This window comes from Pseudoalteromonas sp. APC 3893 (assembly GCF_030408095.1).
In the GTDB taxonomy this organism is placed as follows: Bacteria; Pseudomonadota; Gammaproteobacteria; order Enterobacterales; family Alteromonadaceae; genus Pseudoalteromonas.
Window position 1 is genome coordinate 1 of the sequence record NZ_JASDCD010000017.1, and the last position, 57,671, is coordinate 57,671.

Annotated in this window: 49 protein-coding genes, 15 tRNA genes and 1 pseudogene (1 of these 65 running past the window's edge); 31 read left to right on the forward strand and 34 right to left on the reverse strand. The window is 40.8% G+C overall.

Annotation, left to right across the window (positions count from 1 at the left end):
• The first annotated feature begins 642 nt into the window (after window positions 1–642).
• The gene (locus tag QMA12_RS16415) at window positions 643–1,374 is read left to right on the forward strand and encodes a MauE/DoxX family redox-associated membrane protein (protein ID WP_290210694.1); all 732 of its coding nucleotides are present in this window, start codon (window positions 643–645) and stop codon (window positions 1,372–1,374) included.
• Between the two features lie 104 nt (window positions 1,375–1,478).
• Here QMA12_RS16415 and QMA12_RS16420 read toward each other — a convergent pair whose 3' ends face one another.
• Window positions 1,479–2,657, reverse strand: coding sequence for an alginate export family protein (locus QMA12_RS16420; RefSeq protein ID WP_290210695.1), 1,179 nt, complete (start codon window positions 2,655–2,657; stop codon window positions 1,479–1,481).
• An 837-nt stretch (window positions 2,658–3,494) separates the two neighbouring features.
• On the opposite strand from QMA12_RS16420, the pseudogene QMA12_RS16425 reads away from it, so the two are divergent.
• From QMA12_RS16425 to QMA12_RS16435, 3 genes and pseudogenes are all read left to right on the forward strand, one after another.
• A pseudogene (locus QMA12_RS16425) lies at window positions 3,495–3,680 on the forward strand (alpha-amylase family glycosyl hydrolase); the annotation flags it as partial.
• Between the two features lie 285 nt (window positions 3,681–3,965).
• Window positions 3,966–4,355, forward strand: a complete 390-nt coding sequence (locus tag QMA12_RS16430) for a hypothetical protein (RefSeq protein ID WP_140394351.1) — start codon at window positions 3,966–3,968, stop codon at window positions 4,353–4,355.
• A 322-nt stretch (window positions 4,356–4,677) separates the two neighbouring features.
• On the forward strand, window positions 4,678–6,207 hold the full coding sequence (locus tag QMA12_RS16435; protein ID WP_290210696.1) for an acetyl-CoA hydrolase/transferase family protein: 1,530 nt from the start codon (window positions 4,678–4,680) through the stop codon (window positions 6,205–6,207).
• Between the two features lie 209 nt (window positions 6,208–6,416).
• On the opposite strand, the gene QMA12_RS16440 is transcribed toward QMA12_RS16435, so the two are convergent.
• From QMA12_RS16440 to QMA12_RS16455, 4 genes are all read right to left on the reverse strand, one after another.
• Window positions 6,417–6,812: a YkgJ family cysteine cluster protein gene (locus QMA12_RS16440; protein ID WP_290210697.1), complete on the reverse strand. Its 396-nt coding sequence runs from the start codon at window positions 6,810–6,812 to the stop codon at window positions 6,417–6,419.
• A 439-nt stretch (window positions 6,813–7,251) separates the two neighbouring features.
• Window positions 7,252–7,734, reverse strand: coding sequence for a YchJ family metal-binding protein (locus QMA12_RS16445; protein ID WP_290210698.1), 483 nt, complete (start codon window positions 7,732–7,734; stop codon window positions 7,252–7,254).
• A gap of 38 nt (window positions 7,735–7,772) precedes the next feature.
• A complete protein-coding gene (locus tag QMA12_RS16450; RefSeq protein WP_087534226.1) occupies window positions 7,773–8,207 on the reverse strand; it encodes a SulA-like leucine-rich domain-containing protein in 435 nt (144 codons plus the stop codon).
• A gap of 168 nt (window positions 8,208–8,375) precedes the next feature.
• Entirely contained in the window at window positions 8,376–8,831 is a 456-nt protein-coding gene (locus tag QMA12_RS16455; protein ID WP_290210699.1) for a sel1 repeat family protein, read from the reverse strand.
• Between the two features lie 127 nt (window positions 8,832–8,958).
• Here QMA12_RS16455 and QMA12_RS16460 point away from each other — a divergent pair, with 127 nt between their 5' ends.
• On the forward strand, window positions 8,959–10,251 hold the full coding sequence (locus QMA12_RS16460) for an NCS2 family permease (RefSeq protein ID WP_290210700.1): 1,293 nt from the start codon (window positions 8,959–8,961) through the stop codon (window positions 10,249–10,251).
• A gap of 27 nt (window positions 10,252–10,278) precedes the next feature.
• Here QMA12_RS16460 and QMA12_RS16465 read toward each other — a convergent pair whose 3' ends face one another.
• Window positions 10,279–11,037, reverse strand: a complete 759-nt coding sequence (locus QMA12_RS16465) for a hypothetical protein (protein ID WP_087534197.1) — start codon at window positions 11,035–11,037, stop codon at window positions 10,279–10,281.
• 322 nt (window positions 11,038–11,359) lie between these two features.
• Between QMA12_RS16465 and cysB the strand changes: the two genes are divergently transcribed.
• The gene (cysB, locus tag QMA12_RS16470; protein ID WP_087534228.1) at window positions 11,360–12,337 is read left to right on the forward strand and encodes an HTH-type transcriptional regulator CysB; all 978 of its coding nucleotides are present in this window, start codon (window positions 11,360–11,362) and stop codon (window positions 12,335–12,337) included.
• Between the two features lie 54 nt (window positions 12,338–12,391).
• Here the strand turns inward: cysB and QMA12_RS16475 are convergent, their stop codons facing one another.
• From QMA12_RS16475 to pabB, 3 genes are all read right to left on the reverse strand, one after another.
• Window positions 12,392–13,768, reverse strand: coding sequence for an L-serine ammonia-lyase (locus QMA12_RS16475; RefSeq protein WP_087534198.1), 1,377 nt, complete (start codon window positions 13,766–13,768; stop codon window positions 12,392–12,394).
• 98 nt (window positions 13,769–13,866) lie between these two features.
• Window positions 13,867–14,448: a CoA pyrophosphatase gene (locus QMA12_RS16480; RefSeq protein ID WP_087534199.1), complete on the reverse strand. Its 582-nt coding sequence runs from the start codon at window positions 14,446–14,448 to the stop codon at window positions 13,867–13,869.
• Between the two features lie 6 nt (window positions 14,449–14,454).
• Complete coding sequence (gene pabB, locus QMA12_RS16485; protein WP_290210701.1) at window positions 14,455–15,801, reverse strand: aminodeoxychorismate synthase component I; 1,347 nt, start codon at window positions 15,799–15,801, stop codon at window positions 14,455–14,457.
• Window positions 15,802–15,960: 159 nt separating this feature from the next.
• On the opposite strand from pabB, the gene QMA12_RS16490 reads away from it, so the two are divergent.
• The 6 genes from QMA12_RS16490 to QMA12_RS16515 all read left to right on the forward strand — a co-directional run bounded on the left by QMA12_RS16490 (window position 15,961) and on the right by QMA12_RS16515 (window position 26,933).
• Entirely contained in the window at window positions 15,961–17,487 is a 1,527-nt protein-coding gene (locus QMA12_RS16490) for a fumarate hydratase (RefSeq protein WP_290210702.1), read from the forward strand.
• Between the two features lie 399 nt (window positions 17,488–17,886).
• Entirely contained in the window at window positions 17,887–18,927 is a 1,041-nt protein-coding gene (locus QMA12_RS16495; RefSeq protein ID WP_290210703.1) for a Glu/Leu/Phe/Val dehydrogenase, read from the forward strand.
• Between the two features lie 118 nt (window positions 18,928–19,045).
• Window positions 19,046–19,684 (forward strand): CatA-like O-acetyltransferase, encoded by a 639-nt coding sequence (locus QMA12_RS16500; RefSeq protein ID WP_290210704.1) that lies wholly within the window; start codon window positions 19,046–19,048, stop codon window positions 19,682–19,684.
• Window positions 19,685–19,845: 161 nt separating this feature from the next.
• Window positions 19,846–22,752 carry a ligand-binding sensor domain-containing diguanylate cyclase gene (locus QMA12_RS16505; RefSeq protein WP_290210705.1) on the forward strand — a complete coding sequence of 969 codons (2,907 nt, stop codon included), beginning with the start codon at window positions 19,846–19,848 and terminating at the stop codon, window positions 22,750–22,752.
• 74 nt (window positions 22,753–22,826) lie between these two features.
• The gene (locus QMA12_RS16510; protein WP_290210706.1) at window positions 22,827–23,651 is read left to right on the forward strand and encodes a M90 family metallopeptidase; all 825 of its coding nucleotides are present in this window, start codon (window positions 22,827–22,829) and stop codon (window positions 23,649–23,651) included.
• 96 nt (window positions 23,652–23,747) lie between these two features.
• Window positions 23,748–26,933, forward strand: coding sequence for an amidohydrolase family protein (locus tag QMA12_RS16515; RefSeq protein ID WP_290210707.1), 3,186 nt, complete (start codon window positions 23,748–23,750; stop codon window positions 26,931–26,933).
• A gap of 73 nt (window positions 26,934–27,006) precedes the next feature.
• Here QMA12_RS16515 and QMA12_RS16520 read toward each other — a convergent pair whose 3' ends face one another.
• Window positions 27,007–27,579 (reverse strand): TetR/AcrR family transcriptional regulator, encoded by a 573-nt coding sequence (locus QMA12_RS16520; protein ID WP_290210708.1) that lies wholly within the window; start codon window positions 27,577–27,579, stop codon window positions 27,007–27,009.
• 93 nt (window positions 27,580–27,672) lie between these two features.
• Between QMA12_RS16520 and QMA12_RS16525 the strand changes: the two genes are divergently transcribed.
• Window positions 27,673–28,143: an HPP family protein gene (locus tag QMA12_RS16525; protein WP_290210709.1), complete on the forward strand. Its 471-nt coding sequence runs from the start codon at window positions 27,673–27,675 to the stop codon at window positions 28,141–28,143.
• Window positions 28,144–28,179: 36 nt separating this feature from the next.
• On the opposite strand, the gene QMA12_RS16530 is transcribed toward QMA12_RS16525, so the two are convergent.
• A complete protein-coding gene (locus tag QMA12_RS16530; RefSeq protein ID WP_087534209.1) occupies window positions 28,180–28,551 on the reverse strand; it encodes a hypothetical protein in 372 nt (123 codons plus the stop codon).
• A gap of 150 nt (window positions 28,552–28,701) precedes the next feature.
• Here QMA12_RS16530 and QMA12_RS16535 point away from each other — a divergent pair, with 150 nt between their 5' ends.
• From QMA12_RS16535 to QMA12_RS16550, 4 genes are read left to right on the forward strand one after another with little or no spacing between them, the layout of a single operon-like run.
• Complete coding sequence (locus tag QMA12_RS16535; RefSeq protein WP_290210710.1) at window positions 28,702–29,454, forward strand: Nif3-like dinuclear metal center hexameric protein; 753 nt, start codon at window positions 28,702–28,704, stop codon at window positions 29,452–29,454.
• A gap of 7 nt (window positions 29,455–29,461) precedes the next feature.
• On the forward strand, window positions 29,462–29,782 hold the full coding sequence (locus QMA12_RS16540) for a YqcC family protein (protein WP_290210711.1): 321 nt from the start codon (window positions 29,462–29,464) through the stop codon (window positions 29,780–29,782).
• Window positions 29,775–30,539, forward strand: a complete 765-nt coding sequence (truC, locus tag QMA12_RS16545; protein WP_290210712.1) for a tRNA pseudouridine(65) synthase TruC — start codon at window positions 29,775–29,777, stop codon at window positions 30,537–30,539. The genes QMA12_RS16540 and truC overlap by 8 nt, the downstream gene beginning before the upstream one ends.
• Window positions 30,539–30,988, forward strand: coding sequence for a flavodoxin (locus QMA12_RS16550; protein ID WP_290210713.1), 450 nt, complete (start codon window positions 30,539–30,541; stop codon window positions 30,986–30,988). Before truC ends, QMA12_RS16550 begins: the two co-directional genes overlap by 1 nt.
• 54 nt (window positions 30,989–31,042) lie before the next feature.
• On the opposite strand, the gene QMA12_RS16555 is transcribed toward QMA12_RS16550, so the two are convergent.
• Entirely contained in the window at window positions 31,043–32,638 is a 1,596-nt protein-coding gene (locus QMA12_RS16555) for a LysM peptidoglycan-binding domain-containing protein (protein WP_290210714.1), read from the reverse strand.
• A 138-nt stretch (window positions 32,639–32,776) separates the two neighbouring features.
• Complete coding sequence (gloB, locus tag QMA12_RS16560) at window positions 32,777–33,562, reverse strand: hydroxyacylglutathione hydrolase (RefSeq protein WP_290210715.1); 786 nt, start codon at window positions 33,560–33,562, stop codon at window positions 32,777–32,779.
• Between the two features lie 51 nt (window positions 33,563–33,613).
• Here gloB and QMA12_RS16565 point away from each other — a divergent pair, with 51 nt between their 5' ends.
• A complete protein-coding gene (locus QMA12_RS16565; RefSeq protein WP_290210716.1) occupies window positions 33,614–34,372 on the forward strand; it encodes a class I SAM-dependent methyltransferase in 759 nt (252 codons plus the stop codon).
• Here the strand turns inward: QMA12_RS16565 and QMA12_RS16570 are convergent.
• Together QMA12_RS16570 and rnhA are read right to left on the reverse strand one after the other, a co-directional pair.
• Entirely contained in the window at window positions 34,343–35,197 is an 855-nt protein-coding gene (locus QMA12_RS16570; RefSeq protein WP_290210717.1) for an MBL fold metallo-hydrolase, read from the reverse strand. The two genes, QMA12_RS16565 and QMA12_RS16570, sit on opposite strands and share 30 nt — an antisense overlap.
• Window positions 35,198–35,295: 98 nt before the next feature.
• Window positions 35,296–35,763: a ribonuclease HI gene (rnhA, locus tag QMA12_RS16575; RefSeq protein WP_290210718.1), complete on the reverse strand. Its 468-nt coding sequence runs from the start codon at window positions 35,761–35,763 to the stop codon at window positions 35,296–35,298.
• Window positions 35,764–35,831: 68 nt separating this feature from the next.
• Here rnhA and dnaQ point away from each other — a divergent pair, with 68 nt between their 5' ends.
• From dnaQ to QMA12_RS16620, 9 genes are all read left to right on the forward strand, one after another.
• Window positions 35,832–36,545 carry a DNA polymerase III subunit epsilon gene (gene dnaQ, locus QMA12_RS16580; protein ID WP_290210719.1) on the forward strand — a complete coding sequence of 238 codons (714 nt, stop codon included), beginning with the start codon at window positions 35,832–35,834 and terminating at the stop codon, window positions 36,543–36,545.
• A 35-nt stretch (window positions 36,546–36,580) separates the two neighbouring features.
• Window positions 36,581–37,930, forward strand: a complete 1,350-nt coding sequence (locus QMA12_RS16585) for a TIGR03503 family protein (RefSeq protein ID WP_290210759.1) — start codon at window positions 36,581–36,583, stop codon at window positions 37,928–37,930.
• A gap of 98 nt (window positions 37,931–38,028) precedes the next feature.
• Window positions 38,029–38,105 (forward strand) — tRNA-Asp (locus QMA12_RS16590).
• A 27-nt stretch (window positions 38,106–38,132) separates the two neighbouring features.
• Window positions 38,133–38,209, forward strand: a tRNA-Asp gene (locus QMA12_RS16595).
• Window positions 38,210–38,250: 41 nt separating this feature from the next.
• Window positions 38,251–38,327: transfer RNA gene (locus tag QMA12_RS16600), tRNA-Asp, on the forward strand.
• Window positions 38,328–38,357: 30 nt separating this feature from the next.
• A tRNA-Asp gene (locus QMA12_RS16605) sits at window positions 38,358–38,434 on the forward strand.
• 38 nt (window positions 38,435–38,472) lie between these two features.
• Window positions 38,473–38,549: transfer RNA gene (locus QMA12_RS16610), tRNA-Asp, on the forward strand.
• A 37-nt stretch (window positions 38,550–38,586) separates the two neighbouring features.
• Window positions 38,587–38,663 (forward strand) — tRNA-Asp (locus QMA12_RS16615).
• A 54-nt stretch (window positions 38,664–38,717) separates the two neighbouring features.
• Window positions 38,718–38,794, forward strand: a tRNA-Asp gene (locus tag QMA12_RS16620).
• Window positions 38,795–38,961: 167 nt separating this feature from the next.
• Here the strand turns inward: QMA12_RS16620 and QMA12_RS16625 are convergent.
• On the reverse strand, window positions 38,962–40,905 hold the full coding sequence (locus tag QMA12_RS16625; RefSeq protein ID WP_290210720.1) for a S9 family peptidase: 1,944 nt from the start codon (window positions 40,903–40,905) through the stop codon (window positions 38,962–38,964).
• Between the two features lie 163 nt (window positions 40,906–41,068).
• Here QMA12_RS16625 and QMA12_RS16630 point away from each other — a divergent pair, with 163 nt between their 5' ends.
• Both QMA12_RS16630 and QMA12_RS16635 read left to right on the forward strand, forming a co-directional pair.
• Window positions 41,069–41,659 (forward strand): ATP-binding cassette domain-containing protein, encoded by a 591-nt coding sequence (locus tag QMA12_RS16630; protein WP_290210721.1) that lies wholly within the window; start codon window positions 41,069–41,071, stop codon window positions 41,657–41,659.
• A complete protein-coding gene (locus tag QMA12_RS16635) occupies window positions 41,656–42,765 on the forward strand; it encodes a DUF6136 family protein (protein ID WP_290210722.1) in 1,110 nt (369 codons plus the stop codon). The genes QMA12_RS16630 and QMA12_RS16635 overlap by 4 nt, the downstream gene beginning before the upstream one ends.
• A 15-nt stretch (window positions 42,766–42,780) precedes the next feature.
• Here the strand turns inward: QMA12_RS16635 and fadE are convergent, their stop codons facing one another.
• On the reverse strand, window positions 42,781–45,237 hold the full coding sequence (gene fadE, locus QMA12_RS16640) for an acyl-CoA dehydrogenase FadE (protein WP_290210723.1): 2,457 nt from the start codon (window positions 45,235–45,237) through the stop codon (window positions 42,781–42,783).
• A gap of 229 nt (window positions 45,238–45,466) precedes the next feature.
• On the opposite strand from fadE, the gene QMA12_RS16645 reads away from it, so the two are divergent.
• Window positions 45,467–46,231, forward strand: a complete 765-nt coding sequence (locus QMA12_RS16645; protein ID WP_099297021.1) for a class II glutamine amidotransferase — start codon at window positions 45,467–45,469, stop codon at window positions 46,229–46,231.
• Window positions 46,232–46,449: 218 nt separating this feature from the next.
• Here the strand turns inward: QMA12_RS16645 and lnt are convergent, their stop codons facing one another.
• The 5 genes from lnt to miaB are packed head-to-tail and all read right to left on the reverse strand — an operon-like array spanning window position 46,450 to window position 51,912.
• Window positions 46,450–48,003: an apolipoprotein N-acyltransferase gene (gene lnt / locus QMA12_RS16650; protein ID WP_290210724.1), complete on the reverse strand. Its 1,554-nt coding sequence runs from the start codon at window positions 48,001–48,003 to the stop codon at window positions 46,450–46,452.
• Entirely contained in the window at window positions 47,984–48,868 is an 885-nt protein-coding gene (corC, locus tag QMA12_RS16655; RefSeq protein WP_290210725.1) for a CNNM family magnesium/cobalt transport protein CorC, read from the reverse strand. The genes lnt and corC overlap by 20 nt, the downstream gene beginning before the upstream one ends.
• Window positions 48,869–48,890: 22 nt before the next feature.
• Window positions 48,891–49,349, reverse strand: a complete 459-nt coding sequence (ybeY, locus tag QMA12_RS16660; RefSeq protein ID WP_256826926.1) for an rRNA maturation RNase YbeY — start codon at window positions 49,347–49,349, stop codon at window positions 48,891–48,893.
• A 4-nt stretch (window positions 49,350–49,353) separates the two neighbouring features.
• Window positions 49,354–50,415 (reverse strand): PhoH family protein, encoded by a 1,062-nt coding sequence (locus tag QMA12_RS16665; protein ID WP_290210760.1) that lies wholly within the window; start codon window positions 50,413–50,415, stop codon window positions 49,354–49,356.
• Between the two features lie 51 nt (window positions 50,416–50,466).
• On the reverse strand, window positions 50,467–51,912 hold the full coding sequence (gene miaB / locus QMA12_RS16670) for a tRNA (N6-isopentenyl adenosine(37)-C2)-methylthiotransferase MiaB (protein WP_290210726.1): 1,446 nt from the start codon (window positions 51,910–51,912) through the stop codon (window positions 50,467–50,469).
• Window positions 51,913–52,182: 270 nt separating this feature from the next.
• Between miaB and QMA12_RS16675 the strand changes: the two genes are divergently transcribed.
• A complete protein-coding gene (locus QMA12_RS16675) occupies window positions 52,183–53,352 on the forward strand; it encodes an FAD-dependent oxidoreductase (RefSeq protein ID WP_290210727.1) in 1,170 nt (389 codons plus the stop codon).
• Window positions 53,353–53,485: 133 nt separating this feature from the next.
• On the opposite strand, the gene QMA12_RS16680 is transcribed toward QMA12_RS16675, so the two are convergent.
• The 12 genes from QMA12_RS16680 to QMA12_RS16735 form a co-directional block, all read right to left on the reverse strand.
• Window positions 53,486–53,560: transfer RNA gene (locus tag QMA12_RS16680), tRNA-Gln, on the reverse strand.
• Window positions 53,561–53,599: 39 nt separating this feature from the next.
• Window positions 53,600–53,684 (reverse strand) — tRNA-Leu (locus QMA12_RS16685).
• Window positions 53,685–53,837: 153 nt separating this feature from the next.
• Window positions 53,838–53,912, reverse strand: a tRNA-Gln gene (locus QMA12_RS16690).
• Window positions 53,913–53,952: 40 nt separating this feature from the next.
• Window positions 53,953–54,037, reverse strand: a tRNA-Leu gene (locus QMA12_RS16695).
• A gap of 169 nt (window positions 54,038–54,206) precedes the next feature.
• Window positions 54,207–54,283, reverse strand: a tRNA-Met gene (locus QMA12_RS16700).
• 5 nt (window positions 54,284–54,288) lie between these two features.
• Window positions 54,289–54,363, reverse strand: a tRNA-Gln gene (locus tag QMA12_RS16705).
• Between the two features lie 39 nt (window positions 54,364–54,402).
• Window positions 54,403–54,487 (reverse strand) — tRNA-Leu (locus QMA12_RS16710).
• A 67-nt stretch (window positions 54,488–54,554) separates the two neighbouring features.
• A tRNA-Met gene (locus QMA12_RS16715) sits at window positions 54,555–54,631 on the reverse strand.
• Between the two features lie 278 nt (window positions 54,632–54,909).
• Window positions 54,910–56,001 carry a redox-regulated ATPase YchF gene (gene ychF / locus QMA12_RS16720; RefSeq protein WP_290210728.1) on the reverse strand — a complete coding sequence of 364 codons (1,092 nt, stop codon included), beginning with the start codon at window positions 55,999–56,001 and terminating at the stop codon, window positions 54,910–54,912.
• 49 nt (window positions 56,002–56,050) lie between these two features.
• Window positions 56,051–56,635 carry an aminoacyl-tRNA hydrolase gene (gene pth, locus QMA12_RS16725; RefSeq protein ID WP_356948027.1) on the reverse strand — a complete coding sequence of 195 codons (585 nt, stop codon included), beginning with the start codon at window positions 56,633–56,635 and terminating at the stop codon, window positions 56,051–56,053.
• A gap of 18 nt (window positions 56,636–56,653) precedes the next feature.
• Window positions 56,654–57,271: a 50S ribosomal protein L25/general stress protein Ctc gene (locus QMA12_RS16730; protein ID WP_290210729.1), complete on the reverse strand. Its 618-nt coding sequence runs from the start codon at window positions 57,269–57,271 to the stop codon at window positions 56,654–56,656.
• A 150-nt stretch (window positions 57,272–57,421) separates the two neighbouring features.
• Window positions 57,422–57,671, reverse strand: partial view of a ribose-phosphate pyrophosphokinase gene (locus QMA12_RS16735; protein ID WP_290210730.1) — the final stretch only. Its footprint extends 698 nt past the window's final position; the window shows 250 of its 948 coding nt (coding positions 699–948); its start codon lies beyond the right edge, outside the window — the gene reads right to left on this strand; the stop codon is at window positions 57,422–57,424.

Here is a 57,671-nt window from a genome sequence, read left to right on the forward strand (position 1 = left end):
GTAATCGCGCGTGTAAATCGATTCCACAATAATATGGATGCATGTTATTGTAAAAGTTCATTGAGCTTTCTCCTGTAAGGTTGGTTGCCTTTTCAGCGTAGCGAATAATCGCGATGCTGGGGAGGGGGCTCAATGAGTATCAATCAAGACTCTGGCGACAGGTAAGCCTAGTCCGGTAACCAGAGGTCTCTAACCTCCAGGCCCACACAACCCATCACCCATCATGCACTTTTTATTTACAGTAAGTGCAATGGGCGGCCCATCTCCCGTAATGAATATTGATCCAAATATCCCTTAATGCCGCTAAACTTTGTGAAGCTAAATAGTCATGCCTAGCACAACGTTAATTCCTTTGGTTTATACCTTTTAAAAAAGCCACTTTCATAGGTGGTGATCATTAAATAGGTTTCGTGGATTTTTTATCGTTTGCTGTCTTTACCCGCTGCTTGCAATGCTACGGTATAGTTTTTGAATAAGGTTAGATATCGGCGTGAAATGCATAGATAAAGCTGATTTTTAAGCTCTGTGATGTAATAGCTACAGTTTTGTTTGAATAATATACCTATCAGTTCGCTATTTAGGCTTATAGCACACAGTGCCAGCTTTATTTTCAATGTTAAAATATTAAAAGGAGCAAATAAAATGAGTAAGTCAGCACAGCTTTTTAGAATGGCTACGAATGAACACATTTGCCCATTTGGACTTAAATCAAAAGATTTATTAAAGCGCGAGGGCTATGACGTTGATGACCATTTATTAGCTTCGCGAAAGCAAACTGATGAATTTAAAAAGCAATATAATGTAAAAACGACACCACAAACATTTATAGACAATAAACGTATTGGAGGCTATGACGATTTACGTGCATTTTTTAATAAATCTCAAGCCGGTCAGCAAGGTACAAGTTATACACCTGTGTTTGCAATATTTGCTGTAACCTTTTTATTGAGTATCGCGTTTAGTTATTCTCTAGGTGCGGGGTTATTCTCTATTGGCACTGTTGAGCTATTTGTTGCATTAACCATGGCTGTGCTTGCTATTCAAAAGCTGCAAGATTTATATCGCTTTTCAAACTCCTTTATTACGTATGATTTACTTGCAATGAAAGTTGTACCTTATGCTTATGTTTATCCATTTTTAGAAGCCTTTGTAGGAATTGGCATGGTGGCCGGGCTCACGGCTTATCTTGTTGCACCTATTTCGTTATTCATAGGTACAATTGGTGCTGTGTCAGTATTTAAAGCTGTGTACGTTGATAAACGAGAGTTAAAGTGTGCCTGTGTCGGTGGAGATAGCAATGTGCCTTTAGGGTTTATTTCATTAACAGAAAACGTGTTTATGATTGCAGCAGGTATATGGATGTTAGTTCGCTAAATTAGGTGATTAAAAGTACGTATTTTATTTTACCACGGTAAACGTTTAGATGTTTATGAGTTCAGCGCTAGCTTTAAGAGAGAACCAAAAGCTAGCGCTATAATTTAGAACTTAGCGGCTATCCATAACCATATTTTGTCGGTATCAACTTTACCTGCACCAGCGTCGCCAGCTGAGTACATGGCGTATTTAATCCCTGCGGTATAATTTTTTGCAAACTTTTTGCTGTAAACAGCGTTAATTTCATTACCTAAATCGTCGACACTTTGTGTTGCTTCGTCGGAGGAGTAGTCGTGATAAGCAAATGTCCACTTTCCACCTAAGATATTACCTGAAATTGCTGCATATAAATCAACGAGCCCTTCGTTAGGGGTTGCTAAAAACTGATCAGCCCAACCATTAAATTTGTGCAGTGTTGCCAGTGGTGTTGAGAAGCCATACATAGCATTATCGCTGCCGAGCTGTTCTACACCTAATTTGGCTGTTATCGTTTCAAAGCTGTAAGCTCCTTCTATGGCGATATAGGTGGCTGAATAATCTGTTGTGTTGGTTTGTGATTGCTGTGTTGCGAACTCAGTATAGTACGCAAATTTATCTCTTTTACCTTTAAAGTTGATACCATAAGTATCTAGCCTATTGTCTATACCTTCATCAACTTCGAGAAGGTAACTATATCCGTTGAGTGTGCCAAAACCGGTTTGATAACTTAAGTTTAAAAGGTGGTCGTTGGAATGAAGGTCTTTGTCTTGTGCAAAAATACGATTACGTTTATTGATGTAACTGTAACTTGCTTTCAAATTAGCAGCCACATTAGCATTGAAGGTTAGGGCATCAAATGTTTGCCTGTCTTGGCGCCAGCCAACATGACCTATGAAGCGCTGATTATCAAGCGCAATTACTTGGCGGCCTAGCTTAGCTGTGAACTTATCTGAATGATATTTTACAAAAGCTTGGTCAAGCTCAGTGGTTTGCGGATCGGCAATAACAGAATATAACGGGTTATTATCTACTGTATCGTTGTAGCTATCGACACCAGCCACTTGGCGGGAATCTTCAAATTCAATCACGCCAGAAAAACCTTTGTAACTTGCACTTGTAAAATTCAAACGCGAACGAAGTGTTAAGGCTGAAGCATCTTTTAACAAGTTGTCTTGCTGAACGCCTTCATAGCGAAGGTTAAAATCAAGTGTGGTTTTTGATTCAGTATTGGCATAAGTGGGCAAGGCAATACTAGTTAATACTATCAATGAAGTAATTTTTGATAATTTAAATAGATTTTTCATGTTGATTCCGTAAAGTTTATTAATTGTTATTGAGCATAATCGGTTGTACGGCGGACCTGCTGCTAGCGCTAGGTGGTCTTTTGGGTGTCAAAAGTGCACACTAAAGTCAGGCACTGTCGTTTATCGCTTTTCTCACATTCAAAGGTGCTGGTCATGCTATTTGCCATAACGTAGCAATTGGTGAAAAAAGTACATCAACACCTTTAAAAACAGCTTGCTGGTTCCATCGTTCACCTACGTAATAACATAAGTAGTACTGGCTTGCGGTGTACCGTATAAGCCTTCGTCTTTCTCGTAAGCAATGATGCGGATAAGCAAGTACCGGCGATGACTGCTTGACATAATCTTTTACAATGGTGCTTTAATAGTATTTTCAACATTTTTTTCTCCAAAAAAAAGCCCACAGCAATGCAGATAAATCTGAATTGCTGTGGGCCACGATGCCAAACTAATAAATGCTACTTTGCATTGTTATTAGCTTTAACTGAATAAGTTGTTAAATTAATTTTTTAGTTAAAGCATAGTTAGTGCCAGTTATTTAAAATGTATACAATACAGTGCGTTACTTTTTTGTTAATTGGTGTGAGCAATGAAATCTACCAATAATGGATCATTAAGGAGTAATGAGTGTTTTAAACTAGTGCATATTTAATCATTAAATTTTTCTTAAAAATTAAAAGGGAGGTTTAGGTAAGAGTAAAATAGGACAGGCATAAAATTTTTTGCAAAAATCACAGTATCAACTACTGTTGTTATTCACAGTGGGAATAAAGTGATTAAGTAGTGTATTTGCCATAGAAATTGCTGCTTATGCAGTTATGAGCAATCACAGGCACAGTTAAAGCGAATAAACCTCTCAAATAAAAAGATAACATTCAGCATGAAAGTCAACCAGCACAGCTAAAACCATTTGGTGGTAATCACATTACACACACGAGCCCCTTTGCTTTACTGGATTATATTGAATTAGTCGACTGGAGTGGTCGCCACATAGCTCCAAAGAAAAAAGGGCATATCAACAAAACAACTCTATGTTCTATAGCAAGCTGAGTGAAAAAATAACGTAATCTTACTCAAGAAAAATATGTGCCTGTCCCTTTTTATTCTTTAGCCCTTATCACCTCAAATAAGTCACTTAAACACCTGTCAATCCTTTCCAAAACACGAATTAAAACAGACAGCAAACATTTTATTTAAAATAGCGATAACCGATTGAACCAAAATAGGAACTCAGCTATTGTTGACTCATCGATAAAAATAAGTTTAAAACGAGTTAATCTACAGGCTTGTTATGTACAGGGAGAACACTTGAAAAATTCACTTTGCCTATTCGCTGGTCTTTTTTTGTTTACAGGCTGTACTATGTCGTCGCCAGAGCCAAGTTTTGTTTACTATCAAAGTTCGGTGCCTACATCATGTAATTTAGTTGTTGGGCTGTCACAACAACACGGTCAGTTTGAGTACAAAGTTACAACAGATACGCGCACTGTTATGGGGAGCTTTGTAAAAAGAGGTCAACAAATTATATTTTCAGAGCTGTATGCTTCAAAACCGGCCGAAAATTCAAAAATAGAAGTGAGTGCTTTAAAACAAGGAGATTCTTTGGTCATCCAAAATTTTGGTAATCGTATGAATCCATTTACACTCTTTTCAGAATGCGATGATAAATATTTATCACTGGTTAAAGTGCGCAAATAATCGGGTAGCCGGAGGTCTCTAACCTCCAGTCTCTACATCACCCATTATGCGCTTTTTATGAATATAAAGTGCAATGGGTGGTGCATCTCCTGTAATGAATATTGTCCCAAATATCTCTCAATGGCACTAAACCTTGAATTCAAGCAATGTTAATTCCTTTTGTTAGTTTTACATCTAAATATACTTTTTTACATTAACAGGACGTAGGTTAACCTCTCATTTGAACAAGTTTATTTCTTTGAACAGTAAATACGACTTAAGTATAGATTGTGTAGTGCGAAGTTAGGATTAGAATAATGTAAAATTTAAAAAGGGGCTTAAAATGAACTTGGAACGTATTCGCAATAGTAACCTGCATGACAAGGTAATGCAGGCAGAACAAGCAAGCCAATTTATTAAAGATGGAATGACTGTAGGGATGAGCGGCTTTACTCGTGCTGGGGAAGCTAAAGCAGTACCTAGAGCATTAATAGAGCAAGTCAAAAAAAATCCAATAAAAATAAATTTAATGACTGGCGCATCTTTAGGTAATGATTTAGATAAATTACTGACAGAAGCGGGCATTTTAGCCCGTCGTATGCCTTTTCAAGTAGATAACACTTTGCGCAAAGCGATTAATAATGGTGATGTTATGTTTATTGATCAGCATTTATCTGAAACGGTTGAACATCTACGAAACCATCAATTAACCATGCCTGATGTAGCTGTTATTGAAGCCGTTGCTATTACCGAAGAAGGGCATATTGTACCGACAACATCAGTAGGCAATTCAGCGAGTTTTGCTATCTTTGCTAAGCAAGTAATTGTTGAAATTAATATGCTGCATAACCCTAACCTTGAAGGTTTGCACGATATATACATTCCTTCCTATCGTCCTACTCGCCAGCCAATGCCGTTAGTTAAAGTAGATGATAGAATTGGTAGTACTGCTATTCCTATCGATCCTGCAAAAATTGTTGGTATTGTTTTTACTAACCAAAGCGACTCGTTTTCTACGGTTACCGACCCTGATGAAGATACCGCCTCAATTGCGCGCCATTTAGTTAAATTTTTTCAAGATGAAGTATCTCAAAATAAATTACCAGCTAATTTAGGTCCATTGCAAGCTGGTATTGGTAACATTGCGAACGCAGTAATGATGGGTCTACTTGATTCTGACTTTAAAGACCTAACAATGTATTCAGAGGTATTACAAGATTCGACATTTGACCTTATTGACGCAGGTAAGCTTAGTTTTGCATCGGGCAGCTCGATTGTGTTGTCTGAGCGCTGTAACGCGCAAGTATTTAATAATTTAGAACAATACAAAGACAAGCTAGTGTTACGCCCTCAAGAAGTTTCAAACCATCCTGAAATAGTGCGTCGTTTAGGGATCATTGCTATAAATACTGCGCTTGAATTTGATATATATGGCAACGTAAATTCAACACATGTGTGTGGCACACGAATGATGAATGGTATTGGCGGCTCTGGTGATTTTGCTCGTAATGCACATTTAGCTATATTTGTTACTAAATCGATTGCTAAAGATGGTGCTATTTCAAGCGTCGTGCCTATGGCGAGCCATGTTGATCATAACGAACACGATGTTGATATTTTAGTAACCGAGCAAGGCTTAGCTGATTTACGTGGCTTAGCACCGCGTGAGCGTGCTGTACAAGTTATTAAGCATTGTGTACACCCAGATTATCGTGAAGCGATGTTAGATTACTATGAGCGCGCTTGTGCGCGTGGCGGGCATACGCCTCATTTACTTGAAGAAGCGTTTAGTTGGCATATTCGCCTAGAGCAAGAAGGTAGTATGAAAAAAACATTGGTAACGCAAAATCCCCCTACGGCATTATCTGCTTAAGTTTGTTTTTGACTAACTGGTAAAATGATTTTAAACGCTCCACTTTGGAGCGTTTTTTACAATGTAGTACTTAACCCGATAAATTCTGGATAATAAATCTTTTTAAGCTGCAATTTTTAGTGCTAACTACGTTGAATTTACTTGCAATAGGCTAGATATTGACGTGTAAGTTTGTCTTACATAACGTTATAAGACATTTTGCATTACCCTCAACGCTTAGGACGGCTATCCAGCATGAGGATATCAAGTTTGTTTTGTGCTTTTTTATAATTCTGCAAATCGCTGGTTTCGATCATTTCACATTCATCAGTAACCATTTCGGTTATTAGGCTAGGATAGTGTTGGCAATCTTCAGGCCTGTCTAAGTAGATGCTGCAGGTGTATTTAGTTGTGGCGTGTGGGTCACTTTTTGGTGCTATCTCGAGAAATGGGCATTGTGTGAGTTTTTCACCTGATTGCGGATCATGCCATATTTGATTATTTTTAACGAATGCAAAAATGTCTGGATTGAAGAGTTCCCATAAATCAATTTCTTCTTGGGTCGCATTAAGGTCGCCGCCACCATATTTGATACAGCATTTACCACATTGGTTACACTCTTTCATGGTTCACATTCGTTGTCATAGCTTCACTTTACTATACAGTAATTATTGCTAAGGTCGCTAATAAACGTTCGTTGCTAGCAGGTTAGGTTTAGTGTGTATCGAATCGGTTAACCAGTTTGCACAAGGCGAGCCTCATGGTCATTTTGCTCTAGCCATTGTGTAGATTGTTCAATATCAGCAAAAACAGCGGCGGTGCTTTTAAAATATCTTTTATTAATTGTTTTTGAAGTGAGTTACAAATAACAATAATGGTAGCTGTGCAACCATGTTTTATATACCAATCATAAATCAGTTTACCCGCTGTAACCGCTTTAGGTGTGCCTAGCACTAATTGCTCCCCGCTCTTAACACGTTCCCAGTTTCATACTTGTCTTATTTATCTTAACCTATGGATATAAGAAAAGTTTAATTCATAAGTTAGCGCAGTGCGAGTTTGTGGCTAAAAGCTTACATGACACTTTTTATATTTTTTACCACTGCCACATGGGCATTCATCGTTACGACCGACTTTAATATCAGTAGTGGGAAATATATCACCATCTAAGTAGCGCCATAGGCCACCTTCTTTTACAAAGCGTGACTTTTCGTGCAACTGGCAATATAAGTTTTGATAGAAATAGCTTACGCAAAATTCAACGACCCCTGTTTGATCATTGTGTTCAGCCGCCATTACATCTAGGTTACTGAAACGGCAACTATTAGCAAAATCAGCTATTTCTTTAATAGGGTTTTCTGGTTGTTTTTCCCTTGCGTATGTTTGGTAAACGTACTCGGCATTTTTAAGAGCATAAGCAACGTAACGTGAGCACATAAGCTGCTCTGGCGTTGTTGCCTGTGCTGAGCCCGCATGTAGCTGTTCACAGCAGTCAGCATAACTCAGTTTACTATTACACAAGCAAAGGTTTTGCGTGAGTGAGGTCATTATGTTTTACTTGTTAGATAAAACGATATTTTAACAGCTTACTGTGCTAATGCTAACTCACTTGGCTGCTTCGTTTTGGTAAAACAATATAATTTTGCACTAGTATGCTCTAAGTTGATTGATAAATCAGCAAGCTGGTTATCTTTTACTATATCAGTCCATGTGATGACTGCGGCAAAGTTACCGTTATGAAGTGCAGAATTTAATACATACTCTAAATTTACCAAGTGTTTTTGTCTGATCACTAAAAGCTTTGAGGTATCAATTGAGCAAGAGTCTAGCAATGCTTTACTTGGTACATGGTCAGGTGCAATTAAAAGGGTCCACGCATTTTGACTGTTGTAATGGTGAAGCACTTTTAATAATTCAAAAGTTGCAGATATCTCATCTTCAATTTGAATTAAATTAACTGCTGCACTTTGATTATCTTGTTGGTAACTTTTAACAGTTCTTACGGTAATTGGCTGTAACATAACTTTCACTCACTGGTTGTTTATACAGTATGTGTATACAGTAGTTTATACAGTTATTTTGCGCAAGTGCTTTTTGCTATTTTTTAATCAACTTTTTTGTTTTAAATGAACGGAAATATATAATCCTATTAAATATCAGTGCTTTATTTTTTATTGGTTAAGCCCATATTAAGGAGCTGGCGGGATTAAGTGATTAAATTGTTGTTGGTGAATTTGTTCATACAGTGTTGCCGCATAACATTTTGCATCTTGAAAGCGCTTTGTTGTCAGGTGTTTTCTCAAATCAGTTAACGCTGTTGTAGCAGGTTCATACCCTTGGCTACTTGCAAGGCTAAACCAAACAGCGCCATGAAATACACTTTGTGGTACGCCTTGACCTTTTATAAAAAACAGACCTAAATAAAATTGTGCGCGATGGTTACCCGCCATTGCGGCAAGTCTCATCCATTTTGCTGCTAGGGGAGGCTGGTCGTTTTTTAAGTAGTACAGTGCTTTGGTAACAACATTTTCGGGGGTATCCGCTTTACCTTCTTTTTGTACCGTATTACTCGGTTGAGTAATAAAGGATAAAACATTATCTAGTTGTTGCTCTAGGTCCAGCCCACTTGGAGATGTATCTGTCATAATACCACGCATGTTATTGTTTTCATTCACTGCATAAGTTTAGTCTAATACAAGGTAATTTGTCCTGTTATTCGTTAAATCTATGGTAAAATTACGCAATTATTCATTTGTTAGCTGAAATTTTATTATGCTTGATGCGTTATTCAAGATCAAAGCCCATGATTCGACCGTTCGCCGGGAGTGTATTGCGGGATTAACGACTTTTATTACTATGGTTTATATTGTTTTTGTAAACCCTGCCATGTTAGCTGAGGCCGGAATGGATCAAGGCGCGGCATTTGTAGCAACGTGTATAGCAGCGGCCATTGGTTGTTTTATTATGGGCTTTTGGGCTAACTATCCGTTAGCGCTTGCTCCGGGGATGGGGCTAAATGCCTTTTTTACCTACGGTGTTGTTTTAGGTATGGGTTATACGTGGCAAGCAGCATTAGGTGCGGTGTTTATGTCTGGCTGTATCTTCCTGTTTTTAAGTTTGTTTAAGGTCAGGGAGTGGATAATCAATGCGATTCCTTTAGTGCTAAAACAAGCAATTGCTACCGGGATTGGCGCGTTCTTAGCGTTAATAGCGCTTAAAAATGCAGGTATTATTGTGGCGAGTCCTGCAACATTGGTTCAGTTGGGTGATATTACTGCAGCCGGTCCGCTTTTAGCTATTTTTAGCTTTTTTGTTATTGCTGCATTACTGTATCGTGACTTTAAAAGTGGTGTGTTAATAAGCATTTTAGCCGTTACCTTAATTGCACTTGGTTTAGGCTTAGTACAATACCAAGGTGTGGTGTCAATGCCGCCTTCAATAGCACCTACGTTTATGCAGTTAGATTTTGCTGCTGCGTTTGAGCTTTCTATGCTTAGTGTGATCTTTGCGTTTTTGTTTGTTGATTTATTTGATACCTCGGGCACGCTCGTCGCTGTAACGCAAAAGGCAGGGCTTGCGGACGAAAAAGGGAATATGCCTCGTTTAGGTCGTGCGCTTAGCGCTGATAGCACAGCGACAATTGCAGGGTCAATGCTGGGAACTTCAACAACTACCTCTTATATTGAATCTGTTGCTGGTGTATCTGTTGGAGGACGAACAGGGTTAACGGCTGTAGTAGTGGGTATTTGCTTTTTATTAATGATGTTTTTTGCACCGCTTGCGCAAATGGTGCCAGCCTATGCGACCGCTGGAGCAATCTTATATGTCGCGGTACTAATGCTGCAAAATTTAAAGTTTGTAAATTGGGATGATATGACAGACGCTATACCAGTAAGTGTGGTATTGCTGATGACACCATTAACGTTTTCAATCGCGCATGGTATTGCATTAGGTTTTATTTCATACACGGCGGTAAAAGTGTTATGTGGTAAGCGTGACGAAGTGAGTATTAGTGTGTGGATTTTAACGGCGATGTTTGTCGTCAAATTTGCGTTTTTATCGTAGTTTAAATACAACCAAAGAAAAAGTGAGTTACCACTTTTTCTTTGGTGCAAAAAGTACATCTAAGTCGTCTTGCTCTTGTTCCGTTTTCTTCTTTAAAGCCGTAGCATTGGATGCTTTTAGTTCTGTGCTAATTGCTTCTAAATAACCTTCGAGTTCTTGTTTTTTTGAATTGATGTAATCATCACTATAAGCGACAGCCGACACAGTGGCGTAGGCTTTTTCAAAGTATTGACGAGCAGAGCCCACCATATTTGCCGAGCGTGCTGATATACCTCGTTTAATTTGGCTTTCGATATTTATTTTAAGTTGTAGTTTTTCTAGGCGTTTATCTTCTGCTACGAATACTTGGCTATCTACTTTACCTTTGCCATGCTCTGAACGTAAAACCGCTCTTAATTTTTTAATTCCTTGGATAAGCGTGATTAATTGTTTATCACCATCAGGTAATGCGAGGTTTTCTGAGTTACTGGCATCTACAGGGTCTGACATACGTGTTTTGGCTTCATTTAAGCGGTTTTTTAGCTCTTTTGAGGTCGGTGATAATTGCACCATAGCTGTAAGTGCATCATATATACGGCGTTGAATTACGCGGTAGGCGTTTTCTGACATTGGGATATTGGCGCTATTGAGCAATATATCTTCAGATTCTTCTATGATCTTTTTTTGCTTTGTGAGTTCTTTTCGGCGCTCAGTTTCTTGTTTCTCTTTATGTTGTTGTACCGCACTTACCCATAAGGCAATAACAATAAGTGCAACTATCAACATAATAATAATAGAAACGATCATGGTTTAGGTCTCTGGTTTTATAAGCTAATAATTTTTATCTTACATTAAATATATGCTAACAGGGTAGTTTTGCGCGGCTTATGACAAATAAAAATGTCTTTCTCATTATTTATAACTATAAAAATGCATTTTTTGCTTTTTCGTCAGCTTATCTTGTAAAAAGATGGCTACCTCATATCGAGCGTTTGTGCTAGCCTAAGGACAATAATCTTATAAATAATGGTCGGTTTAGTCTTTTTATTCTAAATATTAGAAATAAAACTTGGCTTGGCGTGCTTCAACATTTATAAATAAGCAGTATAACAACACTAAAAATGTAGCTATGAAATTACAACAACTCAGATACATCGTCGAAGTCCAAAATCATAAACTAAATGTGTCAGCAACTGCTGAGAGCTTATTTACTTCTCAGCCTGGTATTTCAAAGCAAGTGCGCATGTTAGAAGATGAGTTGGGTGTACAAATTTTTGGTCGAAGTGGTAAGCACTTAACGCATGTGACCAGCGCGGGAAACGAGATAATTAATATCTCTCGCGAGATCTTATCAAAAGTTGAAGGGATTAAAGCGGTTGCGAATGAGCATACACTTCCTGACCAAGGTAAGTTAAATATTGCGACTACTCATACGCAAGCACGTTATGCGTTGCCAAGTGTAATTCAAGGCTTTATGAAAAAGTACCCGGCAGTATCATTGCATATGCACCAAGGCACTCCACAGCAAATATCTGATGCGGCAGCCCGCGGGGATGCTGATTTTGCCATAGCCACAGAAGCATTACATTTATATTCGGACTTGGTGATGTTGCCGTGTTATCACTGGAATCGCAGTATTGTGGTTTCGAAAGATCATCCGCTTGCTAAAAAAGCAAATTCGTTAAGCGTTGCAGATATTGCACAATATCCATTAATTACTTATGTGTTTGGTTTTACTGGACGTTCTGAGCTTGATAAAGCATTTAATGCGCAAGGTTTAGAGCCGCATATCGTATTTACTGCAACTGATGCAGATGTCATTAAAACCTATGTGCGCTTGGGGTTAGGTGTGGGTGTGGTTGCGTCAATGGCAATTGATCAAATCTCTGATACAGATTTAGTGTGTATCGATGCGAGCCATTTATTTGAAGCCAGTACTACCAAAATAGGCTTTAGAAAAGGCAGCTTCTTACGTAGTTATATGTATGACTTTATTGAACGTTTTGCACCGCACTTAACTAAAGAGCGAGTAGAGCGAGCAAGCTTATTACGTAACCAAGAAGACGTTGATAAATTGTTTGAAGATATTGAGTTACCTGTAAAGTAACGTATTTATTGCTATAAAAAAGCCGCAAATTGCGGCTTTTTTAATGGCTTAAATTTAACACTCAATAATATTTACAGCTAAACCGCCACGGGCGGTTTCTTTGTATTTTGTTTTCATGTCATTACCGGTATCAAGCATGGTTTTGATTACTTTATCCAAAGATACTTTTTGTTCACCACTACCACGAATAGCAAGACGAGATGCGTTAATTGCTTTAATCGCTCCCATGGCGTTTCGCTCAATACAAGGTACTTGCACGAGTCCACCAACCGGGTCGCATGTTAGGCCTAGGTTATGCTCCATGCCGATTTCAGCTGCATTTTCAACGTGTACTACGTTACCGCCGACAATTTCAGTTAGTGCGCCTGCGGCCATAGAGCAAGCTACGCCTACTTCGCCTTGGCAACCTACTTCAGCACCTGAAATTGAAGCATTCTTTTTATACAAAATACCAATGGCTGCAGCAGTGAGTAGGTAACGGGTTGCAATGTCGCGATCTACTTCTTTTATGAATGTATGATAATACATCAGTACGGCAGGTAAAATACCTGCCGCGCCATTAGTTGGCGCAGTGACTACACGACCACCAGCGGCGTTTTCTTCATTAACCGCAAGGGCAAATAAATCCACCCAATCCATTGCACGTAGTGGGTCGTTATTTACTTCAATATTGAGCTTTAAATGCAGGCTAGGCGCACGGCGTTTTACTTTTAAACCACCGGGTAATATACCTTCAGTACGCATACCACGCTCAATACAGGCTTTCATAACTTGCCAAATATTAAATAATTCGTCTTTTATATCATCTTCTTTACGAAGTGTTTTTTCATTTTTCATCATCAGTGTTGAAACGCTATAACCCGACTCTTTACACATTTCGAGCAGATCTTTGGCTGTTTCAAACGGGTAAGGGGCTGGGTTTTGCTCGCGAATATCCAACGCTGCTTGTTTTTCGTTATCAAACTCTTCGTCTGTAACGATAAAGCCGCCACCAATCGAGTAGTACACTTTGCTGTATACAGGCTGAGATTCTTTGTAAGCAATAATTTCCATTGCATTAGAGTGTTTAGGTAGTGTTTTCCGGCGATGAAAAACAATGGCACCTTGCTTGGGAAATTTAGCTTTGTGAGTTTTATTAAGGTAAATAACCTGTTCGTTTTCAATGGTAGCAAGAATATCATCGACTAAATCGGCGTCGATAGTCTCAGGATCGTACCCTGCTAAGCCTAAAATAACGGCTTTACCCGAGCCATGGCCAATGCCTGTTTGACCCAGTGAACCGTATAACTCTACTTTGACGCTCGTGACATCGGTTAACAGGTTTTGTTGTTGTAATTCGTTAACAAATAAACGCGAAGCGCGCATAGGTCCGACGGTGTGAGACGACGACGGCCCAATGCCAATACTAAACATATCGAATGCACTGATCATATACTTTACTCTACTTTTTACTCAGCACGACTGCTGTCTTTGAACGGTCGCACATAATAACGTGTAATGCAGTACTTGTAACCTTTTGTAGCACAGATTTAAACTGGTATGGCTAGCTGATTTGTAAAGTTTTTTATAATGCTGGCAGTTGCGCCCCACAGCAGGCCATGTGAAGTTGAAAACCCTTCAAGGGTGAGCGTTTTGCCAAAACGTTGAAAAGGTATAGGTTGCCAGTTGTCAGTGTTAATTAATGCGCTAATTGGAATTAAAAAGCTTGCTGCGACCTCATTAGGATCTTCAAGCCATTGCGTATGTGGGTTTAATACTCCAACAAATGGCGTGATAGTGAACCCGGTTAACGTTGCATACTCAGAAAGTTGCCCAATTACATTAACATGAGTGCTGTTAATATTAAGCTCTTCATATAATTCACGTAGTGCGGTATCGCGTAAATTTTTGTCGTTTAATTCTCGCTTTCCACCAGGTAAACAGATCTCCCCAGGGTGGTGTTTTAAATAATGAGGGCGTTTACACAGTAAAATATGTGCGCTGTTATTTATGTCGATTAAAGGCAACATAACAGCACTGGCACGGCGTGTTTTTTGTGGGTGCGTAATTAAAGGCTGTGAATTGGCAGCAACACTCAGCTGAAAACGGGCCAGTATTTGTTGGCTGTTCACGGTATTTTACTTCAGTAATGGGAGTATTTTATTTACTTTATCGTATGTTTCTTGGTATTCCAAGTCAGCTTGTGAATCAGCTACTATGCCGCCGCCTGCCCAACAGTAAATATGTTGCTTATGGCAGACCAAGGTACGAATAGTAATACTGGTATCCATGTTGCCACAGGCACTTAAATAGCCAATTGAGCCACAGTAAATACTGCGGCGGTGGGGTTCGAGTTCTTCAATTATTTCCATTGCGCGAATTTTAGGTGCGCCGGTAATTGAGCCGCCAGGAAACGCAGCATGAAGTTGATCAACAGCAGTTTTACCCTCAGCTAATTGGGCCGTCACAGTGCTGACTAAATGATGCACTGCAGGAAAGCTCTCAATGGCAAACAGCGAAGGGACGCTTACAGTGCCAGGCTTTGCGACTTTACCTAAATCATTACGTAATAAATCAACGATCATGACATTTTCGGCACGGTCTTTATTTGAGCGTTGTAACCGAATTGCTTGTTGTTGATCAGCTGATTCATCGGCGCAGCGGGGCAAAGTGCCCTTGATTGGTTTTGTTTGAATTTGTCCGTCATTAATGGCAATAAAGCGTTCTGGCGAGATTGATAAAATAGCGCCATCGGGGTGATTGATAAAACTTGAAAATGGGGCTTTATTCGCTTCTCGCAAAGTACAATATGCTTGCCAAGCGCTGCCTTTATATTGTGCGCTAAAACGCTGAGCGAGGTTTATTTGGTAGCAGTCACCGCTTTTTAAATAGGCTTGGATTTGCGCAAACTTATCGGTGTATTGCGCTTTGCTCATGTTAGATGACCACCTTTGTGTTATTTCAAAAGGGGGGCGCTGTTTGGCTGTATCGTCTAAGGCCGACAAATAAAGCGCTAGTCTATCTGTATTTGGTTGAGCGATATAAAACCATGTGCTTTGTTGTTTGTCGTAGATGAGTGCATCAGGGTATAGACCGACTGCTAGTTGTGGCATATCAATATCATTAATTGCATTTTCAGGCAGTTTTTCAATTACACGGCCAAAATCATAACCAAAATAGCCAAGCCAACCTCCGTTAAATGGCAGCTCAGGGTGGGCTTTAGTGTCATTAAGTTTATTTAACTGAGTTTGCAATACGGTAAAACAACTTTGCTCAGTTAATTGATCATCCACAAACACCTGATTGTTTTTCACTTCTAAGCGCATTAATGGCGCGATAGCGATGATATCAAAGCGGCTATTTTCATGTTCACTATTGGCAGAATCTAGGAGTACGGCATAAGGTAAATCACAAAAATAGCTAAAAACCTCGGCACAATTGAGCGATATGTCTAATTGAATGCAGGTTTTATGTTGTTTTATCATCTATTTTTTACCCTGAAAAACTGGCTCGAAACGGGCTGGGAGGGTATCATAAGTTAAATTTTTTTGGCAGCGTTTAGTTGCCTATTGCGTTACAAACCACCGTCACCGGTTTGATTTATGTTACGTGTATAATACGTAAAAGTAACTTAAGGAACCCCTATGAGTACTATCCGTCAGCAAGACTTCATTGATAGCATTGAAGACGCTTTACAATATATTTCGTTTTATCACCCACTTGATTTTGTTCAAGCACTCGAAAAAGCGTATAACAAAGAGCAAAGTAAAGCTGCTAAAGATGCCATTGCACAAATTCTAATTAACTCTCGCATGTCAGCTGAAGGTAAACGCCCGCTTTGCCAAGACACAGGTATCATCACGTGTTTTGTAAAAGTAGGTATGGATGTTAAATGGGATAAAACAGACTTAACGGTACAGCAAATGGTTGACGAAGGTACTCGTCGTGCTTACTTAAATCCAGATAACCCGTTACGCGCATCAATTGTTGCCGATCCTGCTGGCACACGTAAAAACACCAAAGACAATACCCCGTCTGTTGTACACATCGATTTAGTACCGGGTGGCGAAATTGAAGTAATGGTTGCTGCAAAAGGTGGTGGCTCTGAAAATAAAACTAAAATGGTTATGCTTAACCCATCGGATGATGTGGCTGCATGGGTTGAAAAAACATTACCAACAATGGGTGCTGGCTGGTGTCCGCCGGGCATGCTAGGTATAGGTATTGGTGGTACTGCAGAAAAAGCAGCGGTACTTGCTAAAGAATCACTAATGGATCCGGTTGATATTCACGAGCTAATTGAGCGCGGCGCAGAAACAACCGAAGAAAAAATGCGTTTAGACATTTTTGAGCGTGCGAATAAATTAGGTATTGGTGCACAAGGCTTAGGTGGTTTAACTACAGTAGTTGATGTAAAAATTAAAACTGCGCCGACTCATGCTGCGTCTAAACCTGTGGTTATGATCCCTAACTGTGCAGCAACACGTCACGTGCATTTTACCCTTGATGGTTCAGGCCCTGCTGATTTAAAAGCGCCAAAACTTGAAGATTGGCCAGAAGTAACGTTCGAAGTAGGTGAGGGCACTCGTCGTGTTGATTTAAACACCCTAACCAAAGAAGATACTCAAGAATGGAAGATGGGCGAAACAGTATTACTTTCGGGCACTATCTTAACTGGTCGTGATGCTGCGCATAAACGCCTGCAAGATATGATCAACTCAGGTGAAGGCTTACCAGAGGGTGTGGACTTTGATAATAAATTTATTTATTACGTAGGTCCTGTTGATGCCGTAGGCGACGAAGCGGTTGGTCCGGCTGGTCCTACAACTGCTACTCGTATGGATAAATTTACCGATATGATGCTAGAGAAAACGGGCATTGTGGGCATGATAGGTAAAGCTGAGCGCGGTCCAGCGACGGTAGAGTCGATTAAAAACAACAAGTCTGTTTACTTAATGGCTGTTGGTGGCGCTGCTTATTTAGTGTCTAAAGCAATTAAAAAAGCACGCGTTGTGGCATTTGAAGATTTAGGGATGGAAGCCATCTATGAATTTGAAGTAGAAGATATGCCAGTAACCGTGGCTGTAGATAGCGAAGGCGCCAACGCGCATACGCAAGGCCCTGCAATTTGGAAAGCAAAAATAGCTGAGTTAGATAGCAAATTAAAATAAGTTGCTATTTACTGATGCGGTATTCAACACTGTTGAATACCGCAAACAGCTCTTACCAGTTGATTTAAAACCCTCATAATCTCCTCAAGCCACTATATTTAAAGCTATATAAGCGATTTTTAGATTGTAATATTTACTTTACACTCAATAGTTACCTTACGTGTACGTAAACGTGATAGTTACTCAGTTCACTTGTTTTGCATAATTAATTTGTATTTGGTTTTAATTTTGAATTAAGCCTTCTTTAAAGTCTGCTTTTGTGATTTCTTTATGATGTGTAAGTATTTTGCTTGGTTTTATCATCTCATATAGTGGTCAGGCGCAATTTGAAGTGATAAAGTCTTGGCAATTTCAGCGCTCATACCCTCTCACGGGTAATAAATTTCGGAGTAAGATAAAGTGGCTGTGTTTAATCAAGTTGACTTTGATAACCACGAACAAGTGGTTTTTTGTTCAGATAAAGAATCAGGCTTACGTGCAATCATTGCGGTACATAATACTAACTTAGGGCCTGCTGTTGGTGGCTGTAGAATGTGGGATTATGCCAACGATGATGATGCGATAGTAGATGCATTGCGTTTATCAAAAGGTATGACTTATAAAAATGCCGTTGCACGCCTGCCGTTTGGTGGGGGGAAGTCGGTGATCATTGGTAATGCAAAAGAAATTAAATCAGAACAACTATTTCGTGCCTTTGGTCGTCAATTAGAGCGTTTAAATGGTAGTTACTATTCTGCTGAAGATGTAAACATCACCTGCGCTGATGTAGCTATTATGCATAAAGAAACTAATTATGTACTTGGCCTTGAAGGTAAAAGTGGTAACCCATCTCCTTTTACTGCTTATGGTACGTTTTTAGGTATTAAAGCGGCGTTACAGCATCAACGTGGGCATCAAGATTTAAGCGGCGTTAAAGTGGCCGTGCAAGGTTTAGGCGCGGTTGCTTACGGTTTGTGTAAACATTTACATGAAGCGGGTGCAAAGTTGTTTGTGACTGACATAAATCAAGCTGCAATTGATAGAGTAGTGAATGATTTTTCTGCAACTGCCGTGGGCATTGATGATATCTATGACTTAGACGTTGATGTATATGCACCGTGTGCACTAGGCGCAACCGTTAATGATAATACTATCCCGCGTTTTAAAGCGACAATCATTGCAGGGTGTGCAAACAATCAGTTAGCAGAGTCTCGTCATGGTGAGATTATTCGTGAAAAAGGTATTTTATATGCGCCAGATTATGTAATTAACGCTGGTGGCATTATTAATGTTTATTATGAAACTGCACCAGAAGGTTATTCTGAAGAGGCATCTAATAAACATGTTGAAGGTATTTTTACGACCTTGACGGAAATTTTTGCTCGTAGCGAAAAAGAACAAAAATCTACACATCTTATTGCTGATGAACTCGCACAAGAGATCATTGCTAACGGTCTTTAAGTACTCTAGCAAATTTTAAACGTATTTTTGCTTATGAAGGCGTGCGGATGCGCGCCTTTTTCTTTATAGCTTTATAGAATCAAGCTACACTTTAGTTTTACCGTTCACAAAAATTATAATGACTCCTATTGATTTAAATAACTGGCCACGGGCTCAACATTTTGAGCTTTTTAAAAGCTTTACCCAACCATACTTTAATGTTTGCATTCAATTAGATGTACAGCAGTTATATCAATATTGTAAATCTCACCAGCATTCATTTTTTCAAAGCTATATATTTTTAGCACTACGTGCCTGCCATCAGTATCAGCCGATGCAGTTGCGCATTGTTGATGATAAGCCTATACAACTCCAAAGCACGCGAGCCAGTGTTGTAGAGCTGGCGGCAGATGACACCTTTAGATTTAGTTACTTTAACGCCTATGATGACTTTTCAACGTTTGCTAAACATGCTCATCAAGTGAGTGAGTCAACTAAGCAGCAGTCGTTATTTTCTTCAGCTTTTGCTAAAACAGAAGGCCAAGCTGATTTAATTCATATCTCTGTATTACCTTGGTTGGACTTTACTAGTTTTTCCCATGCGCACCACCAAGGTACAAGCTTAGGTATTCCTAAATTAGTCTTTGGTAAATACAATGCTGAGACCGGAAAAATACCACTCTCCATTGACGTACATCATGCTTTGATGGATGGACTACATGTTGCCAGGTTTGTTGATTGCTACACAGAGTGCATTAAGGCTTACTGCAAAAAATAATTACTTATATAAATAGCTTGTTAATGAAATTGAAATTAATACTATGCTAGTATGCTTACTAAGCAGTCAATAATAATGACAAAAATTAAGTCTAAATCATTATTTAATTAATTTTTTTATAGCTAAATCATTAATTAGTAGTTGGGAAGGCGTTCAATATAATGCTACGTATAAGTGTATTTCTGTTTTTAATGATTCAATCTGTGTGCTTTGCAAATGATCAGGCGCGCCTTCCTTTAAATGATTACTTTTCTGAAACATGGAACACTCGTTCGGGCTTACCTCACAATAGTATAAATAGTTTAGCTCAAACCAATGATGGTTATATTTGGGTTGCGACCTGGGAAGGGCTTGCAAGGTATAATGGCCGTGAATTTAAGTTATTTACCCGCTCTGAAATTCCTGGTCTGCCAGATTCTGGTTTACGTAGTTTATCTGCTCAAGGGGATGGAAGTTTATATATTGTTGGTGCTCGCGGTGGCGTAAGTCATTTACAACATGGGCAATGGCATACCAAACCTCAAGCTGAGGCCATGGTCAATCATCTTTTAAAAACCAATACTAACGAACTTTGGCTAGCCCTTGAGGGAAAAGGCTTAGTGTATCGCGCGGCTGACTCGGATATTGAAACTCATATATTAATTAATTTAAGTGCTTATCGGTTAATTCAAGACCTCAATGGGGTTGTTTGGGCTGCAACCAGTGATGGTTTATATAAAATAGAAAATAAAAAAGCGCGCTTGATTACTGCTGATATGGGTTTGCCAAGTGATCCTATTTATACCTTACTACTGACACGTCAAGGGCAACTTATAGTGGGTGGTGAAAGAGGGGCATGGAAATTAAGTAATGGTAAGTTTACTCCTGTTCATCAACAGCTCAATGATGAATCAATTTCTAGTTTATTAGAAGATGATCATAATGATCTGTGGTTTGGTACTATCAATAACGGTGTTTTTAGGTTGAGTGGTTTTGGCCTTGAGCATCTTGATGCAAAAGCAGGTCTGCCTGGCAATCGTACTCTTTCTCTGTTACAAGATAGAGAAAACAGTATCTGGGTTGGTACAAATGGTGGGCTATACAGACTAAGAGAAGCGCCTTTTTCATCGTGGACTAAAAAGCGAGGCTTAGGCTCAGATTATATACGAACGGTTATGTCGCACTCCGATGGCAGTATTTGGCTGGGCGGCAGTACTGGCTTAAATAGAATGCATAATGATCATATTGAATCATTTTCGCTCGTTGATAGTGACAAACCTTTGTCAGTATTAAGTTTAGCCGAAGATAACAGCGGTGGTGTTTGGTTAGGGACTTATACTGCGGGTGTAATGCGGGTTTTAAATGGTCAGATTCATACTGTTATTAATCGTGATTCAGGTCTGGCAAGTAATGAAGTCAGAGCGTTACTGTTTGATAATCAACAGCGCTTGTGGCTTGGCACTGCGACAGGTCTGACACGTATAGAAGTCGATGGTTCACTAACACAGTTTACAACAAAGCAAGGACTCCCTGGTGATTTTATCATGGCGCTGGAGCTTGACTCAAAAGGTAACGTTTGGGTTGGTACTGGGGTCGGGGTCGCAATGTTTAATGACACTTTAGGTAAGTTTAAAGGTCAGCTTTTCCCTCGTAAATTTAATGCTGAATACGCGTTTGGCTTTTACTCTCAAAATGAATACATGTGGATGGCGACTGACCGCGGCCTTATTCGATTTAACATTGATACAGGTGATGTTGCAATGCTAGGAAGAGAGCAAGGTTTACCTGTTGATAAACTTTTTCAGATTGTTGCGCAGGGGGATTCTTTTTGGCTTTCAAGTAATCGTGGAATCATTCAAGTCAATCAGCATCAAGTTAATGAATTATTAAGCAACTCACAGCATAAAGCTAATGCCTTACATTATCAAATGTACGATGAAGGCGATGGCATGCTTAGTGCTCAGGCAAATGGGGGCTCTAACCCTGCCGCTGTACTGCATAAGGATGGCAGTATTTGGTTTGCTACGGCGCAAGGTGCAGCTACTGCATTACCAGAGCGATTAAAACGAGCGTCGCAACTTAAATTACCTACAGTGATAGAAAGTATTCTCGTCGATGGTAAAAACACACCACTTATAACAAAAGATGAAGCAGTATTATTACCGCCTGGTTCTGATCGTATTTCATTTCACTACGCTGGGCTTAGTTTTATAATGCCCCAGCGGATAAAGTTTCAAACCAAGTTGTTAGGTTATAATGATAAATGGGTCGACCGACAGCAACTCAATATCACCGAGTATACAAATTTGGCGCCCGGTAAATACACTTTTATGGTCAGAGCAGGCTACCCTAATGGACAATGGCAAGAAAACCATAAAGCGTTGGATTTTGTTATTCAGTCATTTTTCTGGCAAAAACTAAGTTTTAAATTAATGGTATTTTTCTCATTGATTTTGCTGTTCTTTGGGCTTTATAAATACCGCTTATATCACTATAAAAAAATTGAAAAAGAGTTAAAGCTACGCGTGAAGCAGCAAACTCGAGATTTACAACAGCAAACCGATGCATTTGCTCATCAGGCAAGTCATGATCAATTAACCGGAATGCCAAATCGACGTGCATTTGATAATTGGTTAGCTGAAAATTTTGACAATATTAAGCAATCAGGCCAACCACTTAGCATTGCAATTATTGATATAGATCACTTTAAACGTATTAACGATAATTGGTCTCATATTGTGGGAGATAAAGTGATATGTGTGATCGCTACTATCTTGCAACAATGCTGTCATGATAATGCAAACCAAGTCTCACGTTGGGGAGGTGAAGAATTTACTTTACTTCTACCAAACAAAACGGCTATGCAAGCAGTTGAAATTTGTGAGCAATTAAGGCTCGATATAGAGAATTATGATTTCTCATCTATTGCCATGGGGCTTAAAGTGACGGTGAGCTTTGGCATCGCAGATTCAAGCTTGGTGGATGAATATGATCGGTTATTAGTGCAAGCAGACCAAGCTTTATATAAAGCAAAAAACAATGGGCGGAATCGAGTTGAAGTAACTCAGCCTCAATCAGCTCCCTGTTAAATTTATAGTAAAAGATTGAAATATGACTTCGGTGGTCATATTAATAACTTAGTCTTTTCTCAGCGAGCCTGCTAATGGTAAATGGTTTATTGATTCTTGCGTTAATAGCGTTTGTGGTTTTTTATTGGCGCTGGCCTGATATTCAAAATCAGCTTTGGCAAAAAAAATACCAAAAGTACCGCCTTAATGAACAGCAAAAATCTTTACTGCTGCGTTATATGCCAATTTATCAAAAAATGACAGATGCTGAACGCGCTAAACTTGAGCGTCACATCGTTTGGTTTTTAAATGAAAAGCGCTTTATTGGCTGCGATGGTCTAAAGCTTAACGATGCCATGAAGCTGATTGTTGCAGCGGATGCTTGCGTGCTTGTGCTAAATAAACCTTGGCCTTTATATAAGAATGTTAGAGAAATCTTATTATACCCAAGCGCCTATTATGCCCCACAAACCTCTCGTGATAATGCAGGTTTAGTGAGCTATCACAATACAGTGCGCCAAGGTGAGTCTTGGCCTGGCGGTACTCTGGTTCTCAGTTGGCATGATGTACTTGAAGGAAACCGCTTACCAAGTGATGGCCATAACTTGGTGTTTCATGAATTTGCACATCAACTTGATCAAGAAACGGGTAAAACAACGGGTACGCCGTTACTAAAAAAAGCGGCTGATTATAAAGAATGGGCCAGGGTGTTTAGCCGTGCATTCAATCAACTTAAAACTCATGTAGCCTATAGTATGCCTCATGTTATTCATAGTTATGGCGCAACCAACGAGGCTGAGTTTTTTGCGGTGATCACCGAAACATTTTTAGAAAAGCCTAGCGAACTGCGCCATTACGACCCTGAGATTTACACTATGCTGGTGAACTATTACCAGTTTGATCCAATTAAATGGCATTAACCGCCAATTTAAGACGCTTTATCAGATATTGCTGGTAACTTGCTGTGCTTTTTGTTGCAATCATATTAATAAACAACAAAAACAAGCGAGAATTCGATGAAAAAACTACTGCAAACAGCATTGGCTGTATCAGTATCGTTAGCACTTTATTCAAATGTGCATGCTGCAGATAATGCAGATGATAAAAAATGGCAAGTAGATTCGCCACAAGGTCAGTTTGTTGATGCGACGATTAATGTAAGTCAAGGTACATGGATGAACGTTGATGTGAGTCCTGATGGTGAAACCATTGTGTTTGATTTGCTTGGTGATATTTACACTATGCCCATCAACGGTGGCAAAGCGACACAACTGACATCAGACATTGCATGGCAAATGCAACCCCGCTTTAGCCCTGACGGTAAACGTATTGCGTTTACGTCGGATCAAGGTGGCGGTGACAATATTTGGGTTATGGACGTGGATGGTGAAAATCAAACCGCTGTTACCGACGAAACCTTTAGATTACTAAATAGCCCTGCTTGGAGCCCTGATGGCGATTATATTGTGGCGCGTAAGCACTTTACCGCAACACGCTCGTTAGGTGCTGGTGAAGTGTGGCTTTACCATAAAGCCGGCGGTAAAGGTGTTCAGTTAACAAAGCGAGCTGATGACCAAAAAGATTTAGGTGAACCGATGTTTTCACCTGATGGTCGTTATGTTTATTTTTCTCACGATGCAACACCAGGTAAAACTTTCCATTACTCAAAAGATTCTGTTGCCGGCATTTACAAAATAAAACGCTTTGACCGTCAAACAGGTGAGATTGAAACCATTATTGAAGGTATGGGGGGCGCAATTAGGCCAACACCGTCACCGGATGGTAAAAAGCTAGCGTACATTAAGCGTGATGACTTTCAAACCAGTTTATACGTTTATGACTTAACCTCAGGTAAACACACTAAACTGTACGACAAGCTTGAACGTGATATGCAAGAAACGTGGGCGATTCATGGCGTTTATCCTACTATCGCGTGGACACCAGATAACGACGAATTAATATTCTGGGCAGGCGGTAAAATTAACAAGCTTGATGTTGAAGATAAGTCAGTCGAAAACATTGCTTTTAATGTCGAAACCAATAAAAAAATTCAAACCGCAGTGCGTTTTACACAAAATATTGATAGTGATGAATTTGACGTAAAAATGCTGCGTAATGTGCAAGTCTCGCCTGATGGTGAAACCGCTATTTTTGAGGCGCTTGGGCATATTTATAAACGTGATTTAGAGTCAGGGAAAATTAAGCGTTTAACACGCCAAGATGATCATTTTGAATTGTTTCCACAGTTTTCTCGTGATGGTAAAAAAATTGTTTATGTCACCTGGGATGACAACGAGCAAGGCAGTGTTCGTGTGGTATCAGCACGAAGCGGTCGCGGCGACACAATAACAGAACAGCCGGGAAAATATGTTGAACCAACATTTAGCCCTGACGGTAAAACCGTTGTTTATCGCAAAGCGTCAGGCGGCGGCATTTTGAATCCGGATTGGTCATTGCATCCTGGCATTTACGCAGTGAGTAGCAAAGGCGGTGAGCCTGAGTTAATTACAAAAAGTGGCTATCAGCCGCAGTTTGGCGCGACCAGTGACCGCATTTTTGTGATGAGTCCGTGGCCAAAACCAAGTTTAAGTGCAGTTGAGCTTGATTCGAAGAAAGTACAAAAACTTTATGAATCGCAACATGCGACTGAATTTAGAGTATCGCCAAATGGCAAATACTTAGCGTTTGCAGAGCGCTTTAAAGTGTTTGTAACGCCGCTTGTTGAAAATGGTAAAAGCATAAATATCGGCCCGAAAGACAGTCAGTTCCCCATCGAGCAGCTATCTGTGCGGGCCGGTGAAAATATTAGCTGGAGCGCAAACAGCGATAAACTTTATTGGACTTTAGGCCCAGAGCTTTATCATGCTAGCTTGGCGGGTATTTTTGATATTAACCAAGCTGAAAATGCCGATTTTAAAGTAAAAAGCGGCGATAACATCAGCTTTAGCAAAAAAATGGCAGAGCCTAAAGGTATGTTTGCGCTAACCGGTGCGCGTATTATCACTATGCAGGGTGATAAAGTCATCGAAAACGGCGTACTGATCACTGATGGCAAACACATCAAAGCACTTGGTAGTGCAGATAGCGTAACGATTCCTAAAGGTGCTGAAGTTGTTAACGTGGCAGGTAAAACGATTATGCCAGGTATTGTGGATGCTCATGCGCATGGCTCTCAAGGTAGTAACGAAATCATTCCTGAGCAAAATTGGAAAAACCTAGCTGGACTATCGTTAGGTGTGACAACGATTCACGATCCATCGAATGACACTTCCGAAATTTTTGCCGCCAGTGAAATGCAAAAAGCAGGCACTATTGTGGGGCCGCGTATTTTCTCAACGGGTACCATTTTATATGGTGCAAACATGCCAGGATACACCTCGCATATTGATTCGTTAGATGATGCTAAATTTCATTTAGAGCGCTTAAAGAAAGCGGGTGCGTTTAGTGTTAAATCATACAATCAACCACGACGTGAACAACGTCAGCAAGTTATTGAAGCGGGCCGTGAACTTGAAATGATGGTGGTGCCAGAAGGTGGCTCATTATTACAGCATAACTTAACCATGGTTGTGGATGGCCACACAGGGATTGAGCATTCAATTCCAGTGGCGAATATTTATGATGATATTAAACAGCTTTGGTCGCAAAGTGACGTTGGATATACACCGACTCTAGGTGTTGCTTACGGTGGTATTTGGGGTGAAAACTATTGGTATGATAAAACTGATGTGTGGAATCATCCGCGTTTAAGTAAATTTGTGCCGAAAAACCAATTGTTGCCGCGATCTATGCGCCGCGTTAAAGCGCCCGATCATCACTATAATCACTTTAATAATGCTCGCGTAGCTAAAGAGCTACAAGACTTAGGTGTATTAGTGAACCTAGGTGCGCATGGACAACGTGAAGGTTTAGCTGCTCACTGGGAAATTTGGATGTTTGCACAAGGCGGCATGACGCCACTCGAAGCGCTACGCGCCGCGACACTCGATCCTGCTAAATACATTGGCCTTGATAAAAATATTGGTTCACTTGAGGTAGGTAAACTTGCCGATTTAGTCGTGATTGATGGTAACCCACTTGAGAACATTCGTGATACTGACAAAGTTGACTACACCATGATCAATGGCCGTTTATTTAACGCAGCCACTATGAATGAAGTAGGCCAAAAACAACGTGATAAACTTTACTTTGAAAAGAAGTAAAAAACAAAACACCGAATAGGTGATTATGACTAAAAGCGGCATTAGCCGCTTTTTTACTTTTTGGGCATACCCTTTAAGAAATAAGCTTTTTTAATATAGTTTTATCAAGCAGCAATGTTTGTGGCTCTTTGCTGACTCTTGCTTGGCAAATCATTCCCTCTTTTAATGTCATAAGTAATTTACTTAATTGCTCTGCCTCTGAAGGGGTTTCTTTAAATTGCGGTGTAAGTGTAAGCGCATCATAAATAATTTTAAGTACAGTCTGTTTATGCTCAGCACACAATTGAGCAATAGGGTGCGTATCCAGTGGAAATTCAGCTGCCGTATTTATAAAAAAGCAGCCATTAAAATCCCCAAGCTCATCTACTTGATTGTTGATCCAACGCGATAATGCATTAAAGAGTGCGTCAGCTACATCAAATGGTGTTTTAGTATAAATAAATTGTGATTTTAGCCACCTGTTAAAACGCTCATCGCGTGCTACTAAACATGCACATATGAGTTCATCTTTACTACTAAAGTGATTATACAACGTCTTTTTAGCGACCTTAGCAGCCTGTATTACTTCATTGATGCCTACAGCATGAATGCCTTTCTTGTAAAAAAGCGCTAAAGCGGTGTTTACAATTTGCGTGCGTTTATCCATATCGGCTCCTTTAAAAAAGTAAGCTTGACATGAGTAGACCGATTTGTCTACTATATCCAGATAGACAAATCGGTCTACTTATTGGAGTTGGTCATGAGTAACGGTGTACTAAAAGCGATCAGTGCTGGAGTATTTTCAGCGATAACTTTAAGTGTGTTGGTTTTTTTAGATAGTTTAGGGAATTATGGCGTTTGGCTAATGGCCCCTTTTGGTGCTACTGCCGTATTAGTATTTGGCGTACCATCAAGTCCTTTGGCTAAGGCTAAAAACGTAATTGGAGGGCACTTTTTAACCGCATTAATAGGGGTTATTTTTGTTAATTATATCGGTGTAGATACAGCTAGCATAGCAATGGCTACAGGGCTTGCTATTAGCATGATGATGTTAACGAACACTGTTCATCCTGCTGCGGGAGCAAATCCTATTTTGATAATGGTAACGGGGCAAAATTGGGTGTTTTTAATTACGCCAGTATTACTAGGAACGATATTCATCGTTTTATGTGGCTATTTATCTCAGTGGCTGCTAAAAGAATATTTATTTAGGCACAAAAAAACCGCTTAACAGCGGTTTTTTTATTTTAAAGTGTATTACTTTAAGTTACACAACACCGCGTGGTAGGCGGCAGTCGTGATCTTTTTCAGCTAGGTAAACAATCCATAACTCTTCGGCTGTATAGCCGTCTTCGTTAGCTGTTACAACAGCAAAGGGTGCTTTTTTCTCAGCTGATTTTGCTGGCGCGGCAGTTTTAGTTTTAGTTTTTTTAGCTGGCGCTTTTGCAGCAGGTTGCTCAGCTGTTTTACCAGATGTTAACTGCTCAGTTAACTCAGCTACATCTGCAAGGCGTAAATTTTTACCGCCGTCGATGCTGTACCAACCAGGTTTTGTAGTGATTTCAGGTTTCTTGCCATTGGCTGCTTCATATGCTGCTTCAAAGGCATTTAACACTTCTGTTTTGTCTAGTTTGCTCATCAGAGACCCTATACGTTGTAAACACAGATAAAGAATACACATTTATACCTAGTTTTGACGAACTTTTCAATTTTTTGCGATTTTCCTTTCATTTTGCTGCTATAAGCGCCAAAATTTGCACAAAATCTAATGCAGAGGTGGCAAAGTATTATGCAGCGTAGAGAATTTAACCAATTATTAAATGAGATCTTAAAACCTGATTCAATTAAAGATTTTTGCCCAAACGGGCTACAAGTTGAAGGGCAGGAGCAGATTAAAAAGATTGTGACGGGGGTTACTGCAAGCCAAGCACTCATTGATGCCGCAATTGCACATGGTGCGGATACAATTTTGGTGCACCATGGCTATTTTTGGAAAGGTGAATCACAACCCATCACAGGGATGAAAAAGCGCCGCATTGGTGCGTTATTAGCACATAACATCAATTTGTTTGCTTATCATTTACCCCTTGATGTTCACCCCGTTATCGGCAATAACGCGCAACTAGCAGAGCTGTTAGATATGCAGTGGGAAACAGGTCTTGAGCCCGTTAATAATAGCGTGGCTGTAAAAGGGCGTTTAAAAACTCCGATGATGGGTGAGCAGTTTGCGAAAAAAATAGCCCAAGTCCTTAACCGTGAGCCGTTAACAAGTTTGGTTCGTGATGAACCAATTGAAACCATTGCCTGGTGTACGGGTGGTGGGCAAGGCTATATAGATTTAGCAGCAAGCCAAGGTGTGGATGCTTATTTAACAGGGGAGGCATCAGAGCAAACCATTCATAGCTCTCGTGAGCTAGGTATCGACTTTTTTGCAGCTGGGCATCACGCCACAGAGCGTTATGGGGTCAAGGCCCTTGGTGAGCTATTATCACAAGAGCATGGTTTTGATGTAACTTTCATTGATATAGACAACCCGGTATAAACGATATATGCACCAACTAATTCAGAGCTATTTAGCGCAACTTGAATCATTACTGAAGCAGCATCAACTTTGGCAAAATGAGCCGATTGATGCCAAAGCGTTACTTTCAACTACGCCTTTTTGTCATGATACGATGGCGTTTGAGCAATGGCTGCAATTTGTGTTTATTGAAAAAATGGCTGCACTTGTTGCCAATCAACAGCCCCTGCCGAGAAACTTTGCTATTGCTCCAATGGGTGAGCTTATGCTTGCTAACAAATCAGGTGGCACAGAAGTGACTGCATTACTGAATAAATTTGATACTGCTTTTGGAAACCACAATGAGTGAACGTCCTGACCCAATAGAGTTTGGTGAACTAGAGATTTTGTATAAAGATGAAAATTACGTCGCGATAAATAAACCGTCAGGATTACTTGTTCACCGTTCTTTTTTAGATAAACACGAAACACAATTTGCGATGCAAATGCTGCGCGATCAGATTGGCCAACATGTTTTTCCTGTTCATCGATTAGACAGGCCAACCTCAGGTGTATTGCTATTTGCCCTTAGCTCAGAAGCTGCTCGTGATATAAACCAGCTGTTTATTGATAACCAAATAAGCAAACGTTATTTAGCTTTAGTACGTGGCTTTGCGCCAGAGTCAGTATTTTTAGATAAACCGCTAAAAGAAGAGCTTGATAAAATTGCCGATAAATTTGCTGATCAGGACAAAGCCCCTCAGCAAGCGCAAACACAGTTTAATTGTTTGCACCAAGCGGCGTTGCCAATTCCAATAGGTAAATATCCAACTGTGCGTTATTCATTGGTTGAGTGTTTTCCTAAAACTGGGCGAAAGCACCAAATACGCAGGCACTTGAAGCATCTATCATTACCGATTATTGGTGATGTTAATCATGGCGATAATCAGCATAACCAGTTTTTTCGGGAGCACTTTACATTGCGTCGGTTAATGTTATTTGCAACTGAGCTTAACTTTGTGCACCCTTATACAAAGCAAGCTGTAAAAATAAAAGCGCCACTGGGTGAAGCAATGCTGAGCATTTGTCAGCAACTCGGCTGGCCAAACCAAGAAAAGGATTATTAATGGCAACGATAAGTATATTTGTCGGCAGTGTTTATGGTGGAGCAGAACGCTTAAGTGACGACGTGATTGAATTGATTGAGCAGTCAAACCATCAAGCAAAGCTGATCATCACACCCACGTTAGATGATGTAAAGTCAGCGAGTCATATATTGGTAATTACCTCAACCACTGGGCAAGGTGAGATACCAGATAATTTAGCGCCGCTCTATAGCCAGCTTAACAGTCAGTTCCCTATGCTTGCAGGTAAACCTTACGGCATTGTGGCTATGGGAGACAGAAGTTATGGCGACACTTTTTGCGGCGCAGGGCGAAGCTTTGATGAGCTGTTTCGTGATTTACAGGCCAAGCCAATTGGCCATCGTCTAGAAATAGATGCCTGCGAAGACTTTGAACCTTGGCCCGTCACAGAGCCTTGGCTAAAGCTGTGGTTAACAAAGCTTCCGGAGTAAATAAAATAGAGCGCATAAGCGCTCTTTTTACTAGCTATGTTTTAGCTTACTTTACTAAGTGCTTTTTACATCCACTTTAAGTTTCAGCTTTTGCCCAGGCTGTAAGTACTTTTGTCCAGCTAGTTTGTTCCACTTAATAATATCGTTCACTGATAAGTTAAACTTAGAGGCAATACGTGCTAGCGAGTCACCACGGCGAACTTTATAGGTAATGGTTCGGTTGGTGCTAACTAGAGCCGTTTGTGTATTGTTACTTGATTTATAAACCGTGAGTTTTTGACCCAAACGTAACACACTGCTCTTTTTTAGCTTATTCCACTTTGCTAATTCATTGATCGTGACATCATATTCGCGGCTAATATCCCATAGGGTGTCGCCACTTTTAACTGTGTGCGATAGTTTCTTTTGGCTATTCTTATTAGCAGCCATACGCATTTGCTTAGGTAAATGTTCACTATTTATTGCACCATCACTCAAGGGGACGAGCAATTGTTGACCGACACGTATCGTATTTGATTTCAATTTATTAAGTGATTTAATTGCGCTGGTACTGGTTGAGAACTTTTTAGCAATTACTGACAAGCTGTCGCCGCTGGCTACTTTATATTGTTGCCAACGCAAGCGATCTTTAATATCTGTTTTAGCTAATTGTTGTTGGAAGCTGTCAACTTTATCCGACGGAATAAGTAAAAAGTGTGGTCCATTTGGATCGGTTGCCCAACGATTAAACCCTGGGTTTAATCGGTATAGCTCGGTAAGGCTAATTTGTGCCATATCAGCGGCCAAGGCTAAATCGATTTGTGATCCAACATCTACGGCTTCTACAACCTGCGCGTTTATGATTGGGTTCCAAGTAAGACCAAACTCTTCCTGACGTTTTAGCAAATCTGATAAGGCTAATAAACGCGGTACATAAGCCGTGGTTTCTTTTGGTAAATCAAGAGACCAAAAATCTGTTGGTAACTGCTTTTTACGATTCTTTTTTATTGCGCGTAACAAGCGACCTTCGCCGGAGTTGTAAGCTGCAATGGCGTTTAACCAGTCGCCTTCAAGAGTTTTGTGTAAATATGAAAGGTAATCAAGGGCAGCACGTGTAGATTGCACAATATCGCGGCGGCCGTCGTACCACCAATTTTGTTTTAAGTCGAAGCGTTCGCCTGTTTGCGGCATAAACTGCCAAATACCCGACGCACTGCGATGTGAATAACCAAACGGGTCAAATGCGCTTTCTACAATAGGAAGTAGCGCAATCTCAATCGGCATTTCACGTTTTTCAACTTCTTCAACAATAAAGTGCAAGTACGGCTCAGCGCGTTTTGACACTCGATCTAAGTAGCTTTGGTGGCGTGCATAATAGTTACGTTCAGTCACAACCGGGCGGTTTTGCGGCACCTCAATTGATAATTGGTAGCGAATTCGCTCCCATACATCATCAAAAATAGGGGGAGCGTCATCAAGTTCGTTTACCTGCAGGTATTGTGCATTGATCATTAATGCATTATTGATATCGCTAGGGCTCGCACCTTCTAATTGCTGCGCGGTTTGATTGACAATTAGCTGCTCACTTGCGTTATCGGATTGTGTTGAAGTCAAGGTTTGACAACCACTTAGCACCAATGCCAAGCTTAAAACGAGGGGAGATTTTTTCATAAATACCAAATACATCAGGTAAAAAACTCGGCGAATACTACCCGTTATGAGCTAACATTGCCACTGTATGACCATCTAAAAACTGCAACGCTAAGCATTTATACCCCATAATCATATGATAACTATGAGGTTATAGTTTTAGAAGTGGTCTTTCCAGGTTCTAAGACCCGCAAAGTTTTGCCAAGGTTCATTATTTTGTAATATGTTTTTTGATTTATACTGATATTCAGTTGGGATATTTTGACTAATACCCGAGATATCACTGCGCATGAAAGGGTTTATCTTTTTCTCTAAAGCGATAGTGCTAGGTAATGTAATTTCATCATTGCTGCGTTTCGCATCTACCCATTGAGCATATTCAATTAAATCCGCGTTGCTAGGTTCAACCGCTAAGGCAAACGCTAAATTTGCTTGTGTGTATTCATGAGTGCAATATATCTTACACGCATTTGGCAGCTTCTTTAGTTTATCAAAAGAGTGCTGCATTTGCTCGGCACTGCCTTCAAACAGGCGCCCGCAGCCACCACTAAATAGTGTGTCACCAGTAAATGCCAGGGCAGGGTTTAAATAACAAATGTGGTCTAAAGTATGGCCAGGGGTATGGATGATGGCAAACTCAGTGTCAAATACTGTAACGTTATCGCCTTCATTTAGCGTGTTTTTTATCCCTTTAAATGGACTATTGCTTGGGCCATATACCATGATACCAGGGAAGGCTTTGCATAAATTGGCCACGCCATCAGTGTGATCGTAATGGTGATGGGTGATTAGTATCCCCGCCAGTGTTAAATCAGCATCATTTAAATGGTTGAGTACAGGCTCTGCTTGACCCGGGTCAACAACCCAGGCTAATTGGCTTTGGCTATCTGTGATGCACCAAATGTAGTTATCAGAAAAGGCTTTAATTGCTTTGACTTGCACCATGTAACATTGCTCTATAAAGTGACGATATTAATAGTATAACGAGCTCAGCAAATGAAACCAGCCCTTAGTTTTCAAGAAGGACCTAAACCACTGTCGTGGCATGAGTTTCCTCATGGTGACTATTTACGTTGCGATATTGAACGTAAGATGGCGAAGTGGTTACCGCGAATGTTCGGTTATCACATGCTCAAATTGGGTAATCTCAGTGGTGAGCTTAAAACCAGTGCGAGCACGATTAAACATCAAGTGTGTGTGGCCGAATCAGGCCCGTTTACAGGAGTTATTGCAGATATTGATGAGCTGCCGTTTTATGAACACAGCGTTGATGCTTGTATTCTAAGCCACTGTTTAGAATATCATTCAGACCCTCATCATATTTTGCGAGAAGCACACCGTACATTGATCCCTGGTGGATATATTGTGATCACCGGGTTTAACCCGTTTAGTTTATGTGGCTTGGCTCAATTGCTGCCATTTAGTGGTCAAAAATTGCCATGGACGGGGCGTTTCTTTACCCCAGCGCGCGTGAAGGATTGGCTTAACTTACTCGGCTTTGAAATTATCGGCGATGAGCGATTTATTTATTCTTCTTTAGCGCGTGGCAACAGGTTGTCACGTTTTGCGCCATGGCGACGTTTTGCTAAGCAATATTTAAAACCCATGGGCAGTGTATATATGTTAGTTGCACGTAAACGCGTAGCTCCATTAACCCCCATTAAACCAAAGTGGCATGCAAGGCCGCAATTTGCGCCGGTTAAAGGAGCTGGGCTGCGACAAACATCAAAGCAGCACCGTCAGCGGAATAGTTAATTTAGGTGCAGACCCTTTAGGTAATTCTCCTGCGCGTATATTCATTTGTATAGCAGGGTGTAATAATTTAGGTACATTTAATGTCGCGTCACGGCATTCTCTGGCATGGATGTACTCTTGCTCAGAGCTTTGTAAGTGCACATTAGTTAAACGTTGCTCACCCACCGTTGTTTTATTAGCAAGCTTACGCCCGTTGGGCTGATAATCATGACACATCCACATGACTGTTTGATCGGGCAGGGCTAAAATTTTCTGTAAAGATATATATAGTTGTTTTGCGCTGCCGCCAGGAAAGTCACAGCGGGCAGTGCCACTGTCAGGCATAAAGAATGTATCGCCAACAAATACGTTGTCTGCAATTAAATAACACACACTATCAGGTGTATGGCCAGGCGTTGTTAATACACTAAATTGGCTATCACCAAATGGGTAGTGGCTTTTATCATCAAACAACTCATCAAAAGGGCGACCATCACAAGGCATATCAATCTGATATAAATTACTAAAATAATCTTGTACTTGGGTGATGTTGGCACCGGTGCCGAGTTTACATGGGTGCTTTGGGTGAAGTTTATGTTTGATGTAGCCTGCGGCGGTAATATGATCAGCATGGGCGTGGGTCTCTAACAACCACTCAAGAGTCAGCTTATTGGCAGTAATAAATTCAATAATTTCATCGGCAGTTACAAAGCTAAGAGTGCCACTAGGAGCGTCAAAGTCAGCGGGAGGGTCAATCAGCAAAGCGCTACCGGTATTTAAACAACTAACTAAGTAACTAAACGTAGCGCTCTGTGGGTGAAAAAAAGACTTAACCGAGACAGGCATTTTACAACTCCATTATATGATATAACTAAATCTTATATCATATAACCTAAATGTAAAATAGCTTGAGGTGAATTAATCACCGCTGATGTAGTATTGCTTTATTCTGGCTTGTAGCCTTCATCGACTAATAAGTTTTTACTGCCCGCGGCATCACGGGCTAAATCATCGACTATTTCGTTGTATTTGTTACCGCTGTGACCTTTTACCCATTTCCAGGTTATTTTGTGTCTATTGCAGGCTTCATCAAGGCGTTTCCATAAGTCGACATTTTTAACCGGTTTTTTGGCTGACGTTTTCCAGCCGCGCTTTTTCCAGTTTGCAACCCAAGATTCAATGCCTTGCTTTACATATTGGCTGTCTGTGGTGAGGTTGATTTCACACGGGCGAGTAAGACTTTCAAGCGCCACTATGGCCGCTAACATCTCCATGCGATTGTTTGTGGTGAGGGTATAACCTTGGCTCATTTCTTTTTCATGACCATTATAAAGCATGAAAATACCATATCCGCCGGGGCCCGGATTACCTAAACATGAGCCATCGGTATAAATCTCTACGGTTTTTTGCACTGTTTTACCTTGATATTATGTACAATAAAGTGATTATAGAAAGATACCAGAATCAGGCTAAGTTCGATATGCAGCGTAGACAAATAGTTTTAGATACAGAAACCACCGGCATCGACCCTAAACAAGGGCACCGAATTATTGAAATCGGGTGTGTGGAGTTAATAAACCGCAGATTAACTGGCAATAATTTTCACGTTTATATTAATCCGCAACGCAGTATTGAAGAAGAAGCAATTGATGTTCACGGTATTACCAATGAGTTTTTACGTGATAAACCGTTATATCATCAAATTGCGCAGGAGTTTTTTGATTACATCAAAGGCGCAGAGCTCGTTATTCATAACGCGCCGTTTGACGTCGGCCACATGGACAATGAATTTGCCTTGCTTAATCAGGGATATCCGAACACTCACGAATACTGCCAAGTTCTCGACACCCTTAAAATGGCGCGTGACTTGCATCCTGGTCAAAAGAATAATCTTGATGCGCTTTGCCGCCGTTACGATGTAGATAACACTAAGCGGACGTTACACGGCGCATTACTGGATTCTGAAATACTGGCAGACGTTTACTTAGCCATGACTGGTGGCCAAGTTAAGCTTAACTTGAATCAAAATAAAGATCAGGGTAGTGAGCAGCAACAAAAAGAAATTCGTCGTTTAGATCCAAACCGTGCTCCATTGATGGTTTTAAAAGCGTTAGATGACGAGCAAGTAGCGCATGAAGCAAGGTTAGATATTGTTCAAGATGCTGGCGGCCAATGTTTATGGCGCGCCGAATAAGGCCCACAATGAAAATATTTTTATTGGCAATAATAATGGCATTAACTGTGCCGTTGGCTCTGAGTGCAAATAGCGATAATAAAATAACGTTATTGAAACGCGATAGTGGACAAAATGAAATACCGCTATTAAATAATCGATTTCGAATCGATTACAAAGTAAATGAAATAACGTTGCTGTTTTTTCGTAAGCGCGGCTCTCCTGCCGTTATTTTAGTGCAGCCAAACGGGAGTAAGCTTTACGCAACCTCTGCGATTAAAGAACCTAACGTAGATTGGTTTGACGAGCTAAGTTACGATTTGATCACGATACGTGAACCAATGGCAGGGCCATGGCAAGTGGTTGGCAGTATCTTACCTGATAGCCGTATAGTTGTGCTTGGTGATATTGACTTAAAAGTAGAACCCCTGCCGCCGTTACTCTTTCGTGGTGAAACTGTCAAAATTACAGGGCAAGTTTTAAATGATAACGAACCGATTAACGTGGGCTTATTCAGAGATGTTGTTAGTTTACATGTAGACTTTATAAGTACTAACAACAGTGATTATGCTAACTTTGGGGCGGGTACTCATAATGTTGCACAGTTTAAAGACGATGGCCGAGGGTTTGATGAGCGCCCAAAAGATGGCATTTTTACAGGCGAATTTAAGCTTGTTTTCCCCGCAGGCCAATGGCAACCCGAGTTATACATCGAAACTCCTTTACTAAAACGTACCGTAGTTCAAGATGTGCTTGAAGTAAAAGAACCCCCATTTAGTTACGACATAGCGCTTGCTCAAGATGATGCGCATGAACACAAATTAACGATTACTCTAGACTCAAGTGTGGTAAAGCCAGAAACCGTACTGATACAAGGTAAAATTTATTACCCTAATAACGAAGAGCAGATGTTTAACTTAGAAGGCAGTAAATTGCTGACGCGTGAGTTACTCATTAAAAATTATGATTGGGGTCGTTACAGTGTTGAGTTATCTGTATTTGGTACTAATGTTAATGACCGAGAATTTATGGCGACATTGCCTACCTATAAATTTGAAATTGAACGTCCTATCGAAGCCGTACCAGAATTACCAGAACCAATAATTACAGAAGCTGAGCAAAAAGAAATCGACAGAGCAATTAGAGAAGCAGAGTCTATGTCGACCATGGTGTTTATTAGCTTAATTATTGGTGGGAATTTGATAGTTCTATTAATTGGTTGGCTGGCAATTCGTAAATTTGTTCAGAAAAAACCAATATTCCCTAAAGTCAGCATTCCTTTTTTGAAGAAAAAAACAGCAGCTGATGAAGAGCCCACTATAGGCGAAAAAAATGAAGTTGGTAAAAATGGCTCAAAAAGTGATAAATCAGGTGAAATTTTAAACCTTTCGATGTCAGATGACTAAAAAACCTGTAAAAAAACAAAAAAGCCCTTGACGAAGTAGGGGTTGGTTCGTATTATTCACGCCGCTGTCAGGGGAGACTCAGACAGCAACGAAAATGCGGAGTGGTAGTTCAGTTGGTTAGAATACCGGCCTGTCACGCCGGGGGTCGCGGGTTCGAGTCCCGTCCACTCCGCCAATTTTCGACAATTTGTAAGTAGATGCTGGAGTGGTAGTTCAGTTGGTTAGAATACCGGCCTGTCACGCCGGGGGTCGCGGGTTCGAGTCCCGTCCACTCCGCCAACACTTACACAACATATGGTTGTAAAACATATTCTTATTATGGAGTGGTAGTTCAGTTGGTTAGAATACCGGCCTGTCACGCCGGGGGTCGCGGGTTCGAGTCCCGTCCACTCCGCCAATAAGAAAAATAACAGTTTAAATATGCGCTGGAGTGGTAGTTCAGTTGGTTAGAATACCGGCCTGTCACGCCGGGGGTCGCGGGTTCGAGTCCCGTCCACTCCGCCAACTATTTAAACACTGTTATATTACAAAATTTGTATGCTGGAGTGGTAGTTCAGTTGGTTAGAATACCGGCCTGTCACGCCGGGGGTCGCGGGTTCGAGTCCCGTCCACTCCGCCAACAAATTAAGTAATAGCAAGTATAATGATATCTTTGCGGAGTGGTAGTTCAGTTGGTTAGAATACCGGCCTGTCACGCCGGGGGTCGCGGGTTCGAGTCCCGTCCACTCCGCCACTTGATATCATGAATAAAATTAGTAAGTGCATTACCCCATGCACATACCACTGCGGAGTGGTAGTTCAGTTGGTTAGAATACCGGCCTGTCACGCCGGGGGTCGCGGGTTCGAGTCCCGTCCACTCCGCCACTTGTTATTTCCTCAATAACAAGAAATAAATAATTCCCTTGTTAATAAATTAAAGCATAATCGCTATCAGCTATCAGCTATCAGCTATCAGCTATCAGCTTTAGGTAGGCATAAAAAAGCCTGCACTCTCATTCAAGCACAGGCCATTTATTACTTTCTCGTTTTATTTAGTTTTGTGGGCCAAATAACTCTTTTAAGTAAGTATCTAAAAAGTTGAGATACGCGTTTGAGGCACTAATACGGTTTTCTTTTTTGCTAAAACCATGGCCTTCATCGTCAAACAATACATACTCTACTGGTACACCATTGGCTTTTACTGCGGCAACTAGTTCATCGCTTTCAACTTGTAATACCCGCGGATCGTTAGCACCTTGAATTACCATTAGAGGTTTAGTGATGTTTTTAGCATGGAATAATGGTGAAATAGCACGGTGACGCTCACCATCGGTGGCGGGGTCGCCCATTTCATCGTACAGGGATTTTTTAAAGCTTTCCCACCAAGGTGGAATTGAGTTTAGTGTTCTCACCCAGTTGGTGACACCAAAAATATTGATGCCCACTTTAAATTCTTCAGGTTCAAAGGCAAGCGCTGCTGCGGTCATAAAGCCGCCGTAGCTTCCACCCATAATACCGATTTTATCGGCATCAACCCAATCTAAACTTTGTAAGTGTTTTTTGCCGTAAACAATATCTTGTAAGTCGTCAGTGCCGTGCTTCTTATCATCGAGATGGAAAAAGGTTTTTCCATAGCCAGAGCTACCACGGTTATTGACCGCAAAAATGGCATAACCATGATTAACTAAATGCTGTTGCATCGCACTGTAACCTGTGCGGCTTTGCCCACCAGGACCGCCATGCACCCACACTAAAGCAGGCACTTTATTTGTGTTACTAGCTTGCTTTGGTTTGTATAAAACACCAGGGATCTCTAAACCATCAAAACTTTTAAAGCGCACGATGGTGCTCTCTACTAAATCGTTTTGATCTATGTTCTTACTTAATGTATTTGTAAGTTGTTTAGCTGCATTACTAGCCACTTGCCAGACAAATAAATTGCTTGGTGAAGTGTCTGAGTTTAAGTAAAACGCCATGCTTTTCTCATCGCGTGAGAAATTCACACCGCGTAAATTTCCAGCTGGCAATTCAGGCATAGCGATTTCTTTACCGGTATTGGTATCTTTGACGGTCACTTTGGTGCTGGCATCAGCATTAACACCACTTACTTGATAACGACCAGAGTGAGAGAAGTATATAAAACTAACATCCCAGTCATCTTTTAATGCAGGGCTATGTTCGCCTGTGGCTAAGTCATAGCGCCAAACTTGCGAAAACTCACCTTTAGCGTCTGTAGAGTAGTATAAATATTTGCTGTCTACAGAGAAGGTGTCAGGCGTATATTGAGCCGGTGTATCATGTTTAGAAATTAACTGTGGCTTGAGTGTCTTTTTATAGGTATCAAGAATAAATGTATCACTGTCTTTATTAGTATTGCTTTTAGATAGCGCAATATAACGGCCATCAGGGCTGATTGCCCCCACATTTAAACCTAAGGTATTTTGATACACAGGCGTGACTTGATACGTTTTACTATCAACGCGGTACAAGTCCATAAACTTGGCATCACGCTGATTACTGGTGATAAAAAATTGGCTACCGTCTTTGGTAAAGCCTGCAAAGCTGGCACGCGTTTCATCGCCCGGGGTTAAATCTTTGATTGTGCCGTCAAGTTCACGCACGTAGACATGAAAGCGCTCATTACCGCCTGAATCTTTGGTAAATAAAACGCGCTCATCATTAGGGAAGTAACGTACAGGGTAGGTACTGTCTTCAAAGTTAGTTAAGCGCTTTTTACTGCTGGTTTTTACATCGACTTCATATAAGCTGTAAATGCCACTTTCATCGCTACTGACCAGAACCTTATCGCCAGAAGGAGAAAAGCTACTACCCATGATAGATGTAGTATCAAAAAAAGTTTTTGCGTTATAAGTTTTTACTTGTTGTGTTTGCGCAGTTGTCACAGATGCAGAGGCTGAATTATTAGATTGACTGCAACCTGTTAATGCAATCGATACTGCACAGGTAATACAGGCAAGTTTGAGGGCTTTTTTCATAGATACATTCCTTGGTTTATAGTTATAGACTCTTAGTGTTAACCGAACGTTTTTTAAACGCAAGTACTTCGCATATGCGAACAGCAATAAAGTGTTACAAAGCGTGTATCGTTTTTAGATAAGTATTCGTTATAATAATAACTTATTGAAAAAGTGAGTATTTATGATAGAAGTCATTGGGTTACATAAACAGTTTGCTGAAAACATATTGTACAGTGATTATAGCGTGCAATTTTTAGCACCTAAGACATGTATTGAAGCGCCTAATGGCCAAGGAAAAACAACGTTATTAATGATCTTAGCAGAGCTTGAAACGCGTCAAAGTGGGCAGATTTTATTTTCTAAGAAAGCATTAACCGAACCACATAAGCAAGTTGCTATAGCCTCAGACTGTATTGCTTTACCAGATTTTCTAACAGCAAAGCAAATTATTAACTTATCCGTGAATACGCAGGATTGTCGTTGGCCCACGAGAATAATAGATGGGTTTAATTTTAATGAATTTTTAAATACGCGTTTTGATGCGCTGTCATCAGGTAACCAAAAGAAATGCCAGTTAATTTTAGCGCTTATGCGAGATGCACCGTATTTACTATTAGATGAACCCAGCGCAGCCCTTGATCAAACCAGTATTCAGTATTTACTAAATTTACTTGATGAATATTTAATTGATAAGCCTGAAGGTCAAATAATCATCACCTGCCATGAACCAGCGCCATTTATTGAGCATGGCTTTGAGTGTATGCCTTTATGATTGCAAATTTTAAACAATCAATAGGGCAATATCGCTGTTTTATGGGCTATCGGTATCAGGCTTACAAAACTGAACTCACACAATTATTGCTGCAGCTTAAAAACTTTGGTTTGTTATTTCTAGTGGTACTTGGCTCTGCCATGCTGGGTATGATTTTACTGTTATTTTTAGGACTGGGCAAAATTATCGATAGCAGCGATGCACCGCAGTATGGTGCGCAGATGGCTTGGCTGTATTTGTTGTTGCAAAGTATCATGTTAAGCGCAATGAAATCTGCAATAAAAAACACCGCTCAACGTGCCTTTCAACAGACATTGGTAAAGCGGTATTGGCTTGGTTTGATGGATATTAAGCTTTTACTGTTAAGCAATGGCTGGTTGATTGCGAGCCTCCTTATCGCGATTGACCTTAGTGTGAGCCAGTGGCTTAGAGTGCCGCATTTCTTGCTGTTTTTGCTATTACAATTTGTGATCGGCATTTTATGTTTATACAGGCCAATAGCGCTTGTTTATGGTTTTTTGTTATCCGCAATCTGGGTAACGTTACCGCTAGATGTTAATCCACTGATTTATCAGTGTGGTTTTATGCTGCTGTTTGCCCTAAGTACCTTGATGGTGCCTTTTAGTTTTACCGCAAAGGTAAAGTTGAGTTCACTTGCAGGTTTTTGGTTATTATTTTTTATACATAATAGCTGGGCTCTGATTTGGCGAGGGGCTTTATTGCTGTGTGTATTTATGGCATCCAAAGTGTTGTTGCAAGAGCGCGCTGATTTAGCTGCTATATTCAGCATTTTATCACTTGCCTTTGTGGTGCTGTTTAGTAGTTCATTACAATTTGATTGTCGTCATTTACATCAACAATATAGTGTATTTTTTAAAATGCAGAATAAGCAAACAGCATTCTTTGTTAGCTTATTTATTCCTAGCTTAATTGTTTTATTACTCGCACTGGTTGGTTTTGGGGCTTTATTTAATCACGCAAATAACTTATTGCTAGTAATAGGGGGTGTTTGGTGTTTACTACAACAGACCTTAGCACAAAAAAAACCAGCGCATTATGCGCTGGTTTGGATGGTTATAACAGGTTTGTTACTGGCTGTAATGTAATTAACTGCTAATCAGTTAAGCCGCATCAGCCTTGTTATCTGCACTTTTGCGTGCGGCTTTACCTGCTAATAAATCAGCTGGGTCAAAGTCGTCAACATTAATTACATCTAAACGGGCTTTTTCAACATCAGCCAGCTTATCAGCTTCTGCTTGCGTTAGAATACCTGCATCAAGGCCCATTTGTGCTACTTTATCAAGCTGGAAGAAAGGCAGTTTTACGCCTTTTTCACGGCATACTTTATCAAATAATGGCTCAACAGCTAGCACGTCTTTAAGTGTTTGCTCTTGACGACCCACTAAGTTAAGTGGTTCATTGGTTAAGTATACATAGCTTGCAAGACGGTTACGGGTTTCACTTGGAACTTGTAATAGCTGTGCTAATTTATGTTCCAGTTTGTCTGTTGGTTTACGAACCGGGCGACCAAATGGGAATAACATTAGCTTAAGTGCTGCACGTAACGGCGCCGATGGCATATTATTAATTAAATCGGCTAACGCTCGTTGGCAGTGATAAAGGTGATCTTGGCAGCTCCATTGAACAAGCGCAAAGTCTTCTTTTTTACGGCCTTCGTCGTTATAGCGTTTTAGCGTAGCAGACACCAAGTATAGGTAGCTTAGTAAATCACCTAAACGTGCAGAGATACGCTCTTTACGTTTTAATGAACCACCAAATACAGCCATACTAATATCTGACATTAACGCAAGTGAGGCACTAAAGCGTGATGCGATACGGTAAAACTCAGCTGTTTCATCTTTATAAGGCGTACTTGCAAAACGTGCGCCAGTAAATGCTAACCACTTAGTACGTACTAAATTAGAAATAGTAAAGCCGATGTGGCCCATTAGTGCTTTATCAAATACCGCAAGTGCTTCTTCACGGTCTTCAATTGAACATGCGTTTAACTCAGTTAAAACGAATGGGTGACAACGGATAGCTCCTTGACCGTAAATAATCATGTTACGGGTTAGGATATTTGCGCCTTCAACGGTAATGGCAATCGGCGCACCTTGGTAGCCACGGCCTAAGTAGTTATTTGGCCCAAGCATGATACCTTTACCGCCATGAACATCCATTGCATGAATGGTTGAATCACGCATTTGCTCAGTTAAGTGATATTTAATAATCGCTGAAACAACCGATGGTTTTTCACCTAAATCTACCGCGCCGGTCGACATGCTCACTGCTGCATCTGAGCTGTAAGCGTAACCGGCAAGTTTTGCAAGTGACTCTTCAACCCCTTCCATTTGACCAATAGGCAAACGGAACTGGCGACGAATGCGGCTGTATGAACCACTGGCCAGGGCGATGGTTTTAATGCCACCAACAGAGTTTGAAGGCAGGGTAATTGCACGACCAACCGATAAACATTCAACCAGCATACGCCAGCCTTGACCGGCCATTTCTGGGCCACCAATAATATAATCAAGTGGTACAAAAATGTCTTTACCGCGAGTTGGGCCATTTTGGAACGGCACATTAAGCGGGAAATGGCGACGGCCAATTTCAACACCAGGCATATCCGTAGGGATAAGCGCACAGGTAATACCAAGATCTTTTGTATCACCTAAAAGGCCGTCAGGATCTTGCATTTTAAACGCCAGGCCAAGTACTGTCGCTACTGGCGCAAGCGTAATGTAACGTTTGTTCCAGGTTAAGCTTATACCAACAACTTCTTCGCCTTCCCACATACCTTTACATACAACGCCGTAATCAGGAATTGCACTGGCATCAGAACCAGCTTCCGGAGAGGTTAGGGCAAAACATGGAATTTCTGCACCGCTTGCTAAACGAGGAAGATAATGATTTTTTTGATCTTCTGTACCGTAGTGCTGTAGTAACTCGCCTGGACCTAGTGAGTTAGGTACACCCACAATTGACGAAAGCAAAGTCGATTTACTGGTTAGCTTTTGTAATACACACGATTGTGCAAACGCAGAAAACTGTAAGCCGCCGTATTCTTTTTTGATGATCATGGCAAAGAATTTATTATCTTTTAGATATTGCCAAACATCTTGCGGTAAATCAGTTAGCTCGTGAGTGGCTTCCCAATCATCTAGCATACTACATACAGTTTCAACCGGACCATCAATAAATGCTTGCTCTTCAATGGTGAGCTTAGGCATTGGATACTGATGTAGTTTTTCCCAATCAGGGCGGCCGCAAAATAAATCGGCTTCCCACCACGTAGTACCTGCATCAATAGCTGATTTCTCAGTGTCAGACATGGTAGGCGTTACTTTTTTAAACGCAGCAAAAATTGGTTTTATAATATATTGCTGGCGAATGCCAGTAACAGACAGTGGCACAGCGATGATTAAAAAGATCAACCAGCTAATTGCACCAAAAGCACCGGCAAAGGTGCCGATAACAAGGGTTGCGATAGAAACGCCAAGGGCTGTGTTCCAGCTCGCTCTGTGGTAACTCGCGATGCTAAGCAACACGATTAAACCAAGTATAAATATGAGTGTCATGTATTCAATCCTTAATAGAGGTCAGACCACCTTCGTTAGAGTAGCGCTAGAATCGGTAATTATCAAGAGGCTAAATGAGATTATCTGTCAGTTTAGTCACATGTTCGTAAAGAGTATAGGATAAGCGGCTAACATAAGCTTGCCTTGATGTTGCTTATGTTTAACAATGCTAGCCTAGATCTCAGTTCTTCGTTTGTATAAACATTGTGTTTAAGGGTTAATTTATTTTATGTGTGAGTTGCTTGGCATGTCGGCGAATGTGCCGACAGATATTTGTTTTAGTTTTTCGGGCTTACTGGAGCGCGGTGGTAACACGGGCCCACATAAAGATGGTTGGGGTATTACCTTTTATGAAGGCAAGGGCTGTCGTACTTTTAAAGATCCTGAGCCTAGCTGCCAGTCTGAAATTGCCAAGTTAGTTAAAGCATACCCAATAAAAAGTGTATCGGTGATAAGCCACATTCGCCAAGGTAATCGGGGTCGTGTCTGTCTTGAAAATACTCACCCATTTACCCGTGAGTTATGGGGGCGCGAAATTACCTATGCTCATAATGGTCAGCTTTCGAATTATCATGATTTAAAACCTGAGTATTATCGCCCTGTCGGTAACACTGACAGTGAGTTGGCTTTTTGTTGGTTGCTCGATAAAATCCGTGAAAAATACCCAAAACGCCCATCCAATATGGCATCCGTATTTCGTTATGCGGCAAAGCTTTCGCATACACTTCGAGAAAAGGGAGTATTCAACATGCTGCTTACTGATGGGGTGTATGTATTAGCGTATTGTACCAATAACTTACATTGGATCACCCGCCGCGCACCCTTTGGTAAAGCAACTTTAATAGATGCCGATATGGTGGTTGATTTTCAACAAGAAACCACACCTAACGATGTGGTTACTGTGATTGCAACTCGCCCTTTAACAAACGATGAACGTTGGCAAAAAATGGAACCAGGTGAATTCGCGTTATTTAAAATGGGGGAATTAATTTAGTTTTAGAAGTACCACCACTTTAATTATACTTCAAGATTTAGCTAACTATCTGAAGTATAGTACTCACTTAGCACAAGCTCATAGATTCTTAGAGTATGTAATTAATTACATACTCTAACGGCAAACTAAGAAGTTAAAATTTCGTTAGTTAAGAGAAATTACATCAAAGCTGGCTGGGCTAAGTGAAAGTTATCAATAAAGATAATTTTACACCTTGTTTAAAGCTTTAATCTTATAACTACTCCCACAAAACCCATTAACACCACTACTATCCACACTGGCAAATTACCATATCGACTATAAATGCTATCACCTTCAATAAGCTTAACGTTTACTTTTAGGGTTTCTGCCTTGAACTGTGGCATGCTGATTTGAGTTTGACTAATTGGATCGTACACGCCGCTGATGCCGTTGTTTGTTACTCGAATAAGCGGGCGTTGTAATTCAAGGGCACGCATACGGGCAATTTGCATATGTTGGTGAGGGCCGTGGGAGGCGCCAAACCAGGCATCATTACTTACGGTAAATAAAATATCAGACTCGTTGTGGTAATTACCACGCACTAAATCAGCAAAGGCGATTTCGTAGCAGATAGCAGGCAGAATATTTAGGCCGTTGGCGCGTAGATTGTTTTGTACTTCATCGCCACGGGTGAACGAGGACATGGGTAAATCAAACAAAGGCGCGATAGGGCGCAGAATATCTTCAAACGGCACAAACTCACCAATCGGCAGCAACTGGTGTTTTTGATAGCGGTTTTTACCTAAGTATTGATAATGGCCGTGCTCGTCACCACGTTCTTTATTACCTAGCACTATAAGGGTATTGAAGATAGTTTTGGTATCAAGCTGGTAGTCGACAATACCGGTAATAAGGGCGGTGTTGTTAAACGAGGCGGCGCTATCAAGGCCAGCTAAAAAGCTGTCGGCAAGGGCTTCTATTTCAGGCACCGCGGCTTCAGGCCAAACGACTAAGTCAGCGTTCCAGTGAGGACGAGTCATGTCTTGATACTTACTCATGGTAGTCCAAAATTCACTGGGTTCAAAGCGCAGATGTTGCTTTATATTACCCTGAACGAGTAATGTGCTGATGGTTTTATCGTTATAGTGAGGGCTTTGAAATATATTGCCAATCAGTGAAATGAGGGCAATGAAGGCTGCCGTTGCAATCGTACTCTTTAAACTGCGATTGAACAGTAATTGGTAAAATGAAAATGCAATGGCAATACAGATTAATGTTAGGCCAAACTCACCCACCGTGGGCGCTAAATAATTTAACGGGCTATCGGTTTGTGTATAGCCAAAGCTTAGCCAAGGAAAGCCAGTTAGCACCACACCACGTAAATACTCTGTTACAGCAAAACCGCTAATAAGTAATAACCCATAGCTATGTGCGCCGCTAGCAAAGCGTGTAGCAAACATAAAGGCAAGGGCTGGGTAAATAGCTAGATAGGCACATAACAGCACCATAAGCAGCACTGAGGCTGCCAGTGGCATACCGCCGAATGTGGCTATAGAGACATGCACCCAACTTATGCCAGCACCAAACCACCCTAGACCAAAAAGAAAGCCATATTTAGCGGCTTGTTTACTGGGCTTTTTACCGTATTGTTGGTTATGTGAAGTGTAAATTGCCACAATTAGGCAAACAAAGGTCAGGGGCCAAATCCCGAATGGAGCGTAGCTTAAAGTTAAAAAGAGGCCCGCAACCAGTGCGAGCCATGCTTTTTTATCTTTAGCTAAATGTAGGCAGTTAGTCAGTATTGTCTTCACTGTCGCTGTCTTCAGCCTTAGGTACAGTAACTTGTAGTTGCAATAACCGACGGTTATCTGCATTAGTTACTTTAAATTGTAGGCCATCGATTTCGATGGTTTCGCCGCGCCCTGGCATATGGCCAAACGCATGCAACACAGTGCCGCCAATTGTGTCGGCTTCTTGTGTGCTGTAGCCTGTTTTAAACTTTTCGTTAAAATCATCAACAGGTGTTAGCGCTTGCACTACATATACATGCTTGGCAAGTTGGCGAATATCTTGTTGTTCTTCTTCTTCGTCATGCTCGTCTTCAATCTCGCCGACGATGATTTCTAAGATATCTTCTATTGTAACGAGCCCTGATACACCGCCGTATTCATCAATAACAATAGCCATGTGGTAGCGTTGTTGTCGAAATTCATTCAGTAGTGTGTCTACGCGTTTACTTTCAGGCACCACAACGGCTGGGCGTAAGTAATCGCGTAAAGAGGGTAATTGATCGTCTTTATTTAATATTAACGGCAATAAATCTTTTGCTAATAAAATACCTTCTACATGATCTTTGTCTTCGCATACCACAGGAAAACGTGAATGCGTTGAATCAACCATCATCGGAATTAATTGCTCTAGCTGTGCATCAACTTCTAAGGTGATCATTTGTGAGCGCGGGATCATGATGTCTCGCACTTTAAGCTCAGATACACCAAGCACACCTTCAATCATCTCTTTGGTTTCAGGATCAATGACATCCCGTTCTTGCGCATCGGCAATTACTTCAACCAGCTCTTCTCTATTCTGGGGTTCCCCTTGCAACATTTGGGTAATTCTACCCAACCAGGTCTTGCTAGAAGAACCCTGGCTAGTCTGCGAGTTATCGTCGCTCATTGCGTCTATCTGCTCCGTTAATTTAAATATCGTCCCGATATGGGTCTGCTATGCCTAGATCGGCAAGTAATTGCTTTTCTATGCTTTCCATCTCATTCGCATCTTCATCCTTTATATGGTCAAATCCAAGTAAATGCAAGCATCCGTGGATCACCATATGGGCAAAGTGGTCATGAAAGGTCTTTTCTTGTTCATTTGCTTCGGCTAAAACAATCGCTGGGCAAATGATTAAATCACCTACTAATGGGAGTTCAATTCCCGGTGGTGCTTCAAATTCAAACGACAAAACATTTGTCGGCTTATTTTTACCACGGTAATCATTATTTAGCTGTTGGCTTTGTTCTTCATCAGCAATAACAATGGTTAGCTCTGATTCGTCGCGATATTGACTGAGTACTTTGTTAGCCCATAAGGCGAATTGTTCAAGGCTCGGTAAGTTGTCAAACTCACAGGCTATTTGTAAATCAAGTTCTGTTGTCACAGTATTACTCTTTAGTCTCAGGGTCTGATTGCTCGGCATTGGCGAGTAAATCTTTAGCGCGTTGTTTTTCGGCGCGTTTAATTCGGTCTGCTTCGTCGTTGCGCTCATAGGCTTCAACAATACGGGCAACAACAGGGTGACGAACAACATCGTGTGATTGGAAAAAGTTAAAACTGACTTCTTCAACATCACTGAGCACTTCAATGGCGTGTCGAAGGCCAGAGCGAGCACCGCGCGGTAAATCAACTTGGGTGATATCACCAGTGATTACCGCTTTAGAGTTAAAGCCGATACGTGTTAAGAACATTTTCATTTGTTCTACAGTGGTATTTTGGCTTTCATCTAAAATAATAAAGGCATCGTTTAGTGTACGACCACGCATAAAAGCAAGTGGCGCTACTTCAATAACATTTTGTTCAAGTAGCTTTTCAACTTTTTCAAAACCCATCATTTCAAATAACGCGTCGTATAACGGTCGCAGGTATGGGTCGATTTTCTGGCTTAAATCACCAGGTAGAAAGCCCAGTCGCTCACCCGCTTCTACAGCGGGGCGGGTAAGTAGAATTCGGCGTATTTCCTGGCGCTCTAGGGCATCAACGGCTGCGGCTACTGCTAGGTATGTTTTACCCGTACCAGCAGGTCCAATACCAAAGGTAATATCGTGACGAAATATATTCGATACATAATGCCCTTGGTTATCGTTACGAGGTTTAATCACTCCTCGACGCGTTTTTATCACTACTTCTTTGCCATATTCGCTTAACTCGTCTTGTTCGAGGGCTGTTGATTCAGTTATGGCTAAATGCACTGTGTTCGGTTCAATATCGTTAACCACACCACGTACAGGCTGGGTTTCAACATACAAGTCTTTAACGATTTCCATCGCAGCAAAGGCACTTGTTGTTTTACCGGTAATTTTGAAGTAGTTATCGCGATGAGTGATCTCGACGCCCAAGCGGCGTTCAATTTGTTTGATATTTTCGTCAAACGGGCCGCATAAAGAAGAAAGGCGTTTATTGTCGGAGGGCTCTAAATAAATCTCTAATTTTTTTAATTGATTACTCAAAATTGCTTCCTGTTGTGGTGTGCCAGCTGTTGCTGGCACAATCATTATCGCCTACGGAACAAATGTCGCAACACCGATTTCATTCGGCGTTACTTGTGGTTCAGGTTGCGCTGCTTTACTTAAAATTTCAGCAGGAGCAACATCACGGCGTAAGTTCATTTCGGATTCTGTACGAATTAAGTCACCACGTAAAGAGTTAGGCAGTGCTTCAGTAATACGTACATCAACAAACTGACCGATCACATTATGTGGGCCTACAAAGTTCACAACACGGTTGTTTTCAGTACGGCCACGCAGCTCCATAGGATTTTTCTTTGATGGACCTTCAACGAGTATACGTTGCTCGGTATTAAACATTTGACGGCTGATTTGCTGCGCCATTTGAGTAATACGGTTTTGTAATAAGTATAAACGCTCTTTTTTCTCTTGCTCAGATACATCATCAGGCAAATCAGCGGCAGGTGTACCTGGACGAGCACTGTATATAAAGCTAAAGCTCATATCAAAACCAATTTCGTTAATTAGGTTCATTGTGGCTTCAAAGTCCATCTTACTTTCACCAGGAAAACCAATAATGAAATCAGACGACATGCTTAAATTAGGGCGAATTTTACGCAGCTTACGAATTGTTGATTTGTACTCAAGTGCGGTATGGCCGCGCTTCATTAAGTTTAAAATGCGGTCAGAACCACTTTGCACTGGTAGGTGCAAGTGATCAACCAGCTCAGGTACATCTGCGTAGGCGTCAATAATATCAGGTGTAAATTCTACTGGATGCGATGTGGTATAACGAATACGGTCAATACCATCAATTGCAGCAACATACCGAATCAAATCGGAGAAGTAACAAATTTCACCATCGTAAGTTTCACCGCGGTAGGCGTTCACGTTTTGTCCAAGTAGGTTAACCTCACGTACACCTTGTTCTGCAAGTTGGGCAACTTCAAGTAATACGTCATCAAGCGGGCGGCTTACTTCTTCACCACGAGTATAAGGTACTACGCAGAAAGTACAGTATTTTGAGCAGCCTTCCATGATTGAAACAAATGCACTAGGGCCTTCTGCTTTAGGCTCTGGTAAGCGGTCAAACTTTTCAATTTCAGGGAATGAAATATCAACCACAGAGCTACCTTTATTACCTTGTACTTGTTTTATCATTTCAGGTAAGCGGTGTAACGTTTGCGGGCCAAAAATCACATCAACAAAAGGGGCACGTTGGCGAATAGAGTCACCTTCTTGGGAGGCTACGCAGCCACCAACACCAATAATTAAATCAGGCTTATCATCTTTTAATAACTTCCAACGCCCCAGTTGATGAAACACCTTTTCTTGTGCTTTTTCACGAATTGAACACGTATTGAGTAGAATGACATCTGCTTCACCGGCTTCTTCAGTTAACTGATAGCCGTTGGTTGCATCGAGGAGATCCGCCATTTTCTGAGAGTCGTACTCATTCATCTGACAACCCCAAGTTTTAATATGCAGCTTTTTACTCATTGAAATATAGCCTCGTTTTCAATTCGGTAGTGGCACTAAAGTGTGCTAGAAACAGGATTAAGTGATGTGAGCATTTAAATGCCCGCTAACTTAAAGGACGCGTATTTTATCTGGATACCCGCCCAGATCCAAGTATAGATTTGATCTTTGTGGTTTGAAATCAAACAAACTGTGCAATTGTACGGCTAAGGATTAAAGCAACTCGCATTTTTTCAACTAAGTACGTTACAATCAACTCCATAATTAGTGACCTTAGTTGTGATTAAAAATATGAAAAAAAACAAAGTTATTGTTGTTGGCGGTGGGATGGTCGGTGCCGCAATGGCAGTAAAGTTAGCAAAACAAGGTTGTGATGTACGTGTGATAGAACAACGACCTATTAATGCTGAGCAAGTACTGCAAAGCGAGACTATCGATATACGCGTATCTGCTATTAATCGTTTTTCTGAAAACCTGTTAGATGATCTGGGTGCTATGGCGTATTTAAAACAGTCACGCTTAGCGCCATATCAGCAATTAGAAGCGTTTGAACGTATAGGCGATAACCTTTTGTTTGATTGTAACGATATTAACGCTTCACATTTGGGTCATTTAATCGAGAACAAATTAATTCAAGCCAGTTTATGGCAGCAGTTTGAACAACATGATATTGAAGTACTTGATATTAAGTCACCGATTTGTGCTATTGAACAAACAACGCAAGATATTAGCCTAATTTATGGTGAAGAGCGTTACAGTGCTGATTTAGTCATCGCAGCAGACGGCGGCCAGTCTCAATTACGCACACAAGCAAATATTGGGGTAACTGGTTGGCAATATCAACAACACTGTATGGGCGTTTTGATTAAATTGGATGCCCCGCAGCAGATTAAAACATGGCAACAGTTTAAACCTACTGGCCCAGTTGCATTTTTACCTATGCAGGCTCCTTATGCTAATTTAATTTGGTATGACGACGCAGCTAAGTTACAAAGTTTAAATAAATTAACCAAAGTGCAGTTAAAACAACAAATAATCGAAAACTTTGCGCCCCTAGCAGGTGATTTTGAAATTGTTAATCAAGCGGTCTTCCCACTTGCTCGCCAACACGCTAATAAATATTCAGCAGGACGTTTAGTATTAGTGGGAGATGCAGCACATACGATAAATCCTTTAGCTGGGCAGGGGGTAAATCTTGGCTTTCAAGATGTAGCAGCCCTTGGTGATATTTTAGCAGCAGCAGATGACATTGGTGCTGTGAAACACCTTAAACACTACGAGCAAACCCGTCGCAAAGCAAACTTGTTGATGATGAGTATGATGGATGCTTGTTATTTTGGTTTTTCGAATCAATTGACACCTTTACAATGGGCGCGTAACCGCTTTTTAAAGTTAGCGAATAATACCGGTCCGGTAAAAAACTGGGTTTTGAAATATGCGATTAGTGGTGAATTGAAATAACTAAATTACAAGTGGAGTGGGTGAAAGCTCACTCAAACAATTTTGATTAAAGATTAAAGATTAAAGATTAAAGATTAAAGATTAAAGATTAAAGATTAAAGATTAAAGATTAAAGAGGGAGGTAGTAAGAAATTGGCTGGGATACCAGGATTTGAACCTGGGAATGCCAGGATCAAAACCTGGTGCCTTACCGCTTGGCGATATCCCAACTCTAAATTTGGATGAGTTTTAGTTCTAATTAAGAACATGGTGCGGAAGGAGAGACTTGAACTCTCACAACCGAAGTTACTGGAACCTAAATCCAGCGCGTCTACCAATTCCGCCACTCCCGCAGTTCTTAGAATGCAATTAATTGTTTTGGAACCTAAATCCAGCGTCTAATTCAAGACAACTGCCAATTCCGCCACTCCCGCATCAAAGGGTTTGCTTTTTTTATACTCATAGCGAGAGTCATTCTTAAACAACATTTCTTTGGTAGAAGAAGTTGGCTGGGATACCAGGATTTGAACCTGGGAATGCCAGGATCAAAACCTGGTGCCTTACCGCTTGGCGATATCCCAACTAAGAATTATTTGATAGTTTTAGTTCTTATCAAGAACATGGTGCGGAAGGAGAGACTTGAACTCTCACAACCGAAGTTACTGGAACCTAAATCCAGCGCGTCTACCAATTCCGCCACTCCCGCATCGAGTATACAGGTAATACTGTTTTGGAACCTAAATCCAGCGTCTAATTCAAGACAACTGCCAATTCCGCCACTCCCGCATATTTGTGTAATAAAACACATGGTAGTTATTTTAAACTCTTCATTGAGTGCAATTTAACTCTTGCAGAGCCACTTCTAAAATAAGAAATGGTGGCTAAGACGGGATTTGAACCTGTGACCCCATCATTATGAGTGATGTGCTCTAACCAGCTGAGCTACTTAGCCATTGTTGGCTGGGATACCAGGATTTGAACCTGGGAATGCCAGGATCAAAACCTGGTGCCTTACCGCTTGGCGATATCCCAACAGAAAACAAGTGATAATTTTAATTCTTATCAAGAACATGGTGCGGAAGGAGAGACTTGAACTCTCACAACCTAAGTTACTGGAACCTAAATCCAGCGCGTCTACCAATTCCGCCACTCCCGCATTATCAATTTGAGTTAATCAAATAGATGGTAGTTATTTTAAACTCTTCATTGAGTACAAAAAAGAATGGTGGCTAAGACGGGATTTGAACCTGTGACCCCATCATTATGAGTGATGTGCTCTAACCAGCTGAGCTACTTAGCCATCTTTTTTGTTAGCACTTCATCGCTGAGTGCGGGGCGTATTATGCTGATATGACCCAAATCCGTCAACACCTTTTTTGCAAAAAAACACTTATCAGGGTTTGTTTGCAGGAAAATTAAGCGAAGAGGCTATTTTTTATTAAAAACGGTGTTTTTTTAACAAGTCTGAAAGCAAAAATCTTCGCGTTACTATTATTCGATAATAGCACAAAAACAAAAAAGGCTCGTAAATACGAGCCTTTAAAATCATCGCCAAACATTATTTAGCGTAAATAGTAACTATACGTTGAACAAGAAGTTCATTACATCGCCATCTTTAACAATGTACTCTTTACCTTCTTGACGCATTTTACCTGCTTCTTTTGCACCACTTTCCCCTTTAAAAGAGATGTAGTCATCATAAGCAATCGTTTGTGCGCGGATAAAGCCACGTTCAAAGTCGGTATGGATTTTACCTGCTGCTTGTGGTGCCGTTGCACCAACAGGGATGGTCCATGCACGAACTTCTTTTACGCCAGCCGTAAAGTAAGTTTGTAGATGGAGTAATTCATAGCCACCACGGATTACGAGGTTAAGCCCAGGTTCTGCTAAACCAAGGTCAGCCATAAATTCAAGTTTGTCTTCTTCTTCAAGCTCAGAAAGCTCTGACTCAATCGCTGCACATACAGGAACAACAACAGCATCTTCTGCTGCTGCAATTTCACGTACGCGGTCAAGGAGCGGGTTATTTTCAAAACCATCTTCAGCAACGTTAGCAATATACATAGTTGGTTTGATAGTTAAAAAGTTGATAGAAGCAATGGCAGCTTTTTCTTCTTTAGTTAGTTCTAAAGAACGTAAAGTTAACCCTTCATCAAGGTGTACTTTTACTTTTTCAAGCACAGCATTTTGCTCTTTTGCGTCTTTATCGCCGCCTTTTGCTTTTTTAGCATTACGGAAAAGCGCCTTATCAGCACTGTCCATATCCGCAAGTACTAGCTCAGTGTTGATTACATCGATATCGTCAGCTGGATCAATAGTACCTGCAACGTGAATGACGTTTTCGTCTTCAAAGCAACGCACAACATGGCCAATCGCATCTGTTTCACGAATATTGGCTAAAAATTGATTACCTAGACCTTCACCTTTTGATGCGCCTTTTACTAATCCTGCAATATCGACAAACTCCATACTGGTTGGAAGAATGCGCTGAGGATTAACTATTTTTGCAAGTTCGTCTAAGCGAGCGTCAGGAACCGGAACCACACCTGTGTTTGGTTCGATGGTACAAAAAGGGAAGTTAGCGGCTTCAATGCCCGCTTTGGTTAATGCATTAAATAATGTAGATTTACCAACATTTGGTAAACCAACGATACCACATTTAAAACCCATAGTAAGATACCTTGTTTAGATCCGTTCAACCGATTTAATAACTATGTTACTAGGGTTTAAACGAATGAAGTCTGTTTTGTGCTTTTAACACACCGTCTTTTGCAAGTATTTCCATACAACGAACTGCTTCATCTACAGCGGCATCCATTTTTTCTTGGTCTTCTTTGGCTGCTTTTCCAAGCACCCAACCAGTGACCATTTCACGATGTCCAGGATGACCTATACCAACGCGTAAACGCATAAAGTCTTTTTGATTTGCCATTTTTGCAATAATGTCTTTTAAGCCATTATGACCGCCATGTCCGCCGCCTTTCTTTAATTTAGCAACGCCCGGGTCTAAATCCATTTCATCATGTGCAACTAAGATGTTTTCAATAGGGATTTTGAAAAAATTGGCTAAACTACTGACCGATTTACCACTTAAATTCATGTAAGTGGTGGGGATCAATAATTTGAATTCTTGGCCTTGAATGATCACTTTGCCGGTAAGGCCGTGATATTTAGGATCGTGTTTAAGCGTACAGTTGTAGCGTGCTGCGAGTTGCTCGATGAACCAAGCACCTGCATTGTGGCGTGTGTTTGCGTATTCGGGGCCTGGATTAGCCAGGCCCACAAGCATTTGAATAGAATTCAAGGTGCAAGACCTTAAATATTATTCTGCAGCGTCTGAAGCTTCTTCGTCTTCAGCTGGAGCTGCTTTGTTAGCTTTAATAGTAACTATTGACTGATCGTGGCCTTCACCTTTAGCAAGTTCAACTGATTGAACGCCAGAAGGAAGTTTAAGTTCAGAAAGGTGGATTGAATCACCAGCTACTAGGTCAGAAACGTCAACTTCAACGAATTCTGGAAGTGCTTTTGGAAGACATGTGATTTCAACTTCAGTTAACTGGTGAACAACAGTCGCACCAAGTTTAGTTACTTTATCTTCGCCGATGAAGTGAAGAGGAACTTTAGTATGAAGCTTATGAGTAGCGTCAACACGTTGGAAATCAAGGTGAGTAAGCTTTGGCTTGAATGGGTGACGTTGAATATCTTTTAAGATAGCTTCAACAGACTCGCCGCCAATGTTAAGCGTAAGAATGTGAGTGTAAAAACCTTCGCTTTCTTGTGCTTTGATCATATCTTTATGAGCAAGAGTAAGCGCTACTGCTTCTTTATCTGCACCGTATAGGATTGCAGGTACTTTGTCTTCGCGACGTAGGCGGCGGCTCGCACCAGTACCAGTTTCTACGCGAAGTTCAGCGTCATAAGTGTAAGTTGTATTAGACATAATGTCTCCAGTAATTTAAAAGTGTTAGGGCCTTTGCGACCAAGGTCCCTAGCCAAAAGGCGCGCTATCATACCACCACCTATTAGCAAAAGAAACACAGGGGTAAAAAAAAGCGCCATTTAGGCGCTTTAATCACTAATAAAAGTGTTCTTAATGTTCAAACATCGCAGAGATAGACTCTTCGTTGCTAATACGACGAATCGTTTCAGCAAGCATATCTGCCAATGTCAGTACTTTAATTTTGTCAATTGTTTTTAATTCTTCAGTTAATGGGATTGAATCGGTAACAATTACTTCATCAATGACTGAATTACGAATGTTCTCTGCTGCAGCACCTGATAAAACAGGGTGTGTTGCATAAGCAAAAACACGCTTAGCGCCATGTTCTTTTAATGCTTCA

What these genes read in the sequence shown, in the direction of transcription:
- QMA12_RS16415 (WP_290210694.1), top strand. Translation starts at nt 643, where the DNA reads ATGAGTAAGTCAGCACAGCTTTTTAGAATGGCTACGAATGAACACATT.
- QMA12_RS16420 (WP_290210695.1), bottom strand. Translation starts at nt 2,657, where the DNA reads ATGAAAAATCTATTTAAATTATCAAAAATTACTTCATTGATAGTATTA.
- QMA12_RS16435 (WP_290210696.1), top strand. Translation starts at nt 4,678, where the DNA reads ATGAACTTGGAACGTATTCGCAATAGTAACCTGCATGACAAGGTAATG.
- QMA12_RS16440 (WP_290210697.1), bottom strand. Translation starts at nt 6,812, where the DNA reads ATGAAAGAGTGTAACCAATGTGGTAAATGCTGTATCAAATATGGTGGC.
- QMA12_RS16445 (WP_290210698.1), bottom strand. Translation starts at nt 7,734, where the DNA reads ATGACCTCACTCACGCAAAACCTTTGCTTGTGTAATAGTAAACTGAGT.
- QMA12_RS16450 (WP_087534226.1), bottom strand. Translation starts at nt 8,207, where the DNA reads ATGTTACAGCCAATTACCGTAAGAACTGTTAAAAGTTACCAACAAGAT.
- QMA12_RS16455 (WP_290210699.1), bottom strand. Translation starts at nt 8,831, where the DNA reads ATGACAGATACATCTCCAAGTGGGCTGGACCTAGAGCAACAACTAGAT.
- QMA12_RS16460 (WP_290210700.1), top strand. Translation starts at nt 8,959, where the DNA reads ATGCTTGATGCGTTATTCAAGATCAAAGCCCATGATTCGACCGTTCGC.
- QMA12_RS16465 (WP_087534197.1), bottom strand. Translation starts at nt 11,037, where the DNA reads ATGATCGTTTCTATTATTATTATGTTGATAGTTGCACTTATTGTTATT.
- cysB (WP_087534228.1), top strand. Translation starts at nt 11,360, where the DNA reads ATGAAATTACAACAACTCAGATACATCGTCGAAGTCCAAAATCATAAA.
- QMA12_RS16475 (WP_087534198.1), bottom strand. Translation starts at nt 13,768, where the DNA reads ATGATCAGTGCATTCGATATGTTTAGTATTGGCATTGGGCCGTCGTCG.
- pabB (WP_290210701.1), bottom strand. Translation starts at nt 15,801, where the DNA reads ATGATAAAACAACATAAAACCTGCATTCAATTAGACATATCGCTCAAT.
- QMA12_RS16490 (WP_290210702.1), top strand. Translation starts at nt 15,961, where the DNA reads ATGAGTACTATCCGTCAGCAAGACTTCATTGATAGCATTGAAGACGCT.
- QMA12_RS16500 (WP_290210704.1), top strand. Translation starts at nt 19,046, where the DNA reads ATGACTCCTATTGATTTAAATAACTGGCCACGGGCTCAACATTTTGAG.
- QMA12_RS16505 (WP_290210705.1), top strand. Translation starts at nt 19,846, where the DNA reads ATGCTACGTATAAGTGTATTTCTGTTTTTAATGATTCAATCTGTGTGC.
- QMA12_RS16510 (WP_290210706.1), top strand. Translation starts at nt 22,827, where the DNA reads ATGGTAAATGGTTTATTGATTCTTGCGTTAATAGCGTTTGTGGTTTTT.
- QMA12_RS16515 (WP_290210707.1), top strand. Translation starts at nt 23,748, where the DNA reads ATGAAAAAACTACTGCAAACAGCATTGGCTGTATCAGTATCGTTAGCA.
- QMA12_RS16520 (WP_290210708.1), bottom strand. Translation starts at nt 27,579, where the DNA reads ATGGATAAACGCACGCAAATTGTAAACACCGCTTTAGCGCTTTTTTAC.
- QMA12_RS16525 (WP_290210709.1), top strand. Translation starts at nt 27,673, where the DNA reads ATGAGTAACGGTGTACTAAAAGCGATCAGTGCTGGAGTATTTTCAGCG.
- QMA12_RS16530 (WP_087534209.1), bottom strand. Translation starts at nt 28,551, where the DNA reads ATGAGCAAACTAGACAAAACAGAAGTGTTAAATGCCTTTGAAGCAGCA.
- QMA12_RS16535 (WP_290210710.1), top strand. Translation starts at nt 28,702, where the DNA reads ATGCAGCGTAGAGAATTTAACCAATTATTAAATGAGATCTTAAAACCT.
- QMA12_RS16540 (WP_290210711.1), top strand. Translation starts at nt 29,462, where the DNA reads ATGCACCAACTAATTCAGAGCTATTTAGCGCAACTTGAATCATTACTG.
- truC (WP_290210712.1), top strand. Translation starts at nt 29,775, where the DNA reads ATGAGTGAACGTCCTGACCCAATAGAGTTTGGTGAACTAGAGATTTTG.
- QMA12_RS16550 (WP_290210713.1), top strand. Translation starts at nt 30,539, where the DNA reads ATGGCAACGATAAGTATATTTGTCGGCAGTGTTTATGGTGGAGCAGAA.
- QMA12_RS16555 (WP_290210714.1), bottom strand. Translation starts at nt 32,638, where the DNA reads ATGAAAAAATCTCCCCTCGTTTTAAGCTTGGCATTGGTGCTAAGTGGT.
- gloB (WP_290210715.1), bottom strand. Translation starts at nt 33,562, where the DNA reads ATGGTGCAAGTCAAAGCAATTAAAGCCTTTTCTGATAACTACATTTGG.
- QMA12_RS16565 (WP_290210716.1), top strand. Translation starts at nt 33,614, where the DNA reads ATGAAACCAGCCCTTAGTTTTCAAGAAGGACCTAAACCACTGTCGTGG.
- QMA12_RS16570 (WP_290210717.1), bottom strand. Translation starts at nt 35,197, where the DNA reads ATGCCTGTCTCGGTTAAGTCTTTTTTTCACCCACAGAGCGCTACGTTT.
- dnaQ (WP_290210719.1), top strand. Translation starts at nt 35,832, where the DNA reads ATGCAGCGTAGACAAATAGTTTTAGATACAGAAACCACCGGCATCGAC.
- QMA12_RS16585 (WP_290210759.1), top strand. Translation starts at nt 36,581, where the DNA reads ATGGCATTAACTGTGCCGTTGGCTCTGAGTGCAAATAGCGATAATAAA.
- QMA12_RS16625 (WP_290210720.1), bottom strand. Translation starts at nt 40,905, where the DNA reads ATGAAAAAAGCCCTCAAACTTGCCTGTATTACCTGTGCAGTATCGATT.
- QMA12_RS16630 (WP_290210721.1), top strand. Translation starts at nt 41,069, where the DNA reads ATGATAGAAGTCATTGGGTTACATAAACAGTTTGCTGAAAACATATTG.
- QMA12_RS16635 (WP_290210722.1), top strand. Translation starts at nt 41,656, where the DNA reads ATGATTGCAAATTTTAAACAATCAATAGGGCAATATCGCTGTTTTATG.
- fadE (WP_290210723.1), bottom strand. Translation starts at nt 45,237, where the DNA reads ATGACACTCATATTTATACTTGGTTTAATCGTGTTGCTTAGCATCGCG.
- QMA12_RS16645 (WP_099297021.1), top strand. Translation starts at nt 45,467, where the DNA reads ATGTGTGAGTTGCTTGGCATGTCGGCGAATGTGCCGACAGATATTTGT.
- corC (WP_290210725.1), bottom strand. Translation starts at nt 48,868, where the DNA reads ATGAGCGACGATAACTCGCAGACTAGCCAGGGTTCTTCTAGCAAGACC.
- miaB (WP_290210726.1), bottom strand. Translation starts at nt 51,912, where the DNA reads ATGAGTAAAAAGCTGCATATTAAAACTTGGGGTTGTCAGATGAATGAG.
- QMA12_RS16675 (WP_290210727.1), top strand. Translation starts at nt 52,183, where the DNA reads ATGAAAAAAAACAAAGTTATTGTTGTTGGCGGTGGGATGGTCGGTGCC.
- ychF (WP_290210728.1), bottom strand. Translation starts at nt 56,001, where the DNA reads ATGGGTTTTAAATGTGGTATCGTTGGTTTACCAAATGTTGGTAAATCT.
- QMA12_RS16730 (WP_290210729.1), bottom strand. Translation starts at nt 57,271, where the DNA reads ATGTCTAATACAACTTACACTTATGACGCTGAACTTCGCGTAGAAACT.